This is a genomic window from Actinoplanes sp. NPDC023936 (genome assembly GCF_040639325.1).
GTDB lineage: Bacteria > Actinomycetota > Actinomycetes > Mycobacteriales > Micromonosporaceae > Actinoplanes.
This window is the reverse complement of sequence record NZ_JBEZZR010000016.1, coordinates 56169-110593: the sequence shown is the minus strand read 5'-3', so window position 1 is coordinate 110593 and position 54425 is coordinate 56169. Positions and strand designations below refer to the sequence as shown.

59 protein-coding genes and 1 riboswitch (2 of these 60 cut by a window edge) are annotated in these 54425 nt (G+C 71.6%); of the genes, 24 read left to right on the top strand and 35 right to left on the bottom strand.

Annotated features, from left to right (window positions below; genetic code table 11):
• On the bottom strand, nucleotides 1-704 hold the 5' portion of the coding sequence (locus AB0F72_RS21925; protein WP_360434245.1) for an RNA ligase RtcB family protein. 349 nt of this gene lie to the left of the window's left edge; only the first 704 of its 1053 coding nucleotides appear in the window; it begins with the start codon at nucleotides 702-704; its stop codon lies beyond the left edge, outside the window.
• A 214-nt stretch (nucleotides 705-918) separates the two neighbouring features.
• Here AB0F72_RS21925 and AB0F72_RS21920 point away from each other — a divergent pair, with 214 nt between their 5' ends.
• Nucleotides 919-1770, top strand: coding sequence for a dienelactone hydrolase family protein (locus tag AB0F72_RS21920; RefSeq protein WP_360434242.1), 852 nt, complete (start codon nucleotides 919-921; stop codon nucleotides 1768-1770).
• Nucleotides 1771-1837: 67 nt separating this feature from the next.
• Here AB0F72_RS21920 and AB0F72_RS21915 read toward each other — a convergent pair whose 3' ends face one another.
• From AB0F72_RS21915 to AB0F72_RS21905, 3 genes are all read right to left on the bottom strand, one after another.
• A complete protein-coding gene (locus AB0F72_RS21915; protein ID WP_360434239.1) occupies nucleotides 1838-2245 on the bottom strand; it encodes a hypothetical protein in 408 nt (135 codons plus the stop codon).
• 582 nt (nucleotides 2246-2827) lie between these two features.
• Nucleotides 2828-3658 carry a DUF72 domain-containing protein gene (locus AB0F72_RS21910; RefSeq protein ID WP_360434413.1) on the bottom strand — a complete coding sequence of 277 codons (831 nt, stop codon included), beginning with the start codon at nucleotides 3656-3658 and terminating at the stop codon, nucleotides 2828-2830.
• Nucleotides 3659-3847: 189 nt separating this feature from the next.
• Entirely contained in the window at nucleotides 3848-4882 is a 1035-nt protein-coding gene (locus tag AB0F72_RS21905; RefSeq protein ID WP_360434236.1) for a LacI family DNA-binding transcriptional regulator, read from the bottom strand.
• A gap of 135 nt (nucleotides 4883-5017) precedes the next feature.
• Here AB0F72_RS21905 and AB0F72_RS21900 point away from each other — a divergent pair, with 135 nt between their 5' ends.
• The 4 genes from AB0F72_RS21900 (at nucleotide 5018) to AB0F72_RS21885 (ending at nucleotide 8439) form a co-directional block, all read left to right on the top strand.
• Nucleotides 5018-5671, top strand: a complete 654-nt coding sequence (locus AB0F72_RS21900) for a GntR family transcriptional regulator (RefSeq protein WP_360434233.1) — start codon at nucleotides 5018-5020, stop codon at nucleotides 5669-5671.
• Nucleotides 5668-5931 carry a hypothetical protein gene (locus AB0F72_RS21895; RefSeq protein ID WP_360434230.1) on the top strand — a complete coding sequence of 88 codons (264 nt, stop codon included), beginning with the start codon at nucleotides 5668-5670 and terminating at the stop codon, nucleotides 5929-5931. Before AB0F72_RS21900 ends, AB0F72_RS21895 begins: the two co-directional genes overlap by 4 nt.
• A gap of 601 nt (nucleotides 5932-6532) precedes the next feature.
• A complete protein-coding gene (locus AB0F72_RS21890; protein WP_360434227.1) occupies nucleotides 6533-6832 on the top strand; it encodes a hypothetical protein in 300 nt (99 codons plus the stop codon).
• Nucleotides 6829-8439 (top strand): amidase, encoded by a 1611-nt coding sequence (locus AB0F72_RS21885; protein WP_360434224.1) that lies wholly within the window; start codon nucleotides 6829-6831, stop codon nucleotides 8437-8439. Before AB0F72_RS21890 ends, AB0F72_RS21885 begins: the two co-directional genes overlap by 4 nt.
• A 516-nt stretch (nucleotides 8440-8955) precedes the next feature.
• On the opposite strand, the gene AB0F72_RS21880 is transcribed toward AB0F72_RS21885, so the two are convergent.
• A complete protein-coding gene (locus AB0F72_RS21880) occupies nucleotides 8956-9303 on the bottom strand; it encodes a hypothetical protein (protein WP_360434221.1) in 348 nt (115 codons plus the stop codon).
• A gap of 337 nt (nucleotides 9304-9640) precedes the next feature.
• On the opposite strand from AB0F72_RS21880, the gene AB0F72_RS21875 reads away from it, so the two are divergent.
• Nucleotides 9641-10174 (top strand): hypothetical protein, encoded by a 534-nt coding sequence (locus tag AB0F72_RS21875; RefSeq protein WP_360434218.1) that lies wholly within the window; start codon nucleotides 9641-9643, stop codon nucleotides 10172-10174.
• A gap of 124 nt (nucleotides 10175-10298) precedes the next feature.
• Here the strand turns inward: AB0F72_RS21875 and AB0F72_RS21870 are convergent, their stop codons facing one another.
• The 4 genes from AB0F72_RS21870 to AB0F72_RS21855 all read right to left on the bottom strand — a co-directional run bounded on the left by AB0F72_RS21870 (nucleotide 10299) and on the right by AB0F72_RS21855 (nucleotide 13323).
• A complete protein-coding gene (locus AB0F72_RS21870) occupies nucleotides 10299-11060 on the bottom strand; it encodes an amino acid ABC transporter ATP-binding protein (RefSeq protein ID WP_360434215.1) in 762 nt (253 codons plus the stop codon).
• Nucleotides 11057-11893 carry an amino acid ABC transporter permease gene (locus AB0F72_RS21865; RefSeq protein ID WP_360434212.1) on the bottom strand — a complete coding sequence of 279 codons (837 nt, stop codon included), beginning with the start codon at nucleotides 11891-11893 and terminating at the stop codon, nucleotides 11057-11059. The genes AB0F72_RS21870 and AB0F72_RS21865 overlap by 4 nt, the downstream gene beginning before the upstream one ends.
• Before the next feature lie 59 nt (nucleotides 11894-11952).
• Nucleotides 11953-12810: a transporter substrate-binding domain-containing protein gene (locus AB0F72_RS21860; RefSeq protein WP_360434209.1), complete on the bottom strand. Its 858-nt coding sequence runs from the start codon at nucleotides 12808-12810 to the stop codon at nucleotides 11953-11955.
• A gap of 114 nt (nucleotides 12811-12924) precedes the next feature.
• Nucleotides 12925-13323 carry a nuclear transport factor 2 family protein gene (locus AB0F72_RS21855; protein WP_360434206.1) on the bottom strand — a complete coding sequence of 133 codons (399 nt, stop codon included), beginning with the start codon at nucleotides 13321-13323 and terminating at the stop codon, nucleotides 12925-12927.
• Between the two features lie 149 nt (nucleotides 13324-13472).
• On the opposite strand from AB0F72_RS21855, the gene AB0F72_RS21850 reads away from it, so the two are divergent.
• The 3 genes from AB0F72_RS21850 to AB0F72_RS21840 are packed head-to-tail and all read left to right on the top strand — an operon-like array spanning nucleotide 13473 to nucleotide 16408.
• Nucleotides 13473-13952, top strand: a complete 480-nt coding sequence (locus AB0F72_RS21850) for an SHOCT domain-containing protein (protein WP_360434203.1) — start codon at nucleotides 13473-13475, stop codon at nucleotides 13950-13952.
• 52 nt (nucleotides 13953-14004) lie between these two features.
• Nucleotides 14005-14763: a group II truncated hemoglobin gene (locus AB0F72_RS21845; protein WP_360434201.1), complete on the top strand. Its 759-nt coding sequence runs from the start codon at nucleotides 14005-14007 to the stop codon at nucleotides 14761-14763.
• A gap of 46 nt (nucleotides 14764-14809) precedes the next feature.
• Entirely contained in the window at nucleotides 14810-16408 is a 1599-nt protein-coding gene (locus AB0F72_RS21840) for a methyl-accepting chemotaxis protein (protein WP_360434198.1), read from the top strand.
• A gap of 74 nt (nucleotides 16409-16482) precedes the next feature.
• On the opposite strand, the gene AB0F72_RS21835 is transcribed toward AB0F72_RS21840, so the two are convergent.
• Nucleotides 16483-17181, bottom strand: a complete 699-nt coding sequence (locus tag AB0F72_RS21835) for a hypothetical protein (protein ID WP_360434195.1) — start codon at nucleotides 17179-17181, stop codon at nucleotides 16483-16485.
• Between the two features lie 183 nt (nucleotides 17182-17364).
• Between AB0F72_RS21835 and AB0F72_RS21830 the strand changes: the two genes are divergently transcribed.
• A complete protein-coding gene (locus AB0F72_RS21830; RefSeq protein WP_360434192.1) occupies nucleotides 17365-18228 on the top strand; it encodes a PHP domain-containing protein in 864 nt (287 codons plus the stop codon).
• Here AB0F72_RS21830 and AB0F72_RS21825 read toward each other — a convergent pair.
• The gene (locus AB0F72_RS21825) at nucleotides 18223-19377 is read right to left on the bottom strand and encodes a PQQ-binding-like beta-propeller repeat protein (RefSeq protein WP_360434189.1); all 1155 of its coding nucleotides are present in this window, start codon (nucleotides 19375-19377) and stop codon (nucleotides 18223-18225) included. The genes AB0F72_RS21830 and AB0F72_RS21825 overlap by 6 nt on opposite strands.
• Before the next feature lie 193 nt (nucleotides 19378-19570).
• Between AB0F72_RS21825 and AB0F72_RS21820 the strand changes: the two genes are divergently transcribed.
• Entirely contained in the window at nucleotides 19571-20623 is a 1053-nt protein-coding gene (locus AB0F72_RS21820) for a glutamate-cysteine ligase family protein (RefSeq protein WP_360434186.1), read from the top strand.
• A gap of 42 nt (nucleotides 20624-20665) precedes the next feature.
• Here AB0F72_RS21820 and AB0F72_RS21815 read toward each other — a convergent pair whose 3' ends face one another.
• From AB0F72_RS21815 to AB0F72_RS21805, 3 genes are read right to left on the bottom strand one after another with little or no spacing between them, the layout of a single operon-like run.
• Complete coding sequence (locus AB0F72_RS21815) at nucleotides 20666-21547, bottom strand: LLM class flavin-dependent oxidoreductase (protein ID WP_360434183.1); 882 nt, start codon at nucleotides 21545-21547, stop codon at nucleotides 20666-20668.
• Nucleotides 21548-21552: 5 nt separating this feature from the next.
• Nucleotides 21553-22293 (bottom strand): nucleotidyltransferase domain-containing protein, encoded by a 741-nt coding sequence (locus tag AB0F72_RS21810; protein ID WP_360434180.1) that lies wholly within the window; start codon nucleotides 22291-22293, stop codon nucleotides 21553-21555.
• Nucleotides 22226-23158 (bottom strand): type II CAAX endopeptidase family protein, encoded by a 933-nt coding sequence (locus AB0F72_RS21805; protein ID WP_360434177.1) that lies wholly within the window; start codon nucleotides 23156-23158, stop codon nucleotides 22226-22228. The genes AB0F72_RS21810 and AB0F72_RS21805 overlap by 68 nt, the downstream gene beginning before the upstream one ends.
• Before the next feature lie 132 nt (nucleotides 23159-23290).
• Between AB0F72_RS21805 and AB0F72_RS21800 the strand changes: the two genes are divergently transcribed.
• Both AB0F72_RS21800 and AB0F72_RS21795 read left to right on the top strand, forming a co-directional pair.
• Entirely contained in the window at nucleotides 23291-24538 is a 1248-nt protein-coding gene (locus AB0F72_RS21800) for a histidine kinase (protein ID WP_360434174.1), read from the top strand.
• The gene (locus AB0F72_RS21795; protein ID WP_360434410.1) at nucleotides 24535-25176 is read left to right on the top strand and encodes a response regulator transcription factor; all 642 of its coding nucleotides are present in this window, start codon (nucleotides 24535-24537) and stop codon (nucleotides 25174-25176) included. Before AB0F72_RS21800 ends, AB0F72_RS21795 begins: the two co-directional genes overlap by 4 nt.
• On the opposite strand, the gene AB0F72_RS21790 is transcribed toward AB0F72_RS21795, so the two are convergent.
• The 3 genes from AB0F72_RS21790 to AB0F72_RS21780 form a co-directional block, all read right to left on the bottom strand.
• On the bottom strand, nucleotides 25167-26597 hold the full coding sequence (locus AB0F72_RS21790) for a serine/threonine-protein kinase (RefSeq protein WP_360434171.1): 1431 nt from the start codon (nucleotides 26595-26597) through the stop codon (nucleotides 25167-25169). The genes AB0F72_RS21795 and AB0F72_RS21790 overlap by 10 nt on opposite strands.
• 214 nt (nucleotides 26598-26811) lie before the next feature.
• Nucleotides 26812-28002, bottom strand: coding sequence for a tyrosine-protein phosphatase (locus tag AB0F72_RS21785; RefSeq protein WP_360434168.1), 1191 nt, complete (start codon nucleotides 28000-28002; stop codon nucleotides 26812-26814).
• A gap of 565 nt (nucleotides 28003-28567) precedes the next feature.
• Nucleotides 28568-28948, bottom strand: coding sequence for an STAS domain-containing protein (locus AB0F72_RS21780; protein WP_360434165.1), 381 nt, complete (start codon nucleotides 28946-28948; stop codon nucleotides 28568-28570).
• A 145-nt stretch (nucleotides 28949-29093) separates the two neighbouring features.
• Between AB0F72_RS21780 and AB0F72_RS21775 the strand changes: the two genes are divergently transcribed.
• Together AB0F72_RS21775 and AB0F72_RS21770 are read left to right on the top strand one after the other, a co-directional pair.
• Nucleotides 29094-29447, top strand: a complete 354-nt coding sequence (locus AB0F72_RS21775; RefSeq protein ID WP_360434162.1) for a metalloregulator ArsR/SmtB family transcription factor — start codon at nucleotides 29094-29096, stop codon at nucleotides 29445-29447.
• Entirely contained in the window at nucleotides 29431-29913 is a 483-nt protein-coding gene (locus AB0F72_RS21770) for an SRPBCC family protein (RefSeq protein WP_360434159.1), read from the top strand. The genes AB0F72_RS21775 and AB0F72_RS21770 overlap by 17 nt, the downstream gene beginning before the upstream one ends.
• Before the next feature lie 82 nt (nucleotides 29914-29995).
• Here the strand turns inward: AB0F72_RS21770 and AB0F72_RS21765 are convergent, their stop codons facing one another.
• Genes AB0F72_RS21765 through AB0F72_RS21750 form a run of 4 tightly spaced genes read right to left on the bottom strand, consistent with a single transcriptional unit; the run spans nucleotide 29996 to nucleotide 37034 of the window.
• Nucleotides 29996-31264 (bottom strand): glycosyltransferase, encoded by a 1269-nt coding sequence (locus AB0F72_RS21765; protein WP_360434156.1) that lies wholly within the window; start codon nucleotides 31262-31264, stop codon nucleotides 29996-29998.
• A 10-nt stretch (nucleotides 31265-31274) separates the two neighbouring features.
• Nucleotides 31275-33464, bottom strand: coding sequence for a glycoside hydrolase domain-containing protein (locus tag AB0F72_RS21760; protein ID WP_360434407.1), 2190 nt, complete (start codon nucleotides 33462-33464; stop codon nucleotides 31275-31277).
• A 16-nt stretch (nucleotides 33465-33480) separates the two neighbouring features.
• Nucleotides 33481-35769, bottom strand: a complete 2289-nt coding sequence (locus AB0F72_RS21755) for an EAL domain-containing protein (protein ID WP_360434154.1) — start codon at nucleotides 35767-35769, stop codon at nucleotides 33481-33483.
• Between the two features lie 53 nt (nucleotides 35770-35822).
• The gene (locus AB0F72_RS21750) at nucleotides 35823-37034 is read right to left on the bottom strand and encodes an aminotransferase class V-fold PLP-dependent enzyme (protein ID WP_360434151.1); all 1212 of its coding nucleotides are present in this window, start codon (nucleotides 37032-37034) and stop codon (nucleotides 35823-35825) included.
• A gap of 15 nt (nucleotides 37035-37049) precedes the next feature.
• Nucleotides 37050-37165, bottom strand: a riboswitch (SAM riboswitch).
• Nucleotides 37166-37257: 92 nt separating this feature from the next.
• Here AB0F72_RS21750 and AB0F72_RS21745 point away from each other — a divergent pair.
• Nucleotides 37258-38043: a DUF1684 domain-containing protein gene (locus AB0F72_RS21745; RefSeq protein ID WP_360434148.1), complete on the top strand. Its 786-nt coding sequence runs from the start codon at nucleotides 37258-37260 to the stop codon at nucleotides 38041-38043.
• A 9-nt stretch (nucleotides 38044-38052) separates the two neighbouring features.
• Entirely contained in the window at nucleotides 38053-39126 is a 1074-nt protein-coding gene (locus AB0F72_RS21740; RefSeq protein ID WP_360434145.1) for a M20/M25/M40 family metallo-hydrolase, read from the top strand.
• Between the two features lie 5 nt (nucleotides 39127-39131).
• On the opposite strand, the gene AB0F72_RS21735 is transcribed toward AB0F72_RS21740, so the two are convergent.
• From AB0F72_RS21735 to AB0F72_RS21725, 3 genes are all read right to left on the bottom strand, one after another.
• Nucleotides 39132-39644, bottom strand: a complete 513-nt coding sequence (locus AB0F72_RS21735; protein WP_360434141.1) for a DUF6082 family protein — start codon at nucleotides 39642-39644, stop codon at nucleotides 39132-39134.
• A 12-nt stretch (nucleotides 39645-39656) separates the two neighbouring features.
• Nucleotides 39657-39878 (bottom strand): DUF397 domain-containing protein, encoded by a 222-nt coding sequence (locus AB0F72_RS21730; RefSeq protein WP_360434138.1) that lies wholly within the window; start codon nucleotides 39876-39878, stop codon nucleotides 39657-39659.
• Between the two features lie 95 nt (nucleotides 39879-39973).
• Nucleotides 39974-40366: a nuclear transport factor 2 family protein gene (locus AB0F72_RS21725; protein WP_360434135.1), complete on the bottom strand. Its 393-nt coding sequence runs from the start codon at nucleotides 40364-40366 to the stop codon at nucleotides 39974-39976.
• A 72-nt stretch (nucleotides 40367-40438) separates the two neighbouring features.
• On the opposite strand from AB0F72_RS21725, the gene AB0F72_RS21720 reads away from it, so the two are divergent.
• Nucleotides 40439-40735, top strand: a complete 297-nt coding sequence (locus AB0F72_RS21720; RefSeq protein ID WP_360434132.1) for a hypothetical protein — start codon at nucleotides 40439-40441, stop codon at nucleotides 40733-40735.
• Here the strand turns inward: AB0F72_RS21720 and AB0F72_RS21715 are convergent.
• Together AB0F72_RS21715 and AB0F72_RS21710 are read right to left on the bottom strand one after the other, a co-directional pair.
• On the bottom strand, nucleotides 40723-40890 hold the full coding sequence (locus AB0F72_RS21715; protein WP_360434129.1) for a hypothetical protein: 168 nt from the start codon (nucleotides 40888-40890) through the stop codon (nucleotides 40723-40725). The genes AB0F72_RS21720 and AB0F72_RS21715 overlap by 13 nt on opposite strands.
• 9 nt (nucleotides 40891-40899) lie before the next feature.
• The gene (locus AB0F72_RS21710; RefSeq protein ID WP_360434126.1) at nucleotides 40900-41301 is read right to left on the bottom strand and encodes a helix-turn-helix domain-containing protein; all 402 of its coding nucleotides are present in this window, start codon (nucleotides 41299-41301) and stop codon (nucleotides 40900-40902) included.
• A gap of 106 nt (nucleotides 41302-41407) precedes the next feature.
• Between AB0F72_RS21710 and AB0F72_RS21705 the strand changes: the two genes are divergently transcribed.
• Both AB0F72_RS21705 and AB0F72_RS21700 read left to right on the top strand, forming a co-directional pair.
• Nucleotides 41408-42316 carry an NADP-dependent oxidoreductase gene (locus tag AB0F72_RS21705; protein WP_360434123.1) on the top strand — a complete coding sequence of 303 codons (909 nt, stop codon included), beginning with the start codon at nucleotides 41408-41410 and terminating at the stop codon, nucleotides 42314-42316.
• A 1004-nt stretch (nucleotides 42317-43320) separates the two neighbouring features.
• Nucleotides 43321-43647 (top strand): hypothetical protein, encoded by a 327-nt coding sequence (locus tag AB0F72_RS21700; RefSeq protein WP_360434120.1) that lies wholly within the window; start codon nucleotides 43321-43323, stop codon nucleotides 43645-43647.
• Here the strand turns inward: AB0F72_RS21700 and AB0F72_RS21695 are convergent.
• Nucleotides 43599-44153, bottom strand: coding sequence for an HD domain-containing protein (locus tag AB0F72_RS21695; RefSeq protein WP_360434117.1), 555 nt, complete (start codon nucleotides 44151-44153; stop codon nucleotides 43599-43601). The two genes, AB0F72_RS21700 and AB0F72_RS21695, sit on opposite strands and share 49 nt — an antisense overlap.
• 111 nt (nucleotides 44154-44264) lie before the next feature.
• Between AB0F72_RS21695 and AB0F72_RS21690 the strand changes: the two genes are divergently transcribed.
• On the top strand, nucleotides 44265-44759 hold the full coding sequence (locus tag AB0F72_RS21690) for a hypothetical protein (protein WP_360434114.1): 495 nt from the start codon (nucleotides 44265-44267) through the stop codon (nucleotides 44757-44759).
• Nucleotides 44760-44773: 14 nt separating this feature from the next.
• Here the strand turns inward: AB0F72_RS21690 and AB0F72_RS21685 are convergent, their stop codons facing one another.
• The 6 genes from AB0F72_RS21685 to AB0F72_RS21660 form a co-directional block, all read right to left on the bottom strand.
• Nucleotides 44774-45088, bottom strand: a complete 315-nt coding sequence (locus AB0F72_RS21685) for a hypothetical protein (protein ID WP_360434110.1) — start codon at nucleotides 45086-45088, stop codon at nucleotides 44774-44776.
• A 16-nt stretch (nucleotides 45089-45104) separates the two neighbouring features.
• Nucleotides 45105-46283, bottom strand: coding sequence for a hypothetical protein (locus tag AB0F72_RS21680; RefSeq protein ID WP_360434107.1), 1179 nt, complete (start codon nucleotides 46281-46283; stop codon nucleotides 45105-45107).
• Nucleotides 46280-46780: a SigE family RNA polymerase sigma factor gene (locus AB0F72_RS21675; RefSeq protein WP_360434104.1), complete on the bottom strand. Its 501-nt coding sequence runs from the start codon at nucleotides 46778-46780 to the stop codon at nucleotides 46280-46282. Before AB0F72_RS21675 ends, AB0F72_RS21680 begins: the two co-directional genes overlap by 4 nt.
• 63 nt (nucleotides 46781-46843) lie before the next feature.
• A complete protein-coding gene (locus tag AB0F72_RS21670; protein WP_360434102.1) occupies nucleotides 46844-48070 on the bottom strand; it encodes an MFS transporter in 1227 nt (408 codons plus the stop codon).
• Between the two features lie 53 nt (nucleotides 48071-48123).
• The gene (locus AB0F72_RS21665; RefSeq protein ID WP_360434099.1) at nucleotides 48124-48753 is read right to left on the bottom strand and encodes a phosphoribosyltransferase; all 630 of its coding nucleotides are present in this window, start codon (nucleotides 48751-48753) and stop codon (nucleotides 48124-48126) included.
• Between the two features lie 130 nt (nucleotides 48754-48883).
• The gene (locus AB0F72_RS21660; protein WP_360434096.1) at nucleotides 48884-49855 is read right to left on the bottom strand and encodes a DNA-processing protein DprA; all 972 of its coding nucleotides are present in this window, start codon (nucleotides 49853-49855) and stop codon (nucleotides 48884-48886) included.
• 221 nt (nucleotides 49856-50076) lie between these two features.
• Here AB0F72_RS21660 and AB0F72_RS21655 point away from each other — a divergent pair, with 221 nt between their 5' ends.
• The 3 genes from AB0F72_RS21655 (at nucleotide 50077) to AB0F72_RS21645 (ending at nucleotide 53506) form a co-directional block, all read left to right on the top strand.
• On the top strand, nucleotides 50077-51654 hold the full coding sequence (locus AB0F72_RS21655; RefSeq protein WP_360434093.1) for a glycoside hydrolase domain-containing protein: 1578 nt from the start codon (nucleotides 50077-50079) through the stop codon (nucleotides 51652-51654).
• A gap of 13 nt (nucleotides 51655-51667) precedes the next feature.
• Nucleotides 51668-52909, top strand: coding sequence for a hypothetical protein (locus AB0F72_RS21650; protein WP_360434090.1), 1242 nt, complete (start codon nucleotides 51668-51670; stop codon nucleotides 52907-52909).
• Between the two features lie 72 nt (nucleotides 52910-52981).
• Complete coding sequence (locus AB0F72_RS21645) at nucleotides 52982-53506, top strand: YfcE family phosphodiesterase (protein WP_360434087.1); 525 nt, start codon at nucleotides 52982-52984, stop codon at nucleotides 53504-53506.
• Here the strand turns inward: AB0F72_RS21645 and AB0F72_RS21640 are convergent.
• Together AB0F72_RS21640 and AB0F72_RS21635 are read right to left on the bottom strand one after the other, a co-directional pair.
• Nucleotides 53472-54353 carry a hypothetical protein gene (locus AB0F72_RS21640; RefSeq protein WP_360434084.1) on the bottom strand — a complete coding sequence of 294 codons (882 nt, stop codon included), beginning with the start codon at nucleotides 54351-54353 and terminating at the stop codon, nucleotides 53472-53474. The genes AB0F72_RS21645 and AB0F72_RS21640 overlap by 35 nt on opposite strands.
• A gap of 49 nt (nucleotides 54354-54402) precedes the next feature.
• A protein-coding gene (locus AB0F72_RS21635) for an SPFH domain-containing protein (protein ID WP_360434081.1) crosses the window boundary here: on the bottom strand, nucleotides 54403-54425 show its final stretch. Its footprint extends 1033 nt past the window's final position; only the last 23 of its 1056 coding nucleotides appear in the window; its start codon lies beyond the right edge, outside the window; it ends in the stop codon at nucleotides 54403-54405.

The window sequence follows — 54425 nt, the reverse complement described above, 5'->3', positions numbered from 1 at the left end:
CCGCGGGTGCCGGCGATCAGCACCTCCCGCCCGTCGCCCGGCGCGGCGCCCTTGCGATGCAGGTAGAGCCCGTCGCGGACCTCCACCGAGTTGTGACAGACGTCGATGATCGGCTCGGTCACCTCGGCGCCGAGCGCCTCGGCCACCCGCGCGGCCAGGGTGCGCCGGTTCCGGCTTGCCCATCGTACGGCCGAGTCGTGCGCCTCGAGATATCCGGCGGGGTCCGCGGCCGGCCCGGCGCCGTGCGTCTCGGTGTGTGCCCGCAGGATGCGTTCGCCCAGGCCACGCGACCCGCTGTGGACGATCAGCACGTGCTCGCCCACCCCGAGACCGGTCTCGGCGAGGACCGCGTCGACCTTGGCGAGTTCCACGAAATGGTTGCCCCGCCCGAGCGTTCCGAGGCCTTCGTCCGTTGAATCCACCGGCTCATCGAGGTCCGGGAACCGCGGCGCGAGCCGTTCCGGGACGACCTTCTTGAGCCGGAACGGGAAGACCGCGATCCCGCAGCCGATGTCCGAGCCGACGAGGAAGGGATAGAGCACGCGTGAGGTCATGGCGGCGCCGATCGGAGCGCCCTTACCGGGGTGCAGGTCCGGCATCCCGGCGACGTGGATCATGCCGTCGAGGGCGGCGACCTGATGGCACTGGGCGACGGCGGTGGATTCGATCCAGCTGCTTTCGCCCGCGAAAACGGTGACAGACACGAGACGTTCATCTTTCGAAGGAGAGTTGGCACAGGCTTCAGGTGGCTGCTCAGAACGTCATGTCGATCATTGTTCGCCCAGTTCACTCCTGCGGCAACGCGATTTCCGGCCGGTTACATATCGCCGCAGCATGTAGTCACTGGGATTACCCGCTAGTAGGGATCATCAAGACCCTTCTATGTGTGCACGTTCCCACACCCCAGGGAGTCCCCGCATGAGAGTCTCACTCCTGGTCGCCTCGCTCGCCGCGGCCGCCTCCGTCCTGGTCGCACCCGCCCAGGCCCTCGCCGCCAACCCCTACGAGCGCGGACCCGCACCGACCACCAGCAGCATCGAAGCGTCCCGCGGCACCTACGCCGTCGCGCAGACCACGGTGGCCCGCCAGAGCGGCTTCGGCGGCGGCACCGTCTACTACCCGACGAGCACCGCCGACGGCACGTTCGGCGCTGTCGCCATCTCCCCCGGCTTCACCGCCACCCAGTCGAGCGTGGCCTGGCTCGGCCCCCGGCTCGCCTCACAGGGCTTCGTGGTGATCACCATCAACACGCTGAGCACGCTCGACCAGCCGGACAGCCGGGGTACGCAGCTCCTCGCGGCCCTCGACTACCTGACCAGGACGAGCTCCGTACGCACCCGCATCGACGCCACCCGCCTCGGCGTGATGGGCCACTCGATGGGCGGCGGCGGCAGCCTCGCGGCGGCACGCACCCGCCCGGCGCTGCAGGCAGCCGTCCCGATGACCCCCTGGCACGGCACCAAGTCGTGGGGCACGGTCCGGGTACCCACCATGATCATCGGTGCCGAGAACGACACTGTCGCGCCGGTCACGTCCCACTCCGAGCCGTTCTACACGAGCATGTCCAGCGCGCCGGAGAAGGCCTACCTGGAGGTCAACAACGCCAGCCACTCGGCGCCGACCCAGGGCGGCAACGTCACCGTGGCGAAGTACGCGCTGTCGTGGCTCAAGCGCTTCATCGACAACGACACCCGGTACGACCAGTTCCTCTGCCCGGCCCCGTCCGGCTCCACGATCCAGGAGTACCGCGCCACCTGCCCGCACGCGTAGCCCGTACCGGAGGAAGGCCCGGCGGCGCACCGCCGGGCCTGACCGTTTCAGCCCAGGAGCCAGTGGTTCAGTCCAGGAGCCAGTGGTGCAGGGCGCTGCCGAACGGGGTGATCGCGACCGCGGTGAGCGCCGCCCAGGCCGCCGTGCTTCGCAGCAGCTGGCGGAATGTCGCGCGATCACCCACCAGCCAGGTGTGCATCAGCATCGCGAACCCGAAGAACACCGTCACGAATCCGATCGCGTAGACGAAATACGAGACGAAGATGCCCGGCACGAAGATCAACGCCAGCAGCGAGTCGGGCAGCGATTCCGCCGGATCGCCGAGACGCTCCAGGCCGGGGGCGAGCAGCGCTCCGGGATCGCCGGCCCGGATCGCGGCCAGCGCCAGCACGCCGAGGCTGCCGATCAGGCAGGCCACCAGCAGTGTCCATTGTATCCAGACGAGAACGCGGCCACCGGCCGACCGTTGATCCACGGCGCGCAATCTATCGAACCGATTCCGCCGGCTGGAACAGGGTGCCGCCCAGAACCGGGCCGGTACCGCTCCGCCTGAGTTGATCTCGGTTTCCGGACTGGAGAACGACGGGACCGGAGCCGCCCCGAGCCCTCGATCGGAGCCGCCGGATCTGTCTCCGGGATGGGCGGTCAGCGCACACGTTGGCCGTCCGTGTTCCGTCACCACCCTCATAGCATCGATCAGCGCACGCAACCGGCTTCCGTGTGCGCTGATCGTGCGGCCACACTGCGGATTTATCGCATTTATCTGGTCGCCGCCCGTCACGCGATTTTCCAACGTCGCGTGACGGGCCGCCGGCCCACCAGGGCGTCACGATGGGTCACCGCAACGGCGGAGCGCCTACGGGTTCGCGTCATTCTGCGGGGCCTGGAGCGTCCGCAGCTTTCCGCGAAGCGCCGGCTTTACACCGGATACCGGCACGCCGGGTAACGATCGCCGGCCCCGGCCGCGAAATGCCCCGCGCGCTGACCCGAACCGCGGTAATCGCACCGATCAGAACAGGGTCCAGGGCCCGCCTCAGCACAGGGCCAGGGGCCCGCCTCAGAAAAGGGTCAGGGGCCCGTCCGGCTCCGGCAGCGGCAGCGGCTCGGGAAGCGGCTCCAGCTCCGGCACCCGCGCCCGCACCTCGTCGTGGAAACGCCGGCAGAGCTCCGGGGCATCGGCATTGTCGGGAGTGTGCACGAAAACCGTCGGCGTGCGCCCCTCCCGCAGCCATCCGGCGACTGTTTCGACCCATTTCTGCCAGCCGTCGACCGTACTCTCGGCATTGTCCCGGCCCAGATAGCGCACGACGGGCCGGGCCGTCAGCGCATGCTCGCGCAGCGGCATGCGCGGTTTCTTGGTCCAGGCGTCACGCTCGGCGTCGCTGGTCGGCGGGCTGGCGAAGAACGCCGTCGTGTCGAACGGGATCCATTCCGCATCGAACGACGTCAACACCTTTTCCAGCGCGGAAGGCGCCGCGAAGAAGTCGGGATGGCGCACTTCGACGGCCCAGCGATGCCCTGCGGGCATGCGCCGCAGAAATCGGTCCAGCACGGGCAGATCTGGCGGTCCGAACGAGCCCGGCAATTGGATCCAGAGCGCATGGGTACGGGACCCGAGCGGCTCGATGGCGTCGAAAAAGGCCGCCAAGGGGGCGTCGGTGTCCACCAGCCGCCGCTCATGCGTCACGATTTTCGGGACTTTGGCGACGAACCGAAAGTCGGCCGGCAACTGTGCCCCCCACGTCTCCACGGTGTCCCGTGCCGGGATCGCGTAGAACGTGGTGTTCCCCTCCACCGCGTTGCACCAGCCCGCATAGGCCCACAGCCGCTCCCCCGGCGTCGCCGGATGCGGCAGGAACCGCCCCTGCCACGACTTCAGGCTCCACATCGCACAGCCGACATGCAGTCTCATCGTGTCCACCCTCGTTCCCGCCGTCCGGCCGCGCCGCTTCCCCCACCGGAACGCCCGGAAAAGGACACGCCCGGAAAAGTCACGCCCGGAAAAGTTACGCCAGCCCCGGGCACGCCGGGAAAGGAGTCACGCCGGGAAACGGCCACCGACGCCCCGAAGGAGGAGTCACGCCCTCCGGACCAGCCCCGTCGACGCCCGCGCCACCAGCGCCGGCACGAACGTGGCCTGCTCGTGCACATGATCCGGGTTGGTCGCCTCGTCCAGGACCAGCCGGGCCGCGGTACGCCCGAGCTCCTGCCGCGGCTGCCGCACCGAGGTCAGCGGCACCGCCGCGGCCGCCGCGAAGTCGATGTCGTCGAAGCCGACGATCGCCAGGTCGTCCGGCACCCGCAGGCCGGCCGTCACCGCGTGCTGCAGCAGACCGAGCGCGAGCAGGTCGTTCGCGCAGAACGCCGCGGTCGGGCGCCGGCGGCTGGGCAGCCCGGCCAGCCGCTCGCCCGCCGAGCGGCCCTCGGTGACGGTCATCGCCTCGGTTGGCAGGTTGATCAGGTCCTCGGCCGGCAGCCCGAACTCGGCCCACACCTCGCGGGCGCCCTGCCACCGTTCCCGCACCTGGCCGATGTGCGACGGCCCGCCGACGAACGCGACACGCTGGTGTCCGCGATCGATCAGATGCTCGACGGCGATCCGGCCGCCGAGCACGTCGTCGACGGAGACCGAGCAGTGGTCGCCGGCCCGGCTGAGCCGGTCGACCATCACGAACGGGATGCCGCGCTGGGCGATCTCGGCGAGGTGCGGCGCGTCCGGGTCGGCCGGGGTGATCAGGATGCCCTGGACGCGCTGCTGCACGAGCCGGTCGAGGTGTTTGGCCTCGCGGTCGCCGCGGCCGTTGCTGTTGCAGACGAACAGCGACAGGTCGGCGTCCTCGGCGGCGGTCTCGATTCCTTCCGCCACGTCGTGGAAGAACGGGTTGCCGCCGTCGAGCATGACGTACGCTAGGGCGCGGCTGGTGCCGGCTCGCAGCTGGCGGGCGGATTCGTTGCGGATGAAGCCCAGCTCGGCCATGGCGCGCTCGACCCGTTCGCGGGTCGCGGTGCTGACCACGGCGGGGCGGTTGAGCACGTTCGACACCGTGCCGAGAGAGACACCCGCGGCTGCGGCGACATCCTTGACCGAGGGTGCGCGGCCGTTGCGCGTCAACGGTGGACCTTTCGCCGAGACGGACGTGGAACTTCGAGTGAACCACCCGGACTGAAACATTTCAACAGCCTCGTACCCGCGTGTCGCGGCCCCGGCCAGGCGGAGGGTGTACCGGCCTGTATACCATAGTTCTCCATGACCACCCCGCCCACCCCGAACCGCAGCGCCGATCGCGCCGACGTGGTCCATGACCGTCTCCGCGAGGCCATCCTCGCCGCCGAGCTGCGCCCGAACCACCGGCTCGTGGAGAAGGAGATCGCCGACTGGCTGGAGGTCAGCCGCACCCCGGTCCGGGAAGCCCTGTTCCGCCTGGTGCAGGAGGGCCTGGTCGTGCAGCGCAAGGGCTGGGTGGTGCGCGACCACACGCCCGCCGAGATCCTGGAGATCATGGAAGCCCGCGCCGGCGTCGAGGCGCACGCCGCGTTCCTGGCCGCCCAGCGGATCACCGAGGCGGCATTGACCCGTCTCGAGGAGCTGATCGAGACGATGGAGGACGACTCGGTCTCCCGGCTCAAGCTGAACGAGCTGAACAACGTCTTCCACGACATCATCACCGAGGCGGCGACCAACACGGTCGTCGCGCAGCTGCACCGGCGTACCAAAATCAATTATTGGAATCTGAACCAGCCGGTGGTCTTCACGCCCGCCGACGACGAGATCGTCAACACCCAGCACCGGCAGCTGGTCACGTCCCTGCGGGCGGGCGACGGCGAGACGGCGGCCCGGGTGGCCCGCGAGCACGTGGAGAACACCGCCCGCATCATCCGGGCGGCGCTGGGATTGCGGTGACGACCGGGGACGTCGCCCACTCGCACCTCTTTCGCGGCGCCGAGGTGAACGTCCACGAGTCGACCGGGGACGGGCCGCTGGCGCTGCGCTTCGGCGACGGCTCCACCACCGCCGCCGAGATCCTCGGCGACGTGCTGGCCGTCGACGCGTACACCACCGCCGCCGGCACCCGGATCCCCGCCAAGGTGTGGCCGATCGTGGAACGCTCGTGGTCCCTGGACCGGATGATGCTCAAGCTGGGCGCCCGGCTGCCTTCTTGATTCGGGTACGGGCGTGCCGGCCCGCGACGCGGACACGACGCGAGCAGCCCGGTAGCGCCGCCCGTTCCTCGACGGCCGCCGATTCCGCTCCGGGACGCGGCCCGCCCGGTTGGCTCCCAGTGCTGACCTTGCCGGCTGATCCAAGAGCCGTGGGCCCGTAGGGACGTGCGGTGACGCCCTCAGTTCGGACGTGGCGCCGCGGGTTGTCGATCGTGGAGCGGTGCGGGCGGGCTGGCGCGCAGTGCTCTCGGACCAGGCCTACGGCAACACTGGTGACCAGCTCGTGTTGCCCGGCTGGCTGGCAGTGTTCTCGCCGGCCCGGCGGGACAGCACTGAACGCCAGCCGGACCGCGCGCTTCCACGATCCACCAGCCGAGAACAGCACTGCCGACCAGCCGGACCAGCCGGACCAGCCGGTCGGCAGTGCGCTCGGGCGCGGCGACGTTCCCGGACGCGTCATCGCCGCTGACACGGGAACCCTCGAGAACTCGTACCAAAGGCAGACGAAACCGGCAGTCCATGATGGACCACCGCCGGGTGGACACCACCACGTGACGCCGCTGACACAGCAACGACACAGACGGATCCAATGGTGATGATCATGGCTGTCACCCCACCTACGGACGCCGAGCTCAACACCATGATCCGGGCTCGCCTTGCCTCTCTTGGAATCGACCTGGACCAGCTGCCGGCCGGCACCACCGCCGACCCGGTGACCGGCTCCCCCGGCCGCGACTCCGTGCTCGCCTCGCTGCGCTCCTTCGTGCGCGGCAGCGTCACCGCCCTCGCCTCGTTCACGATGCCCGCCCCCGCCGGCAGCGACCCGGCGCACGCCGCCGCGCTGTCCCAGCAACCGGCGCCCCTGCTCTATCCCTCGATCAGTACGGAGTGGCGCCGATGACCGCCGTGAACCGCCGGGTGTTCCTGGCCCGCACCGCGGCGATCACCGCGGCCGCCGCGGCCGGTGCCGCCGCGCTGCCCGCCGCCGCCTCCGCTCTGCCCGCCGGAAGCCTGTCCGCCGGAAGCCTGTCCGGCCGGACGCCGAAGTTCGGCGACGGCGCCTACGTGAAGCCGCGACCGGAAGCGATCAGCGACCCGACCGAGCTGACCGTCGCCGAGGCGGCCTGGATGATCCGGTACGGCAAGCTGAAGCCGGCCGACATCGTCGAGGCGTACCTGGCCCGGATCGGCAGATTCGACGGGGTCTACCAGGCGTTCAACACGGTTCTCGCCGATCAGGCGCGGGCCGCCGCGAAGGCCGCCGGCCGCAAGAAGCAGGCCACCCCGCTGCACGGCATCCCGCTGGCGATCAAGGACAACTACTGGACGGCGGGGGTGCGAACGACCGCGAACTCGTTCCTGTTCCAGGACTTCGTCCCGCCCTACGACGCCACCCCGGTCGCCAAGCTCAAGGCGAGCGGCGCGATCGTGCTCGGCAAGACGCAGATGGGGCCGCTCGCCACCACCCGCGCGACCACCCCGGACGGACGCGTCACCACGGTCAACGCGTGGACCCCCGGCAACCCGGCCACCGACCCGGGCGGCTCGTCGACCGGCACCGCCACCTCGGTCGCCGGCCGGATGGCAGCCTCCGGAACCGGCACCCAGACCGGCGGCTCGATCACCGCGCCGTCGAACGCGCAGAACCTCACCGGCCTCAAGCCCACGATGGGCCGGGTGTCGCTCGCCGGGATCATCCCGCTCAGCTACACCCGGGACCACCCGGGCCCGCTGGCCCGCGACGCCAAGGACGCGGCGATCATGCTCACCGCGATGGCCGGCGAGGACCCGGCCGACCCGCGTACCCAGGGCCTGCCGCCGCTGCCGGACCTGATCGAGGCCGCCACCCCGGTGATCACCAAGGGCCGGTGCCGGGTCCGGCGCCGCACCCGGGTCGGCGTGCTCCCCGGGTACGCGTCCAGCGCCACCCGGCAGACGTTCCTGTCCACACTGGACGGCATCACCGACGTCTCGCTGGTCGACCTGCCGTTCCCGGACCAGTGGGACCTGCTCACCGGCAACGACTTCAACAACGTGCGCCTGCCGGAGCGCAGTGAGCCGTTCATGCCGTACCTCCGGTCCGACCTGCGCGGCTTCGGCGTCTCGGTGACCGGCTGGCTGCAGGGCGCGCTGATGGGCGGCAACGAGTTCATCACCGGTCAGCGCGCGAAACTGCTGCTGCTCGAGCGGGTCCTCGACCAGATCTTCGAGAAGTGCGACGTGGTCGTGCAGACCAGCCCGGTCCCGTTCGACATCCTCGGCCTGCCCGAGATCGGCTTCCCGATCGGCTTCAGCGCGGCCGGCGTCCCGATCGGCACCATCCTCGGCGGCGCGCCCTACGAGGAGGACCGGCTCCTCGCCGTCGTAGCCGCCTACCAGGCCGTGACCGATTGGCATCACCGCCGCCCGGCCGACCCGGTCGTTCCGGCAGCCACCGCCCGCGCCCTCAAGACCGCCGACGACCGAGGCCGCCTCACCGCCGACGACGTGGTCGACCAGATGCAGTAGCACCCCGCGACCCGGTCCGGCTTCCTGCCGGGCCGGGCTCCCTTTCCGGTACGCGTCGTCGGCGCGTCCCCGCCTACCGCGCGATCCAGGGGCGGCTCCAGGCCGCAGCGCGACCGCCGGGACAGGCGGCGGGACGGCGGGACGCCCGGACGGCGGGACGGCGGGACGGCCGGACAAGCGGCGGCCGGACGGCGCGACGGCGGGACAGGCGGCGGCCGGACAACCGGGCCGGACGGCGCGACGGCGGGACAAGCCGCGGGACGGCGAACAGGCGGCATCTCCGTGGCCGGTGGGCTGCCGGTGGGCACGATGAGGGCACACGCAACGTCAGCGTGAGCCTTCACCCGTGCCAGGGCAGGGATGCAAGCACACGCACCGCTTCTGTGCGCCCTCACCGCTGCCGCCGTGCGCTTCGTGCGATCCCATCCCGGCCAGCTTGCGCTTCGTGCGGTCCCATCCCGGCCAGCTTGCGCTTCGTGCGGTCCCATCCCGGGCAGCGCGGGATTCGGTGTCCTTCTATCGCGGTTGGTGCGGGCTTCGGGGGGATTCTGGCTCGGCCGGCGCGCTGTTCGGCGCGGTTCTGTCCCGGGCGGCGGGGACTGTGGTGCTCGTTCGGCCGCGATAGGGCCACGACCGCTCCGACTCGGCAGCGAGCCGCCCCCGCCACCACCCCCGCGCCACCACCACGAGCAGGATCGCGGCGATCACGCCCGGGCCGCAGTGCACGAGCAGCACCCCGGCCAGGCTCGGGCCGCCCCAGTCCCGCCGGTACGACGCCGGATCAGCGACGTCGATCAGGAACGGCTCGGCGGCCGCCCGGCCGATGAGGTAGAGGGCGAGCAGCGTGCCACAAACGCGTCTCATGCGCGGGACGCTAGAGCCGCCCCGGCGGCCGGCACATCACACCGTGGTCCGATCCGTCCCTCGTCCTACGGGGCTACCAGAAGATCCCCGAGTGCGGCCTGATCGTGCTCGACGACTTCGCCGAGCCGCCGGGGCGCGCGGCGATACGATACGTCGAGGGCAGTCTCCGCTGGTCAGCAGTGCCGGACGCCGGCGCCGGGCCGCGGTGCCGGGCGCTGCTCCGGCCGGCCCGCTGACCGAGCCGCCGTTTGAGGAATTTCACCCGTTCTGATGCCGGCCCACGGCGGGGACCGGGGCATGCCGATACTGGAGAGTCGTCATGTGAAGCGGAGGACTGATGGACGAGTACAACGCGGGCGCGGCGTCGGTGGCCCGGCTGCTGCTGGAGCTCCGCGGGCGGACCAGGGTCGAGGTGCGATCGGTCGGCAAGGCCCTGCAGGTGCGCCCGGAGGGCACGACAGGTGTCGCGGTGTACATCCATCAGGGTGGCGTCGACGTCGCCGTGGAGCCGGAGCGCGCCAACGACCTGGCCCTGTCGATGCCGGGCGCGTACGTGCGTGACCCGGACGACCCGAACACGGTGGTGACGCTGGAGGCGGAGCTGATCGACGCCAACTACGACGCCCTGCTGGAGGCGTCGGTCCAGGCCGTCGAGCTGCGCAAGACCACGGTCCGCGCGGCGAAGGCGACCCGGTCGCGGGCGGCCGCCGGCACCGGCGCCGCACCGGCCAAGGCCGCCGCGAAGACGCCCGCCCCGAAGTCCGCCGCGGCGAAACTGAAGGCCCGCGCCGAGATGGCCCGGCCCCGCTGCCCCAAATGCAAGCAGTACGAGCTGCTGGCCAGCGGCGAGTGCCCGTCCGGCTACTGCTGACGATCAAAAGGTACGGGCGGAGCCTCCCGGTGTCGCCGGGGACGTCTCTCCGCCCGTACCCGTGCAGGGGCTGCCGCGCAGGCAGCGAGCCCGGCCACGACGAGCAGCGCGGAGCGGACCGCGTTCACCCGGTCATCCGGGCCAGGAACGCGCGGGTGCGATCGTGGCCCGGCTCGTGCAGCAGTTTCGCGGCCGGCCCCTCCTCGACGATCCTCCCGTCCACCAGGAAGACCACCCGGTCGGCGATCTCCTCGACGAGCGGGATGTCGTGGGTGGCGATCAGCATCGTGCGCCGGTCCCGGGCCAGTTCCCGGATCACGTTCGCGACCTCGACGCGCAGCTCCGGGTCGAGGGCGCTGGTGGGCTCGTCGAGCAGGAGGATGCTGGGGTCCATGGCGAGCGCCCGGGCGATGGCGACGCGTTGCTGCTGGCCGCCGGAGAGCTCGTGGGGATAGTGGTGCTCACGCCCGGTCAGCCCCATCCGGTCCAGCAACGACAGTGCCTTTCCCCGGGCCGCGGCCGTGGATTCACCGAGCACCTCGCGGGGTCCGTAGGCGACGTTGTCGCGGGCGGTCATGTGCCGGAACAGGTGGAAGTGCTGGAAGACGAAGCCGATCCGGGCCCGCCGCCGGCTCGCCTCCCGGTCGGGCAGCGGCTCCAGGCAGCCGTCGACCTCGCGGTACCCGACCAGCTCGCCGTCGACAGCGATGTGCCCGGAGTCGACGGTCTCCAGGTTGTTGACGCAGCGCAGGAACGTCGACTTGCCGGCGCCGGACGGGCCGATCAGCGCCACGATCTCGCCGTCGGCCACCTCGACCGTGACGTCCTTCAGCACCGCGACGTCGCCGTAGCTCTTGACCACGCCGCGAGCGGACAGTTTGATCATCTCGGGGGGAACTTTCGCTCGATGAACAGCTGCCCCACCGTGATCACGGCGGTCAGCAGCAGATACCAGAAGGCCGCGACGAGCAGCAGCTCGAGGTACTTGAAGTTGGTGTAGTAGACCCGGCTGACCGAGAGCAGGATCTCGGAGTACCCGATCGCGTACGCCAGCGAAGTGTTCTTGATCATCAGGATGTACTGGTTGGCGATCGCCGGCAGCACTATCCGGAACGCCTGGACCAGCACGATCTGCCGCATGATCTTCCCGGCCGGCACGCCGAGCGCCCGCGCCGCGTCGCGCTGACCCGCGTCGACGCCCTGGATGCCGGAGCGGATCACCTCGGCCATGTACCCGGTCTCGGCGAGGGTGAGCGCGAACAGGCCGGCCACGAACGGGGTGAAGAAGGTGCTGGCCGGCTGGTCCTCGATGAGCACCAGGTCGATGCCGGGGATGTAGAGGCCGACGTGCCCGACGATCCGGGGTACCGCGTAGAACCAGATCAGCAGCTGGACCAGCATCGGCGTGCCGCGGAAGACGAAGACGTAGAAGCCCGCGGCGGCGCGCAGCACCGGGTTGGCGCTGATCCGCAGCAGCGCCACGCCGGTGCCCAGCACCAGGGCCAGGGCGGTGCTCAGGGTGGCCAGGGACAGGGTGCCCCAGACGGCTTTCAGGATGGCCGGGCCGAACAGGTACTCGCCGACGGTGGCCAGGTCGAACACGCCGGAGGAGAGGAACGGGAGTACGAGGACCGGGATCGCCGCGACGACGACCGCGGCCTGGATGATCTGCCCCCACGCGCGGGGCCGGCGTACCGGGTAGAAGACCTTGTCGCTCACATGCGCTCTCTATGCAGGGGCGCGGCGGCGGGTTCTGCGGGCCCGCCGCCGCACCGGAGTCACGGCTTGCCGGTGAGATCTCCGTTGTAGGCGGGCTGGGTGAGGCCGCCGGTGCTGAGATTCCAGGACTCCAAGATCTTGGCGTACGTCCCGTCCTTGATCATCTCGTCCAGGGTGCGGTAGACCGCGTCGCGCAGCGCGGTGTCCCCGCCCTTCGCGAACGTGAAGTTGATCAAGTAGTCGACCAGGTGGTACCCGGTGGTCGCGAACTCGGCCGGGTTCTGCTCGACGATGTACTGCGCCTGGGCGAGGTCCGGCGCGTACGCGGTGACCCGCTCGGAGAGCAGGCCCTGCAGGCCGAGCGGCGTCGCGGTGTAGTACTCGATCTGGATCGGGTTGCCCGGGCAGAGCGCCGCCACGGCCTTCTCCAGCGTCGTGGAGCCCTCCAGCATGCCGAGCTTCCGGCCGCACATCTGCTCGGCGGTGGTGTACTTGCCCTCGTCGGCCTTGCGCACCAGGAACGTGGCGCCGGACCGGTAGTAGCCGACCATGTCGACCTGCTCCAGCCGCGCCGGGTTCACGCTCATCCCGCCCGAGCCCATGTCGAACCGCCGGGACTGCAGGCCGGTGATCAGCGCCGCGTAGTCGGACTGCACCCACTGCGGGGTGAGGCCGAGCCGCTTGCCGGTCTCGGTGACGATGTCGACCCCGAAGCCGACCAGGTCGTCGCCGCCCTCCTTGCGGAACTCACCCGGGATGTAGGACTGCTGCGACCCGATCATCAGCGTGCCCGCCGTGATCGTGCCGGGCGCCGCACCGGTCGCGGGGTCGGTATCCGTGCCGGGTTTGCCGCAGCCGGTGACCGCGAGCGCCGTCACCAGCAGAACGGCCGGGAGCAGACGCATCCTCGTTGACATTCTCGTCTCCCTCGGTCGGCTCGGCTGGTCAGCGACTGTCCGCGCAGCGGCCGAACGCGCAGCAGCCGAACACGCAGCAGCCGGGCGCGCAGCAGCCGGGACGGGCACTGCCCCTCAGGCCGGGACGATGTGGGCGGCGAGGACGCGCCAGCGGCCGCCGGTGTGCGTCCAGGTGCGGGTGTAGCGCATCCGGGCGGTCACCGGCGCGCCGCCGAACGTGCCCGACACGGTGCCGGTGAAGAACGTGACGCCGGTGCTGCCGGCGACCAGGTGCTCCAGGCTCTCCTGGACCAGGTCGTCGATCACCGAGGTGCCCTTCCGGTACGCGTCCAGGTCGTCCTGCTTGGTGTACCGGCCGCCGTCCGGGCCGATCGCGATCAGACGGTCGTCGAGCAGCGCGTCCAGGGCCGCGACGTCGCCGTGGCGCTGGGCGGTCTGCAGTGCCTGCTCGGCGGCGCGGAGGTCGGCTTCGAGGTGGTCGGCGTCGAGGCGGCCGGCTTCGGAATCCTGCATGCGGTCATGGTCTCAGGTCTCCCCGCGCCGGTAGCGATCGCCGCCGGACGGCCGGGAGCGGGCAGGAGGCCGCGCGGACTCCCGGGGACGGGATGGGTGCGGTCGGGGGCGGGGTGGCCCGTACCGGATCGCGGTCTAGGGTTTTCGGCATGGGGTTGTTCTCGGGCCGGGCGGTCGGCGTCGACGAGGGGCGGGCGCGGGCCGAGCGGGCTCGTGGCAAGGCCGCGCAGGCCGGGATCGACGTGCGCGGGGCGCTCGCCGTCGGGCACATGGTCGACGGCGGGGCCAGCGTCTATCTGCTGGTCTTCGCGGACCGGCTGGAGCTGGTGAGCACCGGGCAGATCGGGCTGCGCACCGGCGCGGGACGGTCCACGATCCCCCTCGAGCGGGTGGGCGGGGTGTCGGCGCGGGACGGGCTGCTGCGCGGGATCCTGATGATCGACGTCGGCGGGACCACCGTCGAGTTCACCACGCACCGGGCGGCCGCCGCCTACCTCCGCGCGGTGATCTCGGAGCGGCTCGGCAAGCCGGCGCCCCCGGCGGACCTGCTGCGCAACCTCGAGGAGCTGCACCGTGCCGGCGTCCTCTCCGACGAGGAGTACCAGGCCAAGCGCGCCGGGCTGCTTTGAATCGTCGGATTGATTACACGATTACACCGTTACGGCGCTCTATCGTGGACGGATGACAGTCGAGTACATCCGCTATCGGATCACCGGCGACGCGGCGGCCTTCGAAGCGGCCTATGCCCGAGCGGCGGTATTCCTCGCGCGGTCGCCGCAATGCGTCGGCTACGAGCTGAGCCGCTGCGCCGGCGAACCCGCGGCCTACATCCTGCGGATCACGTGGACCTCGGCGGACGACCACATGAAGGGGTTCCGCGGCGGCGCGGAGTTCCCCGGCTTCCTGGCCGAGATCCGTCCCTACATCGAGAACATCGACGAGATGCGCCACTACGAGCCCACCGCCGTCGCCGGCGCCGGCGGCGCGGTGCCCACCCTGTACGAGTGGGCCGGCGGCACCCCGGCGTTCGAGCGGCTGACCGAGCGGTTCTACCAGCGGGTCACCGGCGACGACCTGATCGGGCCGCTCTTCGCCGGCATGGACCCGGCACACCCCCGGCACGTCGCGATGTGGCTGGCCGAGGTGTTCGGCGGGCCGGACAGCTACACCGCCGAGCGCGGCGGCTATCCGCACATGCTCGCCCACCACCTCGGCAAGGCGATCACCGAGCCGCAGCGGCGGCGCTGGGTGAGCCTGCTCCTCGACGCCGCCGACGAGGCCGGGCTGCCGGACGATCCGGAGTTCCGGGCCGCGTTCCTCGGCTACGTCGAGTGGGGGACCCGGCTGGCGCTGGCCAACTCGCAGCCCGGCGCCAACCCGCCCCGGCGGGCTCCGGTGCCGCGCTGGGGGTGGGGTGCCGCGCCGCCGTACCAGGGATGAGGAATCAGCGGCTCAGTTCCCCGCAGGGCCAGACGATAGGACTGTCGTGGCACAACGTCCCGGTCTGGTCGGCAACCTCAGCGTCCGTACCAACCTCGCCCTGCTCGTCGCCCTCACCGGCATCGTCGCGATCCTGGTGGGCACCATCAGCCTGGTCCGGATGTCGCAGGTCGCCGACAGCGGCCGCGAGATCTACACGAACGCGCTGCTGCCCGCCCGCGACGTCGCGGTCATCCGGGAGAAGGTCTGGAACTACCGGTTCGAGATCCTCACCGCCACGACCGCCACCACCACGGCCCTCCAGACGGCGGCCACCGAGCGGTCGACCGCCGCGTCCGACGCACTCGACGCGGCCATCGCCTCGTACTCCGCGCATGACCTCGACGCCGATCAGCGCGCCGCCATCGACGGGTTCAGCACGGCCTGGACCGAGTACGGCGAGCTGCGGGAGAGGGCCGGCGAACTGCAGGCCGCCGGTGATCTGACCGGCTTCGACGAGATCCGCACCAACGAGATCCCTGCCAAGATCACCGAGGCGCTGACCAGCCTGGACGCGCTCGACGCCGCCAGCGACGCGGCCGCCACCGACGCCCTGGCCGCCTCCGACGACGAGTACTCCTCCGCCCGGGTCATGGTGATCGCCGTGCTGGTCATCGGCCTGATCATCGCGATCGCCCTGGCCGTCGTGATCGCCAACAGCGTGGTCCGGCCGCTGCGGCAGTTCCGCGACGTGCTGCACGCGGTCGCCGACGGCGACCTCACCCGGCGGTCCGACATCGCCAACCGCAACGAGTTCGGTGACATGAGCACGGCGCTCAACCAGGCGGCGGAGCAGATGCGTACGGCCGTCGGCACCCTCGCCGCCAGCGGGAACGCCCTGGCCGGGCGCGCCGGGGAACTCCAGGACGCGTCGCGCGCCCTGGCCGGCGGCGCGGACCGTACCTCCGGCGAGGTCACCTCGATCGGCGGCGCCGTCGACGAGGTCAACTCGCGGGTCGGCGCGGTCGCCACCGGCGCCGAGGAGATGGGCGCGGCGATCCGGGAGATCGCGGTGTCCGCGGCCGAGGCGGCGAGCGTCGCGCAGGAGGCGGTGATCGCCTCCAGCACCGCCGAGGACCTGATGTCGCGGCTCGGCCGCTCGTCCGCGGAGATCGGCGACGTGGTCAAGGTGATCACCGCGATCGCCGAGCAGACCAACCTGCTCGCGCTGAACGCGACGATCGAGGCGGCCCGGGCCGGGGAGAGCGGCAAGGGGTTCGCGGTCGTCGCCGGCGAGGTCAAGGATCTCGCCCAGGAGACGACGAAGGCCACCGAGGACATCAGCAAGCGGGTCGCGGCCATTCAGGCGGACACCAGCACGGCTGTCGAGTCGATCACCAAGATCGGCGAGATCATCGGCCGGATCAACGAGTTCCAGACGACCATCGCCTCGGCCGTCGAGGAGCAGAGCGCTGTCACCAGCGGCATGGCCTCCGACCTGACCGCCGCCGCCGACGGCGCCAACCAGATCGGCAGCGGCATCACCCAGGTCGTGGACGTGGCCGAGGAGAACCGCAAGGGCGCCTACGCCACCCATGAGGCGGCGGCCGAGCTGACCCGGCTCTCCGACGACCTGCAGGGTCTGGTGCGTTCGTTCCGGTACTGAGCGGACGGGTCCGCGCGCCCCCGTGGCGCGCGGGCCCGTTTCTCACGGCCGCTCCGATCAGATGGCCGCTTTGATCAGATGGCGGCTTTGAAATGAGCGCGGACGGCTTCCCGGCTCACTTCCCGGACCGGAGCGTTGTTCTCGTAGCGTCGCGCCGCGTGCCGCCCGCCCCGGCCCGCCACGTCGCCGCCCCGGCCCGCCACGTCGCCGCCCCGGGCATGCGCGTCGTCGCGCCGGTCTGCCGCGTCGTCGCGCCGGGCCAGCGGCGCCAGGGCCGCGAGGATCACCAGTGACGCGATCGGCAGCAGGTCCAGGTTCACCGTGATCGCGGCGATGCCGGCGCCGAACAGCAGCGGACTCCACACCGGAGCCCGCCGGGCCGCGACCAGCAGGCCGAGCAGCATCAGCATGCCGAGCGGGAACAGCGCCGCCCCGCCGGTCCGCAGCGCCTCCGGCAGCGGCGCGGCCTCCCGGAACCCCTCCGACAGGTCGCCCGCGATCACCCAGAGGAAGCAGCCGACACCGGCGAGGGCCAGGGTGGCGGCCACCGTGCCGGTCCGGCGGGCCCAGGCCGGCGCGATCGGGCGCAGCGCGACGGCCAGCACGCCGAACAGCACCATCGCCGCGAAGAACGCCACGTGGCCGGCGTCCCAGGCCGGCCCGTTGCCGCGATCGCCGTCCCGGCCGTCGAGGAACCGCAGGACCCCGTACCCGAACATGAGAGCCGGCGCGGCGACGGCGGTCCGCCGGACGATGACGCTGTTCGATGACATGAGCTGACCGTATGGCCGGGCGGCAGCCGTGGAGTACCGGTGCAATCCCTGCCCGTTCCCGGATTCCGCTCTAGGGGACACCCTCCACACCCCCTAGGGCATCCTAGGAACCTAGTTCAAACTGCCCCGGTCCTGTGGGACGCCCGACAGCCGGCGGCCACCTCGCTCGGATACGTTCGCGGCGTGGATCACCAGCACCCCCTTCCCGCCGACAGTCATGTGCACAGCGAGTTCTCCTGGGACGCCCCGCTCGGCTCGATGGAACGCGCCTGCGCCCGCGCCGCCGAGCTCGGCCTGCCGGCCATCGCGTTCACCGAGCACCTCGATCACACCGCCTGGCCGGTGCCCACCGAGGGCCCGTACGCCGACCAGCGCCTCCTCGACGCCGCCGGGCCGGACGGCCGGATCACTCCCCCGGCGTTCGACACCCAGGGCTATCTCGCGTCGATCGAACGCTGCCGGGAACGCTTTCCCACGCTGAAGATCCTCAGTGGCCTGGAGCTGGGCGAGCCGCACTGGCACCGGGACGCGGTCGCGACAGTGCTGGCCGAGGGACAGTTCGACCGGGTGATCGGATCGCTGCACTGCCTGCCGCACAACGGGGGTTACGCCGAGCCGTTCGGCATCTTCCCGGACCGCCCGGCCGCCGGCGTGGTGCGTGAGTACCTCCGGGAGATCCCGAACCTGGTGACCGGCAGTGACGTGTTCGAGGTGCTCACCCACATCGACTACCCGATCCGGCACTGGCCCGGGCCGGAGCGGTTCGACACCCGCGACTTCGAGGAGGAGTTCCGCGACGCGCTGCGCGCCACCGCCCGGGCCGGCCGGGCACTGGAGATCAACACCCGGCTGCCGATGGACCGGCTGATCGTCACCTGGTGGCACGAGGAGGGCGGGGACGCGGTCAGCTTCGGCAGCGACGCGCACTTTCCGGAGGCGGTCGCGCACGGGCTGCGGGAGGCGGCCGCGATGGCGGAGGCCTGCGGGTTCCGGGCGGGCCGGTGCCCCTACGAGCTGTGGGGCCGGGCCGATTCCCGGGTTCTATGAGGTCCGGGTGCTGAGGAGAGCCGGTCGTTCTGAGGCCGGGGCGACCGGCATGCCGAGGTAGCCGGCCGGGGTGGCCACCACGACGTGGCCCGCCGCCACCGCGCCGACCGCCGTCCACGCGGAGACCGGCGGCACCCCGTCGTCGCCGCAGACCGAGGCCAGCCCGCCGGTGAAACACCAGTGCGCACCGGCGGCGTTCCCCCGCTTGCCGGTCGCCAGGGAGATCGACACTCCGCGGATCACGATCGAGTCGTCGCCGGCGACAGCCACCGGCCCGCGCAGCGGCACCGACCAGCGCGCGGTCCCGGTGATCGGGTCGAACGCCTCGATCCGCCCGTCGCGGCAGCGGATCGTGGTGTCGCGCAGCGGGATTCCGCAGTCGCGCAGCACGCCGGCCGAGGTCCAGAGCAGCGTGCCGTCGGCCGCGTCCAGGCCCACGCTGCCGGCGGGGGTCGCGCCCACCCAGACGCCGCCCCCGGCCGGGACGCCGCCCCCGGCAGGAGCATCGCCCGCGGCCGGGACGCCGCGCCCGGCCGGGACCAGGGTCCAGCGCGTCGCCTTCGGGTCGGGCCGCCGCCAGAGCACCGCGCCGTCGCGGACGAGGGCGACCTCCGTACCGATAATGATCAGCCCTTCCCCGGTGATCCCCTCCGCCGCCGGGAGAAACGCGCCGCTCGTCAGATCGAGGCGGTAGCCGTGCATCGGCTCGCCCTGCGCCGGCGCCGCCGTGACACACACCGCCCCGTCACCGAAACAGCTCCGCGGCTCACCCTGGAAGATCATCGTGGGGCTGCGCTGCGCCTGCGTGCCGGTGAGCGGGTCGGCCACCACGAGACTCGTGTACCCGTCACCGAACTCCGGCTGCGGCTCGCGATAGACGACCCACCGACCGGCACGCACCGGCACACCCGGCACCGCTGCGGCGTCCCACAGCGCCGCACCGGTCTCCGGGGACCGGCTCTGGATGTAGACCTGCTGTCCACGTTGCTCGTACCCGATGATCGCCGCACCCACCGCGACCGGCTGGCCGAGCGGCTCCACGCCGTTCACCGCCCATTGACGCCGGGCGTGCGCCGCCGCCGGGGCAACACCCGCGAGGCAGGCGAGGGTCAGGGCCGCGAGCGCGGCGACGGCCAGCTTCGGCGCCATCTCTTTCCTCCGGTACGGGTGCAGCCACACTCCCCAAGAGCCGCGAAACAGTATGCAAGCCGCAATCCGCTCATTCCCGCATCGACGCGCCACACCCGCACACTCCGCGGATCACCCGAGGTCAGCATTCCTATCAGTCAGATAGGAATGCTATGCTCGTTCCTCCTGCGAGAACCCTGGGGAAGAAGGCATCGTGACCGCCCTGACCGAAACGGCCGCCGCCGATCTCCTCGCCGCCGGGGCGTTCTCGCCCGGTCTGCCGGGATTCGTGGGAATCGCCGTCGACCTGCTGCTCGACCCCGCCTCCGCGCCGGCCGGCCGGCGGCCGCTGCGGCACGGCTTCCTCGACGCCCGGTCACCGCGGGTGATGGTGGTGAGCGGCCCGCCCTCCCCCGGCCTCGACGTCGCGCTGCGCCGGATGGCGGACGACCTGGCCGCCTCGACCCGGCTCGTGGAGAAGCACCGGCTGACCGTTCTGGACCAGGCCACCGACACCGTTCACCCGGACGGGCCGGAGCACGCGCTCGGCACCGCGACGGCCGGTATCCGGATCGGGCTGGAAGCCGGCCTCGACGGCGGCGGCCCGCTCGGGCTCGGTCGCCGGTGGGACCTCGCGCACACCCTGACGCCGGTCCTGGCCGCCGCGTTCGCGAACGCGCCGCTGCGGCACGGCCGGCCCACCGGCTGGCGCAGCGTGCGGCAGGCGCTGCGCCGGGAACTGCCGGTCGCCCCCGCGCCCGGCGACGCCCGCGAGTCCTGGTCCGCCTACGTCCTGCGGGCCCGCACCGCGACCGGCCGCAGCCTGCGTGACGCCCTCCGCGCCGGCTCCCGGCTCACCGCCAGCGACCTGCGCCGGCACCGCGACGCCCTGCGCCCGCCGGTCGCCGCCCGCGGCCACCTCGAACTCGACGTGGCCGACCGCCAGCCCTGCTCCGGCTGGCGGCTGCCGGTGACCGTGGCGACCGTGCTGATGGACGACCCGCGCGCCGCCGAGGAGGCGTGGGAGGCCACGAAGCACCTGGTCAGCGAGCCGGGCCTGTGGGAGCGGGCGGCCCGCGACGCCGTCGCCGACCCGGTGCTGGCGGCGGCCGCGCGGGACTGCTTCGTGGCGGCCTACGGTGCGCTGGCGCGCCAGGGCGCGGGGCGCGAACTGCGGGACGCGGTCGCCGAGTTCACCGAGCGTTATGTGCATCGCGGCCGCTGCCCCGCCGACGACGTCCTCGACCAGGTGACCGCGCACTCCTGACCCGTCCCGCCCCGGCACGGCGCACGGCGGGACGGCGCGGGATTACGGCCTGACCAGGGACAGGATGGTGTCCATGGCGCGGAACTTCGTGGCCCCCTTGCCCAGCAGGCCGTCCGGGACGATCAGCTCGTCGACGCCCGCCGCGCGGTAGTCCTCGATGTCGGCGGTCAGCTGCTTCAGCGAGCCGCCGATCACCGGCATCGACACGTTCTCCGGGACCGGGCCGTCGACCACCGTCAGCGCCTGGGCGGTGCGGACGATCGACTTCGGGTCGCGGCCGGCGGACGCGCAGTGCCGGTCGAGGACGGCGGACTTGTGGGCGATCAGGTCCGGGCGGCCCCAGGTGTTCCACATGTCGGCGTGCTCGGCGACGACCCGAAGCATCCGCTTCTCGCCCTTCGCGCCGATCATGATGGGCATCGGGTCCTGGACCGGCTTCGGCTCGCAGACCGCGTCGGTGAGCTGGTAGTACTCGCCGTTCATCGTGGTGCGCGGCTCCCGGAGCAGGCCCTTGAGCACGTGCAGCGCCTCCACGAAACGGTCGATGCGCTTGCCGATCGGGGGCAGCTCCAGCCCGTACTGGTCATGCTCGTTGATCTGCCAGCCGGCGCCGACGCCGAGCGTGAACCGGCCGCCGGTGATCTGGTCGACGGTGGCCGCCATGTTCGCGAGGACGGCCGGGTGGCGGTAGGTGTTGCCGTAGACCAGCGTGCCGATCCGCACCCGGGGCACGGCCGCGCCGAGCGCCGCCACCAGCGAGCCGCACTCCAGGACCGGGTGCAGCGGGTCGGTGCCGGTGCCGTCGTTGGGCATGAAATGGTCGGCGATCCAGACGCCGTCCCAGCCGGTCTCGGCCGCGTGCCGGGCCGCTTCGAGCACGTCACCGTAGGGTTGCCCGGCGCCGGGCCAGATCGAGATACGCATGAGGTTCACCCTGCCGCACCCGGGGGCCGATCTCCAAAAGATCGCACGGTACGGCGGCAGTCGTTCCAGGCGATCCACGCCGTCCGCCAGCGTGGGGACACGACGGCTTCCCCGTGGCGACGGGCACGAAGCTCAGCCTTGAGGCGCTCCGGGGCGGCGGCCCGTTCCACGGCCTCGCTCTTGGTGAGCAGCTGCCCGGTACGCACGGCGTGGCGGCCCCGGGCCATCGAGGTGAGCCCGAGGTCGGCCAGCTCCGGGTCGATCCAGATCCAGGGACGGCGTGCGGCCCATGCCCAGTAGCCGGTGAGTTCGGCGCGGGCGGCGGCGCGTACATCGTCGTCGGTCATGGCCGCGAGCAGGTCGCCGGGCCTGCGCCCGCGCACGGCGAAGCCGTGACGCACCAGCTCGGCGCGGGTGATCCCGGAGAGGATGCGGTGCACGAGCTGCCCGTGCGTCCAGGTCGGGTGGGTGACGGCCGGGTCGGCGAGCCGCGCCTCGTCGACGTAGACGCAGCCGAGTTTCAGCCCGCGCGCGGCCCCGGCGTCGAGGCGCTGATGCAGAACGGTCAGGGCCGCCTGCCGGTCCGGGGTGACCGGTCCGCCGGTGACCGCCACCAGGTCCAGGTCGCTGACGCCCGGCCGGTGGTCCCCGGTCGCCAGCGAACCGGCCACCAGCAGGTCACGCACCCAGCCGAGATCGTCCAGGCGATCGGCGAACAGGTCGACGGCGTCCGGCCGGTTCATCATGCCCGCAGTCTATGAAGGGGTCACGAGGGCTCGCCGGGAGGCCGAGGCGGCCGCGGGTGGTGACGATCAGGACCAGGGCCACCGCGCCGGAGCCCAGGATCAGGGCGTGCAGGGAGCCGCGGAACGGGTCCAGGGTGGGGAACATCTGCGGCCAGAGCAGCGAGAACACCGTGTTGACGTTGGCGTGCACCAGCATGGCCATCGGCAGGCTGCCGCCACTGGCGTTGAAGACCCACGTCAGGACGATGCCGAGCAGCACCGAGCTGAGCACGAACTCGGCGGGCATCAGCCAGGTCACGTCCGGCCAGCCGGCCCATTCGGTGAGGAACAGCGGCAGGTGCCAGGCGCCCCAGAGGGGTCCGAGGATCAGCGCGCCGGCCATCGGGCCGAACCGGTCCTGCAGGCGGGGCTGGGCGAAGTCCCGCCAGCCCGGCTCCTCGGCCAGCCCGCTGGTGAGCACCTGCATCACCAGCAGCGGCAGATAGGCGAGAAGCACGGCCCGGGACGGCAGGCGCGCGCCGTCGATCGCGCCGGGCAGCGCAAACGTCACAAGAACGGCCACCACGGGTACGCCGAGAAGCGCCGCCACCGGGAAACGGGCGCCGACCCGCCACCGGATCAGGCGGCGGGACCAGCGGCGCAGGCCGGCCCGGCCCTCGGTGCGGGCGGTGATCACGAACGCGGCGGTGATCGGTCCGAGGTACGCGCCGGGCAGCACGCCGAGTGTCTGGCCGCTGCCGAGCACCTCCGGGAAACGCCACGGCAGCACGCCGAGACCGTTGCCGGACAGCACGTAGGGCAGCCAGGCGAGCCAGGTCAGCCCGAAGGCCAGGGTGAAGTAGCTGATCAGTGGGCGTGAGGTCATGGCTACAACGGACCATGACGGGGCCGTGGCGGGCACTACGCGCAGTCACCGTCACGGGGTATGCCCAGCCCTACCCCGGAAGTGGGGTCAGACGTCTGGGTGCGGGTGACGGGCGTCGATACGGTGAGTGGCGTGGAATTGCCAGCCGTCCTCACCGCTGTCCGGCGTCGTCACTTTCTGATCAGTGCGTGGCCGTGGCGGGCTCTCGGGTTCGTGGTCAGCACCGTACCCCTGGCCCTGCTTGTCGCCGTGCCGTTCGGCCTGCTCGCCGCGCCCTGGATCGTGCTGGTGCGGCAGCTCGCGACAGGGGCCGCCGAGCCGGTCGGGTCGCTGCTGCTGTTCCTGGCCGGCGGCGCGCTGCTGGGTGGGCTCGGACCGGTCGCGGCGTGGCCGCTCGGCGCGGTGGAGCGGTGGCGGCTGCGGCTCGCCGACGACCGGGCGCTGACGCCGAGCCGGTCCCGGTGGCGGCGGTTCGGGTACGCGATCGTACTGGTCACCGCGGTCCCGGCGAGCTATGCCGCACTGGCCGTGACGGTGCTGCTGATCGGGGTGTGCGCGTTCAGCCCGCTGCTCGTGGAGTCCGGGCCGATCTCGTTCGGCGTCGTCACCATCGTGACGGCGGGGCAGGCTGTCCCGTACGCGATCGGGGGGTTGATCGGTCTGTGTGGTGTGCCCCATCTGCTGGCGGTGACCGCCGGAGCCCACGCCGCGGTGGCCCGGGCGGTGCTGCGGGCCGACGGCGGGGCGGAGCTGCGGGCCGAGCTCGTCGAGGTGTCCCGGTCGCGGGCGCGGCTGGCGGACGCGTTCGAGGCGGAACGCCGCCGCATCGAGCGGGACCTGCACGACGGGGCGCAGCAGAAACTCGTCGGGCTCACGCTGCAGCTCGGGCTCGCGCGGCTCGACCTGCCGGACCGCTCGCCCGCCGCGGAAGCCGTCGGCACCGCGCACGAGCAGGCCAAGGAGCTGATGGCCGAACTGCGGGAGCTGATCCACGGCATCCGCCCGCAGCTGCTCACCGAGCTCGGGTTGCCGGCCGCTCTGCGGGACCTCGCCCGGCAGTCGGCGACGCCGGTGCGGGTGCGGGCCGGCCTGGCGCGACGGCTACCACCGCAGGTCGAGGCGACGGCGTACTTCGTGGTGGCGGAGGCGCTGGCAAACGTGGCCAAGCACAGTGGCGCCCGGACCGCCGCGGTGTCCGTGGTGGAGGAGGACGGGCGGCTCGCGGTGGAGGTGGTCGACGACGGTCACGGCGGCGCCGACCCGGGTCGCGGGACCGGGCTGACCGGTCTCGCCGATCGGGCCGCCGCCGCTGACGGGCGGCTGCTGCTGTCCAGCCCGCCCGGCGGGCCCACCGTGATCCGGTTGGAGCTGCCGTGCTGAGGGTGGTGCTCGCCGAGGACGGTGTGCTGCTGCGCGAGGGGCTGGCCGGTTTGCTGGAACGGTTCGGGTTCCAGGTGGTGGCGGCCGTGGGTGATGCCGAAGCCCTCGTGACGGCCGTTTCTGATCACATGCCGGATCTCGTCGTGACCGACGTGCGGATGCCACCGGGGTTCCGCGACGAGGGACTCCGGGCCGCGGTGCGGCTGCGCCGCTCGCAGCCCGGCCTCGCGGTGGTGGCGCTCAGTCAGTACGTGCAGCACGGGTACGCGGCGGAACTGCTCTCGTCCGCTGACGGCCGGCGGGTCGGATACCTGCTCAAGGACCGGATCGTGGACGTGAGCGAGTTCGTGGCTTCGTTGCGGCGGGTCGTCGCCGGGGAAGCGGTGATCGATCCCGAAGTGGTCCGGCGGCTGCTCGGTCAGCGGCCGGTGGGACGGTTGTCGCCGCGGGAGCGGGAGGTGCTGGCGCTGGTGGCGGAGGGGCACTCCAACGCCGCGATCGCGAAGATCCTGCATCTGTCCGAGGCCGCCGTCGGCAAGCACGTCGGAAACATCCTCGCCAAGCTGGATCTGCCGCCCGACGATGCGACGAATCGGCGGGTGCTGGCGGTGCTCACCTACCTGCGTGATCAGGGCTGAACGCGGGAACCGGTGGACTCGCCCTCCGGGGAGCCGGTCAGGCAGTGCACCAGCGTGACGCCGTCCATCTCGATCGGCCAGGCGTGCAGGTTCCAGCCCTTCGTGGCGTCCGGGTCGCGGCTGCGCTCGGCGAGCACCGCGGTGGAGCAGGCGGCGGCGACAGCGGGGCGCTGGATCAGCGTGTCGAGGTCGATGTCGCCGGGTGGCAGCGGGACGGCCTGGACCGTCTCCCAGCGATGCGCGGCGGCGCAGTCCAGGGAGCGGATCGGCATGGCTTCGCCGCCGATGGTGGTGGTGCCTGCCCAGCACAGGGGTTCGGTGGGGCAGGAGACGTCGCCGCACGCGGTGAAACCGGCGGTGGCCGAGCCGGGGTCGCTGCCCGCGCCGGGTGAGGCGCCGGGGTCCTTCGCGGCTGCCGCGTTTCCGGTGGTTCCGTGGCCTCCGTCGCCGAGTGTGGACCACGCGGCGATGCCACCGAGTGCGAGGATCACGGCTGCCAGAGCGGCGAACAGGGCCGGGCGCCGGGGATTCCCGCTGGTGACGCCGCCGGCGGCAGGCACGGCGGGCGGATCGGCCGCTGCGGGGGCAGCGGCATCGGCGGCGGGCGGGGTGGTGGCCGCGCGGGCCGCCGCGGCCAAGGTCGCCGCTGACGGCCATCTCTCCCGCTGGTCGGTGGCGAGCGCGCGGGCCACCACCGCCCGGACCGGGTCGGGCACGGCGACAGCGAGGGTACGGGGTGACGACTGCAGCCGCTGCAGCGCGACCGCATAGGGGTTGTCGCCGGTGAACGGCCTCTCCCCCGCCAGGCATTCATAGGCGACGAGACCCAGGGCGTAGACGTCGCTGCGCGGGCCGGCCGGCTCGCCGCGCACCTGCTCCGGTGACAGGTAGCTGGGCGTGCCGAGGATCGCGCCCGATGCCGTGAGCAGGCTCGCGTCCTCGTGCCGGGCGATACCGAAGTCCGTGATCACCACGGTGCCGTCACGGCGTACCAGAAGGTTCGCGGGTTTGATGTCGCGGTGCACCAGGCCCTGATCGTGCACGGCCTGAAGACCGGAGGCGACGTCCGCGACCAGCCGCATCGTCACGTCCGGGGCGAGCCGGACCTCGCGGGCCAGGCGCTGGGAGAGGGACTCGCCGTCGACGAACTCCATCACCAGGTACGCGACGCCGTGACTCGAACCGTAGTCGTGGATGGACGCCACCGCGGGATGGCTGACCCGGGCCATCGCCGTCGCCTCGGCCGCGAACCGCCGCGCGAAGTCCGGGTCGCGGGCCACCTCCGGCAGCATCGCCTTCACCGCGACGGTACGCCGCAGCACCTCGTCGACGGCGAGCCACACCTCACCCATCCCACCGGCGCCGAGCCGCTGCCGGAGGTGATATCGGTCGCCGAGCCGGGCCCCGGGCTGCAGATCCACGGCGGTCAGCTTAGGGGGTGGCTCGTTCGGGGTTCCGGCGAGCGTGGGGGTCGGCGAGCTTGGGGCCGGCGAGCTCGGGGTCGGCGGGCTTGGGGCCGGCGAGCTCGGGGCCCGGCGAGCTCGGGTCCGGCCAGCTTGGGTCCGGCCAGCTTGGCGGCGGCCAGCTTGGGGGCGGCGAGCGCCCCGGACGCGGGTGGGCGGGGCGCTCGCCGGGTCAGCCGACGAGGAGCTGGGCGCGCAGGGCGCGGAGGTCCTTGGACGTGAGGCCCAGGCCCGTACGCAGGTAGTTGTCGAACGTGCCGTACTTCGCGGTCACCTCGTCGAAGCCGGACATGAGGTAGGACTCGCGGACGTCGAGCACCGCCTTGTACCCCGGGCGGATCGCCTCCGGGACGGCCGCCAGGGTCGCGGCGTTGGAGGCGGCCAGGTACGTGTTGCTGAGCAGGTAGTCCCGCATGACCGTGGAGGTCGGGACACCGAGGGCGGTCAGCAGGGCGGCGCTGGCCCAGCCGGTGCGGTCCTTGCCGGCGGTGCAGTGGTAGACGACGTTCGCGGCCTTCGGATCGGTGACCGTGGCGAAGAACGTCCGGTAGGCGGCGCGGCCCGGCTCGCCCGAGACGAAGGCCTTCTCGCCGGCCTCCATCATCGCCACGCCACCGGCCTCGGTGGTGAGGTCGATGCCGCCGGTGCCGACGTCCGAGGCGCCGATCACGTTGGCGTGGATGTACGTGGTGCCGGCCGGGATCCGGTCCGGCGAGGCGGCGATCTCGGAGTCGGTGCGGAAGTCGATGTCGGTACGGATGCCGAGGCGCTTCAGCTTGGCGAGGTCGGCGTCGGTGAGCTTGCCGAGGTCGTTGGCGCGGTAGATGACGCCCATCCGCACCCACTGGCCGTCCGCGGTGCGGTAGCCGCCGGCGTCCCGGAAGTTCGGGGCGGACGCGAGGTGCAGCGAGCGGTCGGCCAGGGTGAGCGACTCGCCGCGGTCCGGGACCAGCTCGAACCACATCCGGTCGGCGGCGCCGAGGCCGGAGACGGTGACGGTGGCCTTCGCGGCGCCCTTGGCGACGGCGCGCTTGTGTGAGATCCGGTTCTGGTCGGCGCCGGCGTAGACGCTCACCGAACGGGCACCGGTGGCGGCCCAGGTGATCGTGAACGAGCCGTCGGCGTTCTGGGTGACCGTGGCCGCGGTGAACGGGATCTGGTGGCGGGCGGCCGGTTGGTGGGCGCCGTGGCTCCCGTGACCGGCATGGTTCCCGTGGCCGGCGTGACCGGCGTGGTTCCCGTGACCGGCGTGGCCGGCCTGGCTTCCGCCGGCGACGGCCGGGGTGGTGGCGGCAAGGGCGCTGCTGAGAGCGATGGCGCAGGCCGCGCAGGTGGCGACGAGGCGCTTGTTGATCAACTTCACGGGTCAATTGGTACGCGGCCCGGCGAAACAGCGGGCAACAGAGGCCCCAGCAGGAAGTAAACAATGTTTACCTCGTTGGGCGGCAGCCCCGGGAACCAGCTGGTCCGGCTGGTGTCCAGAGCTGACCTTGCCGGCTGATCGACGATCCGCCGACTCGTCGGAGGCGAGATGGGCGCCGCTCGGTTGTCGATCGCGGAGCGGTCCGGGCGCGCTGGTGTTCAGTGCTCTCGGAACAGGTGTGCGGCAGCACTGGTGACCAGCTCGTCGCGCCCGGCTGGCTGCCAGTGTTCTCGGCGGCCCGCCGGGACAGCACTGAGCGCCAGCAGGGCCACGCCTTTCCACGATCCACGCCGGCCGAGGATAGCCTGACGACCAGCTGGTCCGGCTGGTCGCCAGTGCTGTCCGGCGCGGCGATGTTCCGCGGCGGCACAGCGCTGACACCCAGCCTGCCGCATCGGCGCACTGCCGGGCGGCGCGGTTCAGCCCACACGGTCAGCGCTGCTGATCACCCCGTGACGGTACTGGGAGCCAGCTCGGCCTGCCCGGACACCCGTGGGGCGGGCGGCTACTCCGCGGGCCCTGGCGTGGCGGCGGGAACGCTGCCGATCAGGGCCATCAAGGAGTCGAACATGTCGTCGACGGCGGGTTCGCAGAGGCCGGTCACGGCCAGGGCCTGGCGGACCGGGCCGTGGGCGTTGACGACCTGGAAGCCGAGGCCGCCGCGCAGCGCCCGGGTGTAACCGACGAGCAGCACCTCCAGGCACTCGCTGCCGATCGACTCCGTCTCGGCCATGTCGATCACCACGGTGCCGCGGCCGGCGCGGTCGAACGCGCGGCGCAGACAGCGGCGCAGCTCGGGGTGGGCCGCCCGGCCGAACGCGCCGGCCAGGTGCACGCGGACCGCCTTCCGGTCGTCGCGGGTGATCACACAACGCACTTGTTCCATGGGAATGGTCTAACCGGCGGACGTGTACGGACTCCGAACGTGAGATTGCAGATTCGCCTTGAGCTGGACTTTCAACTTTTCGGTTGACAGGTGAGCCACGCCACGTCTAGCGTCGCTTTCAACCAGCAAGTTGAAATGAGGTGCCATGGCGGCGGACACGCTGACCCGAGTCTTCTCCGCACTCGCCGATCCCACCCGCCGTGACATGGTGGCCCGGCTCGCCGAGAGCGACGCGACGGTGAACCAGTTGGCCGAGCCGTACCGGATGTCGCTGCAGGCGGTCTACAAGCACCTCAAGGTGCTGGAGGACGCCGGGGTGGTGAGCCGGCCGCCGGGACCGCAACCCCGGATCGTGCGCCTGGAGACGGAGGTCTTCGACGAGATGAACGCCTGGATCGAGCTCTACCGGGAGCGCGCCGAGCAGCGCTACCGGCGCCTGGACACCCTGCTGGAAACCATGAGGGACGAGGAGAGGGACGACCATGACCAAGATCGTTGAGGCGGCCATCGAGGCCGACCCGAAGCTGCCGGTCATCCGCATCACGCGCGACTTCGACGCGACCCCGGAGCAGCTGTTCCGGGCGCACACCGACCCGGAGCTGTTCGTGCGGTGGAACGGGCCGGACTCACTCCAGAACAAGATCGACTATTGGGACGCGCGGACCGGCGGGAGCTGGCGGTACGTGTCCAGCCGCGGCACCGAGGAGCACGCCTTCCACGGCAGCTTCCACGAGGTGCGGCCGGACCTGATCGTGCAGACGTTCACCTGGGAGGGCCAGCCGGACGGGGTGGCGCTGGAGACGCTGCGGTTCGAGGACCTCGGCGGCGGGCGGACCCGGCTGCACGCGCAGTCGCTCGTGGACAGCTTCGAGAGCCGCGACGCGTGGCTGCGGAGCGGCATGGAGGTCGGCGTGAACGAGGGGTACGCGCGCCTGGAGGAGATGGCACGCGCGGGCAGCCTGTGACAGGCCCCGGATCCACGGCGGTAAAGCTGCCTTGACTCAGGCCGCGCCGTGAACCCGGAGCACGCGGGGACGGCCGTCCCTGTCATCGGGACGGCTGGACCTCGTACCGGAAAAGCTCGTCGAAGACCGCGCCGCGGTCGAACTGCAGGGCGTGCGCCCGCGCCCGCGCCTCGAGCTCGCGCTTCTCGGTGTCCGGCATGTCCAGGACGACCCGGTCGAGCGCCTCGGCCAGGGCGCCGATGTCGCCGGCCTCCACGATGATCGCGGTGTCGCCGACCGCCTCGCCGGTGCCGCCGGTCAGCGTGGTGACGATCGGGCCGCCGCCGGAGAGGGCTTTTTCGGCCAGCGCGATGCCGAACGTCTCGACGAAGTCGGGTTCCGGCTTGGTGGGCAGCGCGTACGCCGCACACCCCGCCATGAGCAGCGGCTTCTCGTCGTCGTCGACGTCGGTGAGGAAGATGATCCGGTCGTCCTCCTTGGCCATGGCCTGCACGTGCTCCAGGGCCGGACCGGTGCCGGCGATGACCAGCTTGACGTCGTCGCGGGCCTTCATCTGACCGTAAGCGATCACCAGGTCGTAGATCCCCTTCGCGCGGGCGACGCGGGACAGGAAGAGGATGTAGCCACCGCGCTCGAGCCCGCGGCGGGCGAGCGCGGCGTCGACGGCCGCCGGGGCCGGATCGAGGAAGGCGGACGCGTCGATCGGCGGGTAGCTGACCGCGACCCGCCGCCGGCACTGGTCGGCGAACGTGGTGCCGCAGTGCGCGTCCACCTCCTCGGCCGAGGCGATGATCTCGTCACGGGTGTACTCCGAGACGGCGACCACCTCGTCACTGGCGAGGAACGTGGTGAGCAGGACGGTCGCCGCCCCGAACCGGCCCTCGCGCAGGCAGGAGCGGATCACGTTGGTGACGTCCGAGCCGACCGCCTTCGCGATCGTGCGCACCTGCGGGTCGAAACCGGCCGCTCGCGCCGACGCCACCGCGTCGTTGATCACCTGGGTGTGCGGCACCAGGTACATCGAGAGGCAGACCGTCGGCACCGGCTCGCTGAGCAGCTCGACCAGCCGCCCGGTCAGCCCGGCGATGTGGCGGCCGTCCGGGACCCTGTAGTCGCCGACCGATTCCGGTCGTTCCACGGTGATGCCCGGGCTGTACGGCAGCAGCCGGTCCAGCGGCTTGAGCGGCAGACCGGCGGCCTGCAGGGTCGGAATCGGCCAGGTGAGCAACCGGACGTCGTCGAATCCCCGGGTGAGCGCCACCTCGGCGAGATTGCGCGCCTCGCCGGAATGGCCGCAGATGACCGGGTCGGCGCGGACCGCGATGACCAGGCGGCGGGTCGGTCGGCTCATGGTGCTTCCTTCAATGGGTGGGGTGTGAGAGGGAAGGCGGCCGGGACCCCTGACCCCAGGTGGAGGGTTCGGGACCGAGCCGCACGTGCAGCCGGCCGCCATGATGGACGTCGGCCGCTGTCAGGTGGGTGGCGTGCAGCGGTCTGCCGTTGAGGGTGGCGGACTGCACGTACTGCGGCGCCGGGTGATGGTCGAGGCCGTCGACGCCGATCGGGGTCTCCCGGTGCCCGCTGGTCTCGATGACGAACTCGCCGCCCTCGACCTGCAGCCGGGCCCGTTCGAACGCCGGCGCGTTCACCAGGAACAGGTTCTGGCCGGCGACCGGGAACAGGCCCAGCGAGGCCCAGACGTACCAGGAGCTCAGGCCGCCGGAGTCGTCGTTGCCCGGCAGGCCGCCGGGGCCGGTGCCGAACTGCCAGGTCAGGGCGGCGTGTACCACCTCGGCGGTGCGGTCCGGGCGGCCGGCGTAGTGGTAGGCCCAGGGCGCTTCCATGTCGGGTTCGTTGTTCAGGCCCTCGAAGCGGTTGAGGGCGTACCCGGTCGCCATCTCGACCGGTGACGGGGCGCGGCCGGGCTGGGTCACCGGTCCCGCGCCGTAGCCGAAGAACGTGTCGAGCTTGGCGATGAACCCGGCGTCGCCGCCGGCCAGGGCGATCCGCGCGGCCATGTCGTGCAGCAGCCGGAACGAGTAGTTCCACTTGCCGCCCTCGTAGAACTCCGAGTCCCGCAGCAGGCCGGTGGCCGGGTCGAACGCGTTGATCCAGTCCCGGCTGCGCCGCTCCAGGTCGTCGGCGAGGCGGTGGTCGTTCAGGGCGCGCGCCACCTTCGCGGTGCAGTGGTGGGCGTACGCCAGGTCGAGCGTGTGCGTGATCGGGTGCACGACGCCGTGCTCCCAGAAGTCCTCGCCGTAGAGCCGGCGCAGGTCGTCGACCATGTGGACGAGCGCCCAGGTCCAGTCGATACCGGGCCGGCGCAGCGCGTGCACGTCGGCGAGCGCGGTGTGGGCGAGCGCGCTGGCCTGCCGGAAGAACCGGTCGGCGCCGCGGGCCATCCGGTACCCGATCGGGAAGTTGCCCTCCTCCTCGCAGACCCGGATCAGCGACTCGAGCACGTCGCCGGCCCGGTCCGGGGCGATCGCGGACAGCAGCGGCAGCTGGGTCTTGTAGATGTCCCACATCGTGCAGACGTCGAACGCCCACGGGCCGCTGGTGGGCCAGAACGGGCTCTCGTCGTCGGCGATGCACGGCTTGATCAGCGAGTGGTAGAGCGCTGTCGCCATCACCGTGCGCCGGGCCGGGGTGCCGCCGTCGACCTGGACCCGGCCGAGGTGGTCGCGCCAGCGGGCCCGGGTCCGCGCCCGGACCGCCTCGAAGCCGCCGGAGGCCTCCCGTTCCAGGTTGGCCCGCGCCTGGTCACAGCCGCGCAGCGAGAACCCGAGGCGCACCTCGACGGTCTGCCCGGCCCGGGTCGGACCCATGAACAGCATGCCGAACGGCCGCAGCGTGGTGTGCCGGATGCTGTCGAAGTCGAGCCGGGTGCCGCCGGGGATGAGCCGCCGGTCGTACCAGAGCATCTGCCGCCAGCCGGGGGCGTCCACCTCGACGTGCACGGAGAGCGGGACGCCCTCCATCACCACGGTGGCCTGGCCGTGCCCGTACCCCATGCTCTCAACCTGGGCGCGCAGCGGGACCGTGCGCCCGAGGTCGATGGCGAGACCGCCGCAGGACAGGTCGATCACCACGCGGGCGCTGTCGTGGTCGGGGAACGTGTAGCGGTGCACCGCCACCTTCTCCCCCACGGTGATCTCGCAGCGCACGCCGGTGTCCAGGTTCGCGGCGTAGTAGCCGGCCTCGGCCCGCTCGTCCTCCAGCAGCCAGGACTGGCCGAGGCCGTCGAGCGGCTGGACCATCGGGGTGACCCTGGCGTAGTTGTAATATTTCCGAATTGCCCCGGTTCCGGACTGCTGGAAGTGGGTGAACCCGCTCGCCTGCAGCCGGTCGAACATCTCCTCCGGCACGCCCTCGGTGTTCTTCGCGTACCGGCCGTACCCGGTCGGGTACGCCCCCGAGTAGGCGCAGGCGGAGACCATGCCGAAGGGCGAGGTGGCACCCGGGTGGGTGTTGCCCACCTGGGGTTTCGGCCACCACCACGTGGCGGCCAACCCGTGTGCGCGAGGCAGGTCGGTGGCCGCGGTACCGATGAAAGGATCAACGTTGTCAAGGATGGCCGGACTCTAACCGGCCAGGGCACGCCCTGTGGTTTCGTCCAGATGAACTCCCCTGAAGGGGGGAACCGGTGGTCAGCAGGGTGTCGAACTCCCGCGCCGGCAACGGCTTGCTGACCAGGTAACCCTGGATCGCCGGGCAGCCCGCGGCGCGCAGCGCGTCCCAGTCGGCGATCTCCTCGACGCCCTCGGCGATCGTGGACATCCCGAGCGACCGGGCCAGCCACAGCACCGCCGAGATGATCGACGACTTGCGGGCGTCCTCGGCGAGGCCGGCCACGAACGAGCGGTCCAGCTTCACCACGTCGGCGGGCAGCGACTTGAGCCAGGTCAGCGAGCTGTACCCGGTGCCGAAGTCGTCCAGGGCGATACGCACGCCGAGCTGCTTGAGCAGGGCGAGCCGCTCGCTCACGTCGACCGTGGAGGAGATCAGCGCGGTCTCGGTGATCTCCAGGACGAGGCGGGACGGGTCCAGGTACGGGTACTCGGCCAGCAGGGACGCCACCTTCGGCACGAAGTCCGGCTCGGCGAGCTGGCGCGGGCTGACGTTGACCGACACGTAGCCGAGCCGGTCCGACCAGTGCACCAGGTGCTCGACGGCGGAGCGCAGCACGTGGTCGCCGAGCGGCACGATCAGCCCGGTCTCCTCGGCGGCGCCGATGAAGTGGCCGGGCGCGAGCACGGTGCCCTGCTCGGTGCGCATCCGGACCAGCGCCTCGGCGCCGATGATCTGCCCGGTGGCGGTGGAGACCACCGGCTGGAACCAGAGCGGCAGCGTGTACCGCGGGTCGGCGGCGAGCGCGCGGCGCAGGCGGGCCTCGGCGGCGATCCGCTCCTGGACCGGCACCCGCAGGTCGTCGGTGAACACCTGGAGGCGGTTGCCGCCGGCGCGCTTGGCCGCGTACATGGCGGTGTCCGCGGCGAGGACCACCTCGTCGACGCCCGTGGCGCCGAACGCCGTGGTCACGCCGACGGAGAGCGCCAGCGGGACGCCGGCGACCGGCTCGTGCAGGGCCGCCAGGATGCTGTTGCCGACGCGCAGGCCGGTGCCGGCCGGGCCGGTCAGCGCGACCACGAACTCGTCGCCGCCGAGCCGCGCGAGCAGCGCGCCGGCCGGCACCACCGCGGCGAGCCGGGTGGCGAGCGCCCGCAGCACGTCGTCGCCGGTGCTGTGCCCGGCGCCGTCGTTGATCGCCTTGAAGCGGTCGACGTCGAGGTAGATGACGCTGACCGGCTCGGCGCTGCCGGTGAGCAGGGCGGCCAGGTCGTGTTCGAACGCCTTGCGGGAGAGCAGGCCGGTGAGCGCGTCGTGGCGTACCTGGTAGCTCAGCTCCGCCTCGTGGTCGCGGGTCGCTGTCACGTCGAAGCAGTGCACGTAGATCAGCCGCAGCTGGTCGTGCCGGTCGTAGAGGCCGGTGCCGTGCACCTCGACCCAGATCAGGGTGCCGTCCGGACGCCGGTACTGGCGGGTGATGGTCCGCGGCTCCCGGCTCTCCGCGAAGAGCGTGAGGATGGTCGGCTGGTTCCGCTCGACCGGGGTGAGCGGGACGTCGTGCAGGGAGAAGCCGGCGGGCAGTTCCTCGGGCAGGCCGAGCCAGCCGCGGTAGGCGGCGTTGGTGCGCAGCGCGAGGCCCTCGGGCGAGAACATCGCCATGGGTACGGGTGTGGAGTCGAACGCCACGCTGAGCTGCGCCTGGCTCTCGTCCAGGTTCTCCCGGGCCCGGTCCTCCTCGACCTCGGTGAGACGCCACGAGACGATCTGGAAACCGGCCGCGATCAGCACCGAGGAGCCGTGCAGCAGCGCCCAGACCAGCGGATGCGCGACAGCCGAGCCGTGGTCGTAGGTGTGGCCACTGACCAGCGTGCCGAAGACGGCGTGGTGCAGGGTGGTGGCGACCAGGAACGCGCCGAACGGCGCCCAGTCCCGGTAGAGGGCGAGCGCGCCGACCGCGATGAAGAACGAGAAGTGCGCCTCGGTCAGCCCGTGGTTGAGCGCGACGAACCCGCCGCACGCGATGGTGTAGCCGATCGCGACGAAGACCGACCGCAGCCGGCGCGAGCGCAGCCGGGTCGCGGCGAGCAGGCACGGCAGGACCGGCACGACGGTGAGCAGCAGGGTGAGCGTGTGCCCGTCGCCGCGCAGGACGCCGAACATGATCAAGAAGACCAGGACGGCGGCGAGCAGCACCGTCAGCAGCCGGTGCCGGCTCGCCCAGTCCTCGTCACGCAGCCCGCCACCGGTCGGGAGCCGGTCGCGCAGCCACTTCATCCAGGTCGCCACAGTGCGATGATCGGCAGCGACGCCGAGCAGCGTGGTGACTTCCCGGTTGCGGATCAGGTGTTTCGCAGCGCCTCGACGACCCGGTCGACGTCCTCGGTGCTGCTGCCCAGACCGAAACTGATCCGCAGCAGGCCGGACGCCGTGCCGCAGTCCGCCGTCGCGCCACGGCCGGTCAGCCGGCGGACCAGGGGGTGCGCGCAGAACTGGCCGGCGCGCACGCCGATGCCGTGGTCCCGGCCGAGACGCAGCGCCACGTCCGCCGGGTCCTGCTCGGCGAAGGCCAGCGACACGATGCCGACACGGGGGTGCTCCGGGCCGAAGAGGCTGACCTCGGTGACGCCGGGGATCGTCGCGAGGCCGGCCCGCAGCCGGTCGAGCAGGAGTTCCTCCCGCGCGGCGAGCACGTCCCGGTCGGCGGCGGTCAGTGCCTCGCAGACGGCGGCGATGGCGACCGCGCCGAGCAGGTTGGGGGTGCCGCCCTCGTGCCGGGCCGGGCCGGTTGCCCACTCCAGCTCACCGGGCCGGTCACCCACGGCGGCGCTGGCGCCACCACCAGCCAGGTACGGGGGAGCCGCGTCCAGCCAGTCCCAGCGGCCGGCCAGCACCCCGGCGCCGAACGGGGCGTACAGCTTGTGACCGGAGAAGGCCAGATAGTCGGCGCCCAGTTCGGTCAGGTCCACCCGGCGGTGCGGGGCTAGCTGGGCGGCGTCGACGGCCACCCGGGCGCCGTAGTGGTGTGCCAGGCCGGCGATCTGCCGCACCGGCCAGATCTCGCCGGTGACGTTGCTGGCGCCGGTGACTGTCACCAGAGTGTTGTTCGTCGTGGCCTTCAGCGCCTTTTCGAGGCTCGCCAGGGCCTCGGCCGGTGACGAGGGGGCGGGCAGCCGGAGCGGGTTCGGCCAGGGCAGCAGGTTGGCGTGGTGCTCGCCGTCGAAGACGATCGTCGTGGTGCCGGGCGGCAGGGCGCGGGCCAGCAGGTTGAACGCGTCGGTGGTGTTCCGAGTGAAGATCACCTCGTGCTCGGGTCCGGCGCCGACGAACTCGGCGACCACGTCCCGGGCCAGCTCATAGGCGATCGTGGACGCCTGGGACCGTACCCCCGTGCCGCGATGAACGCTGCCGTAGCGCGGCAGCAGATCGGCCACCGCCTCGGCCGCGGCGGCCACGCAGGGCGCGGAGGCGGCGTAGTCGAGATGGGCGAAACGGACCGTCTCGCCGGTGGGGAGCGCGACCTTCAGGTCGTCGCCGACGATGTCAAGGGACATGGGTGGGCACCTCTCGGCTCGCACTTGCCGTGTCGGGTCCGACCACGGCCCGGTCCTCACCCGGGGCACCCCATCGCGAACGCAAGGGTTGCCGGCCAGCAAGCCGGGGCTTCGTGCTGGCACTCATGACCTGATCAACAACGTAGCAGACCCCATCCGCCCTGAGAAAGGACTGAAGGCGTCTTAATTCCCAGGCAACAAGTAGGGATTACTGTTGGTGCCTATGACGATCGTGTTGCAGCAGCAGTGGGACGAGTGGCACGCGGCGCACGAGAAGCGGCGGGCCGATCCGCACGGGTTCCTGGCGATCACCGGGCTGCACTGGCTGACCGGGGAGCCGCAGCGGTTCCCGGACGCTCCAGGATCGTGGAGCACCGGAGAGTCCGGGGTGACCGTGGTGCTTGAGCCGGAGGAGACCCTGATCGTCGACGGCTCGCCGGTGACCGGGAAGTTCTCGTTCCCGCCGATTCCCGAGCGCGGAGATGTGACCGTGGGCTGGGGCGACGCGGTGATCGAGATCGCCCGCCGGGGTGGGTTCGACGTGGTCCGGCCGCGTCATCCGTCCAGCCCGGTGCTCGCGGCGTACACCGGGACGCCGGCCTACCCGGCGGACGAGAAGTGGGTCGTCTCCGGGAGATTCGTTCCCTATGACGCTCCGCGGCCGACGCCCGTCGGGTCGGTCGCCGAGGGGATCGAGCACGTCTACGAGTCCCCCGGCACCGTGGAGTTCGAGGTCGGCGGCGTACCGCTGTCGCTGATCGTCTTCAACGGGTCGACGCCCGGCTCGCTCTTCGCGCTCTTCACCGACGCCACGTCCGGGCTGACCACGTACGCCGCGAACCGGAGCCTGTTCATCGCCCCGCCCGGACCGGACGGCTCGGTGACGCTCGACTTCAACCGGGCCACCAACCTGCCCTGCGCGTACACCGAGTTCGCGACGTGCCCGCTCCCGCCGGCCGGCAACAACCTGCCGGTCGCCGTCGAGGCGGGTGAGCGGAAGCCGCGCTAGCGTTCCGGGATGGAGACGCTTCTCACGGCGGTGGAGCGGCTGATCGGGATCCGGTCCACCGCGGACCGGCCCGATGAGCTGCGGCGGGCCCTGGACTTCGTGCTCGACCTGGTGGGGCCGGGCTTCCCGGTGCGCCGCTTCGACTCCGGTGGCAAGCCGAGCGCCCTGGTCACCACGGGTCCGGCGACACCGCGGGTGATCCTCAACGCGCACCTCGACGTGGTGCCCGGGACCGACGCCCAGTTCGTGCCGCGCCGCGACGGGGACCGGCTGCACGGGCGGGGCGCGCACGACATGAAAGCGGCGGCCGTCGTGCTCGCCACGGTGTTCCGGGACTGCGCCCGGTCACTGCCCTGTCCGATCGCGTTGCAGCTGGTCACCGACGAGGAGGTGGGCGGGTTCGACGGCACCGGCCACCAGGTCGCGCAGGGCGTCCGGGCCGGGTTCGTGATCATCGGAGAGCAGAGCGGGCTGCGGATCGTCACCGAGTCGAAGGGGATCCTGCGGGTGCGGCTGGACGCGTCCGGGCGGACCGCGCACGCCGCCTATCCGTGGCTGGGGACGAACGCGCTGGTCGCGGTCACCGACGCGGTGGGCCGGCTGCTCGCCCGCTATCCGGTGCCGCCGTCGGAATCATGGACCACGACGGTGAACGTGGCGCGGATCCAGACGTCGAACACCGCCGCCAACATCGTCCCGGCCGACGCGTCGGCGCTGCTCGACATCCGCTTCCCGCCGTCCGATCCGGACCTGACCTCGAGCGACGTGGCCGCCTACCTGGGCGCGGTGGCCGGTCCGGGCGTGCGGGTCACCGTGGAGGCGCAGGGCGCGCCGCATGCCGCCGACCCGGCGAGCGCTTTCGTGCGCCGGTTGCGGTCCGCCGCACAGGCGCAGGGGTACGAGGGGACGCTGCTCCGCAAACACGGGGCCGCCGACGGGCGGTTCTACTCGGCGCACGGGGTGGACGCGGTCATCTTCGGTCCCGGCGGAGACGGCCAGCACGGGCCGGAGGAGTACCTGGACGTGCGCACCCTCACCCCGTACCGCGAGGCTCTGATGTCTTTCCTCCGCTCGCTGGGCTGACCCCGTCAGCCGGTGTCACCACCGGCGTGCACCGGTTTGGCATCCGTCGGCCCGGACCCGTTCGCCTCGGCCGCACAGCCGAGAGAGGGCTGCCACACCCTCGATGCGGCGATGCACTCCGCGGTCACGATCGCGATGAACTTCCGTTCCCGCCGCGTGCTGTTGGATGACCAGGTCGCGCCGACCTCCGTCCACCACTGACGTGCCCCACGCCGCGTGAACAGATCAGCGGCGAGGAAACGCAGCGCCTTCTCATCCATCTTCTTGACGTGCCACACCATGTTCCAGTGCGACATCCACATGCTCATGCCGGTCCGGAAGTCCTCACCAGCGCGATCCGCGTCCGCCATCCTGCGAAAGTCCAGCTCAGGATGCTCCATCATCAGCCGCATCAGGTCCTGGTGCCGTTCCCGGGAACCGATCATCTGAGCGATCCTGGCTTGGTGAGACTGGAAGGACAGCGACACGCACACGCCGAAAAGGGCGAGAACGGAAATCGCCGTCGAGATGTAGGCCATCTCTACCTGCCGTCAGGAGCCATCGGCGAGATCGAACTCGCCGTCTCGCACCCCGGCGAGGAAAGCCTGCCATTCAGCAGACGTGAAGATCAGAACTGGGCCCTGGCGGTCCTTGCTGTCGCGCACCGCGACCTGACCGGTCAGCTCGGCGACTTCGACGCAGTTGTTCCCGCCGCAGCCGTTACTGCGTGAGGATTTCCGCCAGTGTGCGACAGCCAGCTCGTCAACGCTCATCTGAGCATCTCCTTCTGCGCCGGGGCAGAGTCGGGGGTGGAGTCCGGGGCAAGCGCGCTCACCCCCAGGGTAGGCCCCGGCATCAAGGACCTGCCCTACCGCGGGTTGTCGAACTCCCAGAAGGCGCGGAGGGCGGCGATCCGGCCGGCGCCGTCGGAGCGGTAGGTGAAGACGCCGCGGACCTGGCTGGAATGGCCGCCGGGGAGGGCCAGGTGGATGATGCCGACGTCGGCCACCTCGTCGCCGCAGAGGTAGGAGCGCTCGATCTCGAAGCGCAGGCCCTCCACCTGGCCGATCACGGTGTCGTAGAAGCGGGCGATGGCCTCGGTGCCGCGATGTCCGGCGCCGTCGGGCGAGAGCGGCGACGGGCCGACCGGGTCCTCCACGATCGCGTCGTCGGCGAACAGGGCGAGCCAGGCGTCGCGGTCGCCAGCGCGGGCCGCCGCCTGCGAGCGCCGGGCCAGATCACGGGCGGTGAGTGTGTCCATGCCTTGAAATAGAACACGTTTCATCGGTGGCCGTCGAGCCGGAGTCGTCGAGCCGGATGAGAACATCGGCGCATGACGACGCCGCGGGCCGTGACGGTTCATGTCCACTGTCGGGTCACCGTGACCGTCGACGATCCGGCTGTGGTCACCGGGCTTGCGGTCCGGCGGCTGCGGGAGGCGGACATCGACTGGGACGCGGAGGAGGACGATCTGGAGGACGCGGCCGCGGAACTGGGGGCCGACCTGCTTCGCAGCATCGCCGGGCTGGCGGAGCCGGAACGGCTGCTGGCGGAGGTGCCGGGTGTCGAGGTCACGGGGGCTCACATCTGGGCGGAGGTCGCATCCCGCCTTCCTGATCAGCGCGACTGACGGCTCTCCAGATAGAGACCACTGAGGCTGGCCGCCGCCGGCACCCCGATGATGAAGGCGGCCGTCGGCCACGAGAGGTCCATCACCGACACTCCGAAGAGGATGAAACCGGCTGCGGTGAGGACGATGATCAGGGCAGAGACTCTGTCACTCACCCATTCACCCTAGGGCACCCGGGCGTCGAACTCTGCCCTGGCCTCGAAGACGCGGTCCATGTGGGACTCGGCCCAGGCCTTGATGGCGAGCATGACCGGGAACAGCTCGTGCCCCAGCGGCGTGAGCTCATAATCCACGCGGACCGGGACGGAGGCGGTCACCGTGCGGGTCACCAGGCCGTCGCGCTCCAGGGTCCGCAGCGTCTGGGTGAGCATCTTCTGGCTGACGCCGGCGATGCGGTGGGCCAGCTCGCTGTGCCGCTGCGGGCCACCGGCGAGCGCCGGGATCACCAGGGCGACCCACTTGTCGGTGAGGCGGCTCAGCAGCTCCCGGGTCGGGCAGGCGTCCAGGAACGCGTCGTACTCACGTTTCGCCTGTTCACGGCGTTGCTCAGCGGACGTTGTCGCCATCAGGACCTCCCCGGGTTCCTTAGGCACTTAATGGTACCTACTTTCTTACAGTACCCCCTCCTTCGTACGGTCGTGGTGTTCACGAAACGCACGAAGGAGAACAACGATGCGCGCGGTCAGCTACGCACAGTTCGGTGGGCCCGAGGTTCTGCACGTGACCGAGGCGCCGGTGCCCGAACCCGGACCGGGGCAGGTACGGGTGCGGGTCGCCGCGTCCTCGCTGCACCCGGTCGACCTGATGGTCCGCTCCGGAAAATTCCCGGCGCCGCTGCCGACCGGGCTCCCCTACACCCCGGGCTGGGACGTGGCCGGCACCGTCGACGCGATCGGCCCGTCGCCGGCCGGCCCGGACTTCGCGATCGGCGACGAGATCATCGGTTTCTCACCCTGGCTGCGGACCACGGCCGGCGCCCACGCCGAGTACGTGGTGCTCGACGCCACCGCGCTGACCGCCGCGCCGGCCGGCGTCCCCGCCACCGCGGCGGCGACCCTGCCGACCAACGGCCTCGCCGCCGCACAGGCCCTCGACCTGCTCGCACTCCCGGCCGGTTCGACGGTGCTGGTCACCGGCGCGGCCGGGCAGGTCGGCGGGTTCGTGCTGGCGCTGGCCCGGGCGGCCGGCCTGCACGCCACCGGGCTCGCCGGGGACGGCGACCGGGAGTTCGTCGAGTCGCTCGGCGCGACGTTCCTGTCCCGCTCCGAGGATCCGAAGGGCACGTACGACGCGGTGGTCGACCTCGCGGTGATCGGCTCATCGCTGCTGGATCTGGTGCGGGACGGCGGCGGCTACGTGGCCGCCTCTCCCCCGCTGCGCCCGGAGCCGGTCCGGGGCATCCGGACGTTCACGCTGGAGGTCGAGTCGGACGGCGCCCGGCTGGGCGACCTCGTCACGCTCGTCACCAGCGGCGACATCCCGCTCCGGGTCGCCGGGATCTACCCGTTCGCCGACGCGGCGGCCGCCCACGAGCGGCTCGCACAGGGCGGGGTTCGCGGCGGCGTGGTCATCGTCCCCTGACCGGCGTCTCCGCCGTGTCCGCTCCGATCCCCTGGCGGCGTTAATCGCCCGTTCGGCGGGTGGTCTCCGCCGGGGGACAGCGGCAGGGTGACGAACACCCGAGGGAGGCGTCACCGATGAGCGCCCCCGAATCCGCCGCGTGTCACGGTCGGTCACCGGTCACCGGGGAGCGCTGTGGGTCTGCGTCATTCGGCAGGGCCTGCGGCGTCCGCGCGTTTCCGTGAAGCGCGACGTTGACCACGGATGCCGGCACGCTGGGTGACAACGGTTCGCGCTGGCGGGCGGCCCGGCCCCGGGTTTTCGGCTGGCCTGCAGCGGTGACCCCGCTGGCTAATGAAGAAAGCCCCGCTACCAGCAGATATTCGGCCTCGGCCCCGCGCCCCCGCGTGCCCCGCCGACCCCGCGCCGGCGTCCTGCGGCTGGCACCTCGCACCTGGCACCTCCCTCCCCCCTGGCACCTCCCACCTCGCCGATCTTGGAACTCGCCGCCCCGGCCGTAGCCCACACATGTGATCAAGCCGGATAACCGCTCTGGCCTACGGCCGGCACCACCCGGCCGTAGCTCAGGCGTGTGATCAAGCCCGGGTAGCCGCTCTGGCCTACGGCTGGCGCCGCCCGGCCGTAGCTCAAGCGTGTGATCAAGCCCGGGTAGCCGCTCTGGCCTACGGCTGGCGCCACCCGGCCGTAGCCCACACATGTGATCAAGCCCGGGTAACCGCTCGGGCCTACGGCCGGCGCCACCCGGCCGTAGCTCAAGCATGTGATCAAGCCCGGGTAACCGCTCTGGCCTACGGCCGGCGCCACCCGGCCGTAGCTTGTGCTGGCTACCAGCGGAAACACGTCGTCTTGACCGTCGACACAGTGCTCCGACGCGCCCAGTCCGGCAGCAACCTCACGAAGATCCGTCGGCCCGCGGGGACGGCCCGGCGACTGATCATCGGCGGCCGCACCCACGTTTTCCGCCGGTGAACGACTTCCTTAATCAACCAGCAGGGTCAGCGGTGATGACGCACCTCGGGACCATCGCCGCGGCCGAGCGCACTGACGACCAGCTGGACCGGCTGGACCGGCTGGACCAGCTGGACCGGCTGGACCGGCTGGTCGTCAGGGCTGCCGGATACCTGTTCCGAGAACACTGCGCGCCAGCCCGCCGCACCGCTCCACGATCGACAACCGGGCGGCGCCACCGCACGTACCTATCCGGCGACGGCTCCTTGATCAGCCAGCAAGGTCAGCGCAGGCTGACGGGCGAGAAGCTCGGCGCTCGTGCTACCGGGATCGGTCAGGCGGCGAGCAGGTGCTCGATGCGGGCGGCGATGGCCCGCAGGTGAGGGCGGCGGACCGGGTCGACGCGCGCGTTGAACGAGCACGGGCCGTGGCGGTGCAGCATCTCGGTGTAGCGCGTCTCGGGATCCACCCGCTGGCCGCGCGGGCCGACGGTCTGGTCGGCGTAGGTGAGCGCGTCGGAGACGACCGTCTGCTCGTCGGGGAACTGAGCGAGCTCGGCGGAGAGGCCGCGGATCTCGGCGACGAAGCGGGCGCCGGAGTGGTACGCCACCAGGCCGGCGACCCGGGCCGGCCAGCCCTCGCTCGTCAGGTGCCGGGCGCCGTCGATCGGGTGGAAGCCGGTGTCGACGAGCGGCGCCGCGTAGCCGATGTCGTGCAGCCAGGCGGCCGAGACCAGCAGGTCGTGGTCGAGGCCGAGCCGCAGCGCCAGGTCGGACGCGCGGGCCGCGACACCCGCGCTGTGCCGCCACCGATCGGTGCCCGCACCGAGAAGAGCGTCCGCGAGGGAGCGCGCCACGTCGGCGCGGCTGGTGATGATCGGCGCGGTCATGGCTGAATGGTAGGTCGCCACAGGTTAACGGCAGCCGAACAAACCATGGCAGCTCGCTGAATCGCCTCAGGGGGGCGAACCGCTGTTGACAGGCACCGGGACGATGACGCCGTGGAGAACAGTGAACTGATCATCTGGCGGGCCACCCACCAGGACCGTGATCACGTGCTGCGCGACGCCGGCGTACTCATGATCGCTTCGTTCGTCCCGTTCCTGCTGATCTTCTGCGCCGGCGTGCCGGCCGGCTTCACCGGCTGGGCGCTCTGGGCGTCGCTGGTGTTCGTGCCGGTGGCCGGGATCTTCGCGGCCCGGGCGCTCTGGCGGGACCGGCGCGCGGTCCTGGCGATCGAGCTGCGGGACGGCGCGTTCACGGTGATCCGCAACGACACCACCGCGACCACCTACCCGGCCCGTGAGGTGCGGCGGATCGACGTCGTCCACACGCTCTATCCGAGCGACCCGGACACCATCCAGTTGCGGTTGCACACCGGCGGCCGGGTCGAGCACACCCGGCCCGGGCCGGGGACGCTGCCGGAGGGGTGGGAGCAGGCGGTCACGGTCGCCGAGGTGGAGGTCAACCGCATCTACAAACGCAAGAGCGACTGACCCCCGTACCCTCGTCAGTTGATCGGCGGGCCGAGGCGCAGGATGCGCCGGGCCCGCCGCCGGTCCAGCCACCGCGGCTCCGCGGGATCGTCCGGGTGCGTGGCCGACGCGAGATCGATGACGATGTGCGCCCAGAACCCGATCGCGCTCAGGATGTTGCGGAACCGGCCCGGCTCGGGCGCGCCCACCGGCAGCACCGTCTGCGCCCAGCGCCAGGCCACCCAGGCGATCTCGGGGTCGGGGTGGTGACGGCCGGCCTTCGCGAGAGCACGGACGTCCTTGCGCGTCTCGTCGGGCAGCCGCCACCAGCTCCGCAGCGTTTCGGTCATGGACGGAGATTGTTCCCTATCGGCAGCGCCACATGACGGCCTGGATGGTGTTCGTCGTGTCGTCCGACTGGCCGGCGATGATCCGGCCGTCGTCGCTCAGCGTCGAGGCGATCGTGGCGGTGCCGTCGGCCCGGTGTTTCGCCAGGCCCGGGAGGCGGATCGGCTTCTCGCCGGTGATCAGGACCGGGTACCCCTTGCGGTCGTTGCCGACCTGCCAGCCGTACGCGTTCACCGCGTCCGCCGGGTACTGCAACTCCCCCACCAGCTCCGATTCACCGGTACGCAGGTTCCACCGCACCGCGTGCACCGGAGCGCTGCCCCGGCTGTCCTTGAACGACTTCGTGCTCGCCATGCCGGTCACCCAGCCGTTGCGGATGTCGAACGCCTGCGCGATCGCCGCGGGCTTGCCGTCGATCTCCGGCATCGGCATCCGGCGATGCGTGCCGTCCGGCAGCCAGATGTACGGGATCGACAGGTCAAGACTCCCGACGACGGTCCCGTCCAGGTCGATGGCACGGGCCTGCACGGTCTTCGCGGAGGACGGCGCCGGCAGACGGGACGGTTTCGCACCCACCGACTCCCAGACCACCGCGTTGCCCTCGTCGTCGTCACCGACGATCCGGCCGGCGTCGTTGATCCCGAGCGCGGAGCCGCTCGCCGCCAGCTTGGTGATCTCGCCGTTCCGGTACGCGTACGGCACCGGCCCGTCCTCGGTGTAGCTCCAGCCGACGGCCGTGCCGGACGAGTTGACGTCGCGCAGCGCCTCCTCCAGGTCGCCGGGCAGCATCACCTTCGCGACAGTGCCGTCGTGCCAGAGCACCGCCTGGTAGCCGCCCGACTTCGGATAGATCCGCCCGGCGATCCACGCGCCGGTCGGGTCGGCCGCGGTGACCAGGGCCATCGGCGCCTTGTCCGGCACCGGGAGCCGGCTGATCGCGCACCGGGTCACGGTGGGCGCCGCCGCCACGCTCGGCTGCGGCGCGCTGGTCGCCAGAACGGGCGGCGGCGGGGCCGCGGTCGGCCGGGTCAGCGTGAAACCGGCGAGGGACGCCGCCACCGTCACCACGGCGGCGCCCGCCCCCGTGACGCCGCGCCGGACGCGCCGGGTGCGGCGGGCCGTCGCGATCGCCCGCCGGACGTCGACAGTGGACGGGGTGTCGGGCTCGTCATCGAGCGAACGCAGCAGTTCCGTCATCGTGGCACCTCGATTCGCGGTGGGAGCAGGCGGCGCAGCGTGGCCAGCCCGCGGGAGGTGTGGCTCTTGACGGTTCCGGCGGTGCAGCCCAGGATCCCGGCGACCTCGTCGACCGGCAGGTCGTAGAAGAAACGCAGCACGAGCACGGCCCGCTGCTGGCGCGGCACCCGGCGCAGCGCGGCCCGCAGGATCGTCCGGTCCTCGGCGCCGGTCTCCTCGACCGGCTCGGGTTCCGGCAGGTGCCGGAACAGCCGGACCTTGGACCAGGCGAGACGCTTCTCGTCGACGTACCCGCGGATCAGCATGGTCCGGACGTAGGCGTCCAGGTTGTCGGCGGCCCGCGCCCGCTGCCACTTCAGGTACAACGTCGTGATCGTCTGCTGGACCAGGTCGTCGGCGCGGTGCCCGTCGCCGGTCAGGACGTACGCCAGCCGCCGCAGCACGGGGACCCGTGCCGTGACGTACTCGACGTACTCCTCCTCCGCGCCATCGCGCATGCCCCGCGTCCTTCCCGTCGGTGTTCGTCACCCTTGAGACGGGACCGGACCCGGAACCGGTTGTCATCGATTTCCGGCGGGAACCTTCCGTGCCTGCGACCGGCGGTCCAGGGCGAAACTCGTGCCGGCGAGGGCCAGACCGGCCACCGCCAGGGCCACCCCGGTCCAGGCGGGCGCCAGGTAGCCGTACCCCCGGGCGATGACCAGACCGCCGAGCGCGGCACCCAGGCTGTTGGCCAGGTTCATCGCGCTCTGGTTGACGGCGGCGCCCATCAGCTGGGCCTCCGGAGCGACGGTGATGAGCCGCGCCTGCAGCGCCGGGCCGAGGAAGATGCACGTCGCGCCGGTCAGGAACGCGCCGGCGAAGAGGCCGATCGTGGTCGGCGCGAACACCGCGAAGAACACCGTCGACACGATCACCCCGGCGAAGCCGGCGGTCGTCGCGACAGGCAGGTTACGGTCGGCGAACGCGCCGCCGAGGAAGTTGCCGGCGGTCATGCCGAGGCCGAAGACGGCGAGCACCCACGGCACAGCGCTCTCCGGCAGCCCGGTCACCTCGGTCGTCACCGGAGCGATGTAGGTGTTCACCGCGAAGAACCCGGCGAACCCGACCGCCGCGGTCACCGCGACCAGCCACACCTGCGGTTTCTTCAGCGACCGCAGCTCGGCGGCCGGCGAGCCGCCCTCCTTCGCCGGCGCGTCCGGCACCGTCGCCGAGACCGCGAGCAGGGTGAGCAGGAAGACGACAGCGATCACCGAGTACGCGACCCGCCAGCCCGCCGACTGCCCCAGATGCGTGATCAGCGGAACCCCGACCACGTTCGAGATGGTCAGCCCGCCCAGCACGATCGAGTATCCGCGCGCCTCGTTGCCCGGCCCCATCAGGCTCGCCGCGAGCAGGCCCGCCGCACCGAAGTACGCGCCGTGCGGCAGCGCCGCGACGAACCGCGCCACCAGCACCAGCTCGAAGTTCGGCGCCACCGCCGACGCGAACGTGCCCGCCGCGAACAGCACCAGAAGAGCGAGGACCAGCCGCTTGCGCGGCATCCGGGCGGAGAGCGCGGCGATCAGCGGCGCGCCCGCGACAACCCCCAGCGCGTACGCGGTGATGATCCACCCGGCCTGAGCGACGGCGTCCGCGTTCGACCGCGCCCACGCCTCGGGCAGCAGCGCACGGGCCATGTCCGGCAGCAGTCCCATGGCCACGAACTCGGTCAGCCCGATCGCCACACCACCCAGCGAGAGCGCGATCAGTGCGGCCCGGCGTTGACGCCCAGTGAGGTGATCCACTCGCCGTACGCTAGCGGCCGCGTTCCCGGGGCCTCCCGCCCGAGTGGCCCAGCTCACCAGCCGGGCGGGCCGTCCTCGAGCGCACACCGGTCAAGATCGAACCAGGGCGCGCTCCGCAGCCGGTTGATCAGTGGCTTGGCCGGCTCGTAGTCCGGGTTGACATGCCTGCCGAGAACAACCGCCGCGACTGCCTCGGCCCCGCTTGACTTGAGCGCGAACGCCAAGGACTGAAGGCGGCCACCGGTGGTCCACGTGTCGTCGATCAGCAGGATCCGGCTCCCTTCCGGTACGACGCGAGGTAACAGGAACCGGTCGGCGCGAAAGCCGCGATCCTCCGCCGGATAGGCCGGATTCGCGATCGGCCTCAACGTAGGCAGCCCGACACGCTCGGCAACCATGCTTTCGAGCGGATGCGGCCCCGGCCTGGACCGGGTGGACGGCACCGTGACGATGTGAGTGAACGACCCGCCGACGGCACCCGTCAGACACTCCCAGTGGAACGCGATGAACATGACCGCAAGCGAGGAGAGGCTCCGCTTCGCCTGGGCGGACGGCGGTGTCGCCTTGTAGACGGCAAGGCTGTGGGCGTGCTGGGTGCGCTTGATCGCATAGGCGACTGGTGCGACAGCGTCGGCGAGATTCCCCTGTGCGGCATGACGATGCTGACCGCACGGGAAGCACACGGTGTATCCGGAGCCGGCAGTGCTCCGGCACACCGCACAGATTCCCGGGCCGGGTGCCAGCGGATTGCGAAGGTAGGTTCGCTGCCGCTCGACCGACTGAATCTCCTCAGTCTGAGCGGCCGCCCAATCCCTAAAGGTTGGCAAGGCGCGGCAGACCCTCGAGCGCGCTTTTCGCATCAGGGATCTGCCGGACCATCTCATCGACGGTGGCGATGAGATCGGCGGCGCTGCTCACGACCGCAACTCCAGGCCGTTTCGCGTAGTCGCGGGCCCAGTCGTGCACCAGCAGGGAGTCGGTCAGAACCACGGGACGGCCATGCTCCAGCGCAAGCCGTGCCTGGATGCGCGCTCCACTCTGATGGGCCGCCTCGATAACGACCGTCGCAGCGGCGTAACCACTCATGACCGCGTTTCGCATCGGGAAGGACTGTTTCGTGGGTCCCGCCTCCGGCCAGAACTGGCTGAGGACCAGGCCGTCCCGGACGATGCGCTGCTGCAGCTCGCGGTTGGGGGCCGGGTAGTAACGGTTGACACCGGTGCCGATCACGGCGACCGTCCGCCCACCGGCTCTCAGCGCCGCCGTGTGCGCCGCGGTGTCGATACCGGCCGCGAGGCCGGACACCACCGTTACGCCGGCCTCTGCCAGCGCTGACGCGACGGACTCGGCCGTGGCGAGCCCTCGGTCGGTGGGCTGCCGCGTCCCGACGACTGCCACCGCACGGTGGTCCTCCGCGAGGGAACCACGCGTGAAGACGATCGGAGGCATCTGCCAGATGTCCCTCAGACGCGCCGGGTAGGCGTCATCGAACAGCGTGTGCACGCCAATTCCGTCCGCTTGCCAGGACCGCACGCCGGCCGCTGCCGTTTCCAGGGCCGCGTCAACAGCGGTGAGATCGGGGAACAAAGTTCCCGTCCCGCCCAGGGTGCGGCTCAGCACGGCCAGGGCGCTACCGGCCGCCAAGACGTCCGCCGTTATCTCCGGCCATCGCGCGCCCGGCTGTTGAAGCAACGCGACGAGTGCCGCCACCTCCGACCTGTGGTCTTCCAGCATGCCGCCGATCATAGGAGCGAAGCGCGCGGATGGCAGCGCCGTGGGATCCATGGATACGCCTCCTTCGGATGAACCCCCGACATTCTCGTACACCCGTACGACAACTTCGTCGCGGGCATGCCGCTTCGCCAGCGGCAAACGCCGGGAACCGGACATCACGGGAGGCGGTTGCGCACCTTTCCGGTGATCGACTGTCGCCCGAACGGGCCTGGCGGGTCGTCCGCTCGTCTGGCAGCCTCGGTGGGCTCACGACTGCCCGAAGAGGTCACTCCATGCTCTTGAAGTACCGGAAGCGCCTCCTCGGCGCCCTGGTCGTCGCGCTCTGTGTCGCGCCGCTCGCTCTCGTGACCGGGAACGCCGCGGCCGCCGCTGCCCTACCGCCGCAACCGGGCACCTTCAAGGGCTACGGATTCGACGCCTGCACCGCGCCGTCGAGCGCCGCGATGAAAGCGTGGCTGACATCGCCGTACCGGGCGGTGGGCATCTATTTCGGCGGCAACAACCGGGGTTGCGCGCAACCCAATCTGACCGCTTCCTGGGTACGCGAGCAGATCGGTCGCGGGTGGCGGCTCATTCCGCTGTACGTGGGCCCGCAGGCCACCTGCACCACGACCACCAAGAAGAACCGCATCGACAACAAGAACGCCGAGAAGCAGGGCCGTTCAATCGCCGATGACGCGGTGGCGCAGGCGAAGGCGATCGGCCTGTCCCGGGAAAGCGTGCTCATCTACGACATGGAGGCGTACCGCACGAACGACGCCGCCTGCCGCAACGGTGTTCTCGCCTTCATGAAGGGCTGGACCGCCCGGCTGCACGACCACGGCTATTTCTCCGGTTTCTACAGCAGCGTCAGCTCCGGCGTGGCCGACCAGGTGGCCGCCTACAACAAGGCCGGATACGTCCGCCCGGACTACATGGACTTCGCCCGCTGGGATCAGGTGGTCACCACCGCCGACACGGTGATCCCGTCGTCGTACTGGACGCCGGGACGCCGGATGAAGCAGTACCGCGGCGACCACAAGGAGACCTGGGGCGGCGTCACCATCAACATCGACAACGACTATCTGGACTTCGCCCGGCTGCCGTCCGCGAAGTTCGGCGACTGGACGCGGAACGGCTGGCCGGACGTGCTGGCACGCACCCGGTCGAGCGGCAATCTGTTCAGTTACCCCGGCAACGGCTCGTACATCTCCGAGGCGAACCGCACCAAGATCGCCGGTGGTTTCGCCGGGATGAACGCCATTCTCCGGATGGACCTCAACCGGGACGGTCACTCCGACGTCGTCGCCCGCAGCAACGCCGGAGTCCTCCTCTTCTACCCCGGCACGAGCAACGGCCGATTGGGTACGCGCAAAGTCATCTTCAAGAAGTTCACCCACATGCGCGAGCTGACGGCCATCGGCGACTTCAACCGGGACGGATATCCCGACCTGCTCGCCACTCAGGTCAGCAACGGCGACGTCTATCTGTACCCCGGCAAGAAGGGGGCCACGTTCGGCGCCCGCAAAGCGATCGCGTACGGGAACTGGGCGGATCGCGGCGAGTTCACCGGGGTCGGCGACTACAACCGGGACGGGTACGCCGACCTGCTGGTCCGCGAGACCAGGACCGGCACGCTCTACCTCTATCCCGGCAAGGGCAACGGCTTCAAGGCCCGGGTCGGCATCGGCCGGATGAAGGGCTTCCGGGACATCACCGGCACCGGCGACTTCGACCGCGACGGATTCACCGACGTCATAGCGGTGCAGTCCTCGACGGGTCATCTGATGCTGTTCCGCGGCACCGGCAAGAACCTGCGCGCCGGTGTCCGCCTCGCCACCGGTTACCAGAACCGCACACCCCTCTTCTGAGCAGGAGCTGACCATGAATGAGATTGAGCTGATCAGCGACGGCGACGGGCTGGCGGTCATCGGCAACCGGGCGATGGTCGAGCGGTTCCTGGTCTCCGAGCGGCTGCCGGCGCCCAAGGACCTCGGGATGAACCGGCTCAGCTCGATCCTCGGAACCGGGGCCAAAGCCGCGAAAGCGGCGTCTGAGATCTCCGAGAAGTCCGGCCATTGGGTGAAGCTGAGCGAGCAGTCCGCCCAGGCGATCCAGAAGTACGGCCTGATGAAGGGCTCGCAGGACGGCCTGAGCCGCGCGGTGCTGACCGATTCCGGCAAGATCCATGGACTCCTGGAGATCGTGACGTCGTCGCCCGCGACGATGCTGGCCAACCCCGCGGTGCTGTCCGGCGCGGCGGGGTTGATGGCGCAGCTCGCGATGAAGCAGACCATGGAGGAGATCACCGAGTACCTCAAGGTGATCGACCAGAAGGTCGACGACGTGCTCCGCGCCCAGAAGGACGCGGTGCTGGCGGACATGATCGGCGTGGATCTCGTGATCGAAGAGGCCATGATCATCCGCGATCAGGTCGGCTGGGTCTCCGACGTCACCTGGTCCAAGGTGCAGGCCACCCCGGTGACGCTCACCCGGACCCAGGCGTACGCGCTCCGCCAGCTCGACGCGCTCGCGGTGAAACTGGAGCAGCAGTCCGGCATCAGCGACCTCGCCCGGACGTCCAAGCAGGCCGAGTCCACGATCATCGAGTGGCTCTCGGTCCTGGCCCGCTGCTTCCAGCTGCAGGACGGGATCGCCGTGCTGGAGCTCGATCGGGTGCTGAACACGACCCCGGAGGAGCTGGACCGGCACCGTCTCGCGCTGCGGACCGCCCGGCAGAACCGCCTGGAGCTCATCTCGCACAGCACCGGGCAGCTGCTCGCCCGCCTCGACGCGGCCGCCACCACGGCCAACGCGAAGGTGCTGCTCAACCCCGCCTCGTCCCGGTCCCTGGTGCACTCGCGCAACCACGTCACGAGCGCCGTCGTCGACTTCGACGGACGTCTCGGCATCGACCGTCTCCGGCGGTCGCTGCGGGCGCGAGCGTGGACGGACGCGGCCGCGGAGGTACGGGACCGAGCGCTCGAGACCGGCGCGGAGGGCGTCGACGTCGCCTGGAAGTTCGGCAAGGAGACCGGCGGCCGGGCCTTCTCGGCCATGGGCCGGCTCGGCGGCAGCCTCGCCGAGCGGGCGATGCGCCAGCTCGGGGACAACGAGAAGCGCTGAGTACCGGCGCCGCGCCGGGTGCAGCGGGTCCGGCGCCGCGCCGGGCGCAGCGCGGGGACATAGGCTCGGCGGGTGCGACTCGTGCTGATGTCCGACACCCATCTCCCGAAGCGGGCCCGGGACCTGCCCGAGCAGCTCTGGGCGGCGGTCGCCGAGGCTGATGTGGTGGTGCACGCCGGCGACTGGGTGGACGTGGCGCTGCTCGACCTGCTCGAAGCGCGGTCCGCCCGGCTGGTCGCCTGCTACGGCAACAACGACGGGCCGGCGCTGCGGGCCCGGCTGCCCGAGATCGCGCGCGCCGAGATCGGCGGGGTGCGGATGGCCGTCGTCCACGAGACCGGACCGGCGGCCGGGCGGGAGCGGCGCTGCGCGGACCGATTCCCGGACACCGACGTGCTGGTCTTCGGGCACTCGCACATCCCGTGGGACAGCGTCGCGCCGGGCGGGTTGCGGCTGCTCAACCCGGGTTCCCCGACCGACCGGCGGCGGCAGCCGTTCCACACGTACCTCACCGCTACCGCCGCGGGCGGCGAGTTGAGCGACGTCACGCTGCACCGGCTGGTCAGACCAGATGCAGGCGCCGGCCGGCCACGCTGATCCGGATCCGCTGGCCCCAGGACAGCTCCAGGGCGTCGGACTCCACGCCGTCGGCGAACGCGACCAGGCGTTCCGACTCGCTGGTCAGCTCCAGCTCGGCCCGGCCGGTCAGCGTACCGGCGACCAGCGACACCCCGGTCGCCGGTGACGGCCAGGCCTCCCGGACGAACCAGCACAGGGCCTCCTCGCCCGGCGCCGGCGCCGGCGGGGCGACGGCACGGTCCCGGGCGATCGAGGCGCACCAGCCGGTCGCTCCGGTGCCGGTGCCGGCGATCAGGCCGGAGGATGACTGGCGCTCCCGGGCGCCGGACGGGTCGGTGAGCACGTACCGCGCCGACTGATGGCCGGCGTGACCGACATAGATCTCGTTCAGCCCGGACAGCTCCTGGCCGTCGTCGAGCCGGGCCGTCACCATGGTGCGCTCCTGGCCGGACGGGCGGGCGCGCAGCAGTCCGGCCACCGCCGACGGCCGGTGGCGCACCAGCACGCCCGCGTTGCGGCCCGGCTCCGGGTCGACGCCGATCACCGGCTGGCCGTCCAGGTACTTCGCCACGTTCGCGACCAGGCCGTCCGGGCCCACCGCGATCACCACGTCCTCCGGCGCGAACAGGAATCGCGGCAGGTCGGCGCGTTCCACGTGGCCGCGCCGCCAGTCCGCGGGCACCGCCGCGCCGACCTCGGTCAGCGCGGACCGCAACGCCTCGTGCCGCTGGGTCACCTCGTCCAGATCGCGGCCGCGCTGGCGCAGGAAGAAGGCGGCGGCGCCGCGGGTGCCGTGCCGGGCGAGCAACTCGTCGAGCTCGCTGCGCCGCGACACGACCACCACGCGCGGGGGCAGGGTGCTCATCGTGGCCGCCGGACTCGGGCGCCGTTTTCCCGGTCGTGTTTCCGCGATCTCATCCGAGCCGCCCGACCAGCT

Bases quoted from the DNA above. Each gene is read 5' to 3' on its own strand.
- AB0F72_RS21920 (WP_360434242.1), top strand. From the start codon at position 919: ATGAGAGTCTCACTCCTGGTCGCCTCGCTCGCCGCGGCCGCCTCCGTC.
- AB0F72_RS21910 (WP_360434413.1), bottom strand. From the start codon at position 3,658: ATGTGGAGCCTGAAGTCGTGGCAGGGGCGGTTCCTGCCGCATCCGGCG.
- AB0F72_RS21900 (WP_360434233.1), top strand. From the start codon at position 5,018: ATGACCACCCCGCCCACCCCGAACCGCAGCGCCGATCGCGCCGACGTG.
- AB0F72_RS21890 (WP_360434227.1), top strand. From the start codon at position 6,533: ATGGCTGTCACCCCACCTACGGACGCCGAGCTCAACACCATGATCCGG.
- AB0F72_RS21885 (WP_360434224.1), top strand. From the start codon at position 6,829: ATGACCGCCGTGAACCGCCGGGTGTTCCTGGCCCGCACCGCGGCGATC.
- AB0F72_RS21880 (WP_360434221.1), bottom strand. From the start codon at position 9,303: ATGAGACGCGTTTGTGGCACGCTGCTCGCCCTCTACCTCATCGGCCGG.
- AB0F72_RS21875 (WP_360434218.1), top strand. From the start codon at position 9,641: ATGGACGAGTACAACGCGGGCGCGGCGTCGGTGGCCCGGCTGCTGCTG.
- AB0F72_RS21870 (WP_360434215.1), bottom strand. From the start codon at position 11,060: ATGATCAAACTGTCCGCTCGCGGCGTGGTCAAGAGCTACGGCGACGTC.
- AB0F72_RS21860 (WP_360434209.1), bottom strand. From the start codon at position 12,810: ATGTCAACGAGGATGCGTCTGCTCCCGGCCGTTCTGCTGGTGACGGCG.
- AB0F72_RS21855 (WP_360434206.1), bottom strand. From the start codon at position 13,323: ATGCAGGATTCCGAAGCCGGCCGCCTCGACGCCGACCACCTCGAAGCC.
- AB0F72_RS21850 (WP_360434203.1), top strand. From the start codon at position 13,473: ATGGGGTTGTTCTCGGGCCGGGCGGTCGGCGTCGACGAGGGGCGGGCG.
- AB0F72_RS21845 (WP_360434201.1), top strand. From the start codon at position 14,005: ATGACAGTCGAGTACATCCGCTATCGGATCACCGGCGACGCGGCGGCC.
- AB0F72_RS21835 (WP_360434195.1), bottom strand. From the start codon at position 17,181: ATGTCATCGAACAGCGTCATCGTCCGGCGGACCGCCGTCGCCGCGCCG.
- AB0F72_RS21825 (WP_360434189.1), bottom strand. From the start codon at position 19,377: ATGGCGCCGAAGCTGGCCGTCGCCGCGCTCGCGGCCCTGACCCTCGCC.
- AB0F72_RS21815 (WP_360434183.1), bottom strand. From the start codon at position 21,547: ATGCGTATCTCGATCTGGCCCGGCGCCGGGCAACCCTACGGTGACGTG.
- AB0F72_RS21810 (WP_360434180.1), bottom strand. From the start codon at position 22,293: ATGATGAACCGGCCGGACGCCGTCGACCTGTTCGCCGATCGCCTGGAC.
- AB0F72_RS21805 (WP_360434177.1), bottom strand. From the start codon at position 23,158: ATGACCTCACGCCCACTGATCAGCTACTTCACCCTGGCCTTCGGGCTG.
- AB0F72_RS21780 (WP_360434165.1), bottom strand. From the start codon at position 28,948: ATGGAACAAGTGCGTTGTGTGATCACCCGCGACGACCGGAAGGCGGTC.
- AB0F72_RS21775 (WP_360434162.1), top strand. From the start codon at position 29,094: ATGGCGGCGGACACGCTGACCCGAGTCTTCTCCGCACTCGCCGATCCC.
- AB0F72_RS21770 (WP_360434159.1), top strand. From the start codon at position 29,431: ATGACCAAGATCGTTGAGGCGGCCATCGAGGCCGACCCGAAGCTGCCG.
- AB0F72_RS21765 (WP_360434156.1), bottom strand. From the start codon at position 31,264: ATGAGCCGACCGACCCGCCGCCTGGTCATCGCGGTCCGCGCCGACCCG.
- AB0F72_RS21750 (WP_360434151.1), bottom strand. From the start codon at position 37,034: ATGTCCCTTGACATCGTCGGCGACGACCTGAAGGTCGCGCTCCCCACC.
- AB0F72_RS21745 (WP_360434148.1), top strand. From the start codon at position 37,258: ATGACGATCGTGTTGCAGCAGCAGTGGGACGAGTGGCACGCGGCGCAC.
- AB0F72_RS21740 (WP_360434145.1), top strand. From the start codon at position 38,053: ATGGAGACGCTTCTCACGGCGGTGGAGCGGCTGATCGGGATCCGGTCC.
- AB0F72_RS21735 (WP_360434141.1), bottom strand. From the start codon at position 39,644: ATGGCCTACATCTCGACGGCGATTTCCGTTCTCGCCCTTTTCGGCGTG.
- AB0F72_RS21730 (WP_360434138.1), bottom strand. From the start codon at position 39,878: ATGAGCGTTGACGAGCTGGCTGTCGCACACTGGCGGAAATCCTCACGC.
- AB0F72_RS21725 (WP_360434135.1), bottom strand. From the start codon at position 40,366: ATGGACACACTCACCGCCCGTGATCTGGCCCGGCGCTCGCAGGCGGCG.
- AB0F72_RS21720 (WP_360434132.1), top strand. From the start codon at position 40,439: ATGACGACGCCGCGGGCCGTGACGGTTCATGTCCACTGTCGGGTCACC.
- AB0F72_RS21710 (WP_360434126.1), bottom strand. From the start codon at position 41,301: ATGGCGACAACGTCCGCTGAGCAACGCCGTGAACAGGCGAAACGTGAG.
- AB0F72_RS21705 (WP_360434123.1), top strand. From the start codon at position 41,408: ATGCGCGCGGTCAGCTACGCACAGTTCGGTGGGCCCGAGGTTCTGCAC.
- AB0F72_RS21700 (WP_360434120.1), top strand. From the start codon at position 43,321: ATGACGCACCTCGGGACCATCGCCGCGGCCGAGCGCACTGACGACCAG.
- AB0F72_RS21695 (WP_360434117.1), bottom strand. From the start codon at position 44,153: ATGACCGCGCCGATCATCACCAGCCGCGCCGACGTGGCGCGCTCCCTC.
- AB0F72_RS21685 (WP_360434110.1), bottom strand. From the start codon at position 45,088: ATGACCGAAACGCTGCGGAGCTGGTGGCGGCTGCCCGACGAGACGCGC.
- AB0F72_RS21680 (WP_360434107.1), bottom strand. From the start codon at position 46,283: ATGACGGAACTGCTGCGTTCGCTCGATGACGAGCCCGACACCCCGTCC.
- AB0F72_RS21675 (WP_360434104.1), bottom strand. From the start codon at position 46,780: ATGCGCGATGGCGCGGAGGAGGAGTACGTCGAGTACGTCACGGCACGG.
- AB0F72_RS21660 (WP_360434096.1), bottom strand. From the start codon at position 49,855: ATGGATCCCACGGCGCTGCCATCCGCGCGCTTCGCTCCTATGATCGGC.
- AB0F72_RS21655 (WP_360434093.1), top strand. From the start codon at position 50,077: ATGCTCTTGAAGTACCGGAAGCGCCTCCTCGGCGCCCTGGTCGTCGCG.
- AB0F72_RS21650 (WP_360434090.1), top strand. From the start codon at position 51,668: ATGAATGAGATTGAGCTGATCAGCGACGGCGACGGGCTGGCGGTCATC.
- AB0F72_RS21640 (WP_360434084.1), bottom strand. From the start codon at position 54,353: ATGAGCACCCTGCCCCCGCGCGTGGTGGTCGTGTCGCGGCGCAGCGAG.